This is a genomic window from Lysobacter sp. CA199, from assembly GCF_052078715.1.
Taxonomy (GTDB): domain Bacteria; phylum Pseudomonadota; class Gammaproteobacteria; order Xanthomonadales; family Xanthomonadaceae; genus Lysobacter.
Map to the genome: position 1 here is coordinate 57,672 of NZ_JBQJIL010000009.1, position 55,885 is coordinate 113,556.

51 protein-coding genes and 2 pseudogenes (2 of these 53 only partly in view) are annotated in these 55,885 nt (G+C 66.6%); 21 read left to right on the forward strand and 32 right to left on the reverse strand.

The annotated features are described in order from the left end of the window. Positions 1-26, reverse strand: the start of a protein-coding gene (locus tag ACTOWJ_RS17160; protein WP_441335842.1) for an MBL fold metallo-hydrolase. It extends 883 nt beyond the left edge of the window; only the first 26 of its 909 coding nucleotides appear in the window; it begins with the start codon at positions 24-26; the stop codon falls past the left edge of the window. Between the two features lie 87 nt (positions 27-113). Here ACTOWJ_RS17160 and map point away from each other — a divergent pair, with 87 nt between their 5' ends. The 7 genes from map to dapE all read left to right on the forward strand — a co-directional run bounded on the left by map (position 114) and on the right by dapE (position 7,203). Continuing rightward, the gene (gene map, locus ACTOWJ_RS17165) at positions 114-890 is read left to right on the forward strand and encodes a type I methionyl aminopeptidase (protein WP_441336094.1); all 777 of its coding nucleotides are present in this window, start codon (positions 114-116) and stop codon (positions 888-890) included. After that, positions 887-3,634 carry a [protein-PII] uridylyltransferase gene (glnD, locus tag ACTOWJ_RS17170; RefSeq protein WP_441335843.1) on the forward strand — a complete coding sequence of 916 codons (2,748 nt, stop codon included), beginning with the start codon at positions 887-889 and terminating at the stop codon, positions 3,632-3,634. The genes map and glnD overlap by 4 nt, the downstream gene beginning before the upstream one ends. Then, positions 3,610-4,524 (forward strand): 2,3,4,5-tetrahydropyridine-2,6-dicarboxylate N-succinyltransferase, encoded by a 915-nt coding sequence (gene dapD, locus ACTOWJ_RS17175; protein WP_441336095.1) that lies wholly within the window; start codon positions 3,610-3,612, stop codon positions 4,522-4,524. The genes glnD and dapD overlap by 25 nt, the downstream gene beginning before the upstream one ends. A 4-nt stretch (positions 4,525-4,528) precedes the next feature. After that, positions 4,529-5,002 (forward strand): hypothetical protein, encoded by a 474-nt coding sequence (locus tag ACTOWJ_RS17180; protein WP_441335844.1) that lies wholly within the window; start codon positions 4,529-4,531, stop codon positions 5,000-5,002. A 232-nt stretch (positions 5,003-5,234) separates the two neighbouring features. Beyond that, on the forward strand, positions 5,235-5,705 hold the full coding sequence (locus tag ACTOWJ_RS17185) for a hypothetical protein (protein ID WP_441335845.1): 471 nt from the start codon (positions 5,235-5,237) through the stop codon (positions 5,703-5,705). Then, complete coding sequence (locus ACTOWJ_RS17190) at positions 5,702-6,061, forward strand: Spx/MgsR family RNA polymerase-binding regulatory protein (protein WP_441335846.1); 360 nt, start codon at positions 5,702-5,704, stop codon at positions 6,059-6,061. Before ACTOWJ_RS17185 ends, ACTOWJ_RS17190 begins: the two co-directional genes overlap by 4 nt. Next, positions 6,058-7,203: a succinyl-diaminopimelate desuccinylase gene (gene dapE / locus ACTOWJ_RS17195; RefSeq protein WP_441335847.1), complete on the forward strand. Its 1,146-nt coding sequence runs from the start codon at positions 6,058-6,060 to the stop codon at positions 7,201-7,203. Before ACTOWJ_RS17190 ends, dapE begins: the two co-directional genes overlap by 4 nt. 184 nt (positions 7,204-7,387) lie before the next feature. Here dapE and ACTOWJ_RS17200 read toward each other — a convergent pair whose 3' ends face one another. Then, the gene (locus tag ACTOWJ_RS17200; protein ID WP_441335848.1) at positions 7,388-9,787 is read right to left on the reverse strand and encodes a penicillin acylase family protein; all 2,400 of its coding nucleotides are present in this window, start codon (positions 9,785-9,787) and stop codon (positions 7,388-7,390) included. Positions 9,788-9,808: 21 nt separating this feature from the next. Continuing rightward, positions 9,809-10,105: a DUF6053 domain-containing protein gene (locus ACTOWJ_RS17205; protein WP_441335849.1), complete on the reverse strand. Its 297-nt coding sequence runs from the start codon at positions 10,103-10,105 to the stop codon at positions 9,809-9,811. 9 nt (positions 10,106-10,114) lie between these two features. Between ACTOWJ_RS17205 and ACTOWJ_RS17210 the strand changes: the two genes are divergently transcribed. Further along, on the forward strand, positions 10,115-10,246 hold the full coding sequence (locus tag ACTOWJ_RS17210) for a hypothetical protein (RefSeq protein WP_441335850.1): 132 nt from the start codon (positions 10,115-10,117) through the stop codon (positions 10,244-10,246). Between the two features lie 141 nt (positions 10,247-10,387). Further along, a complete protein-coding gene (gene asnB, locus ACTOWJ_RS17215) occupies positions 10,388-12,073 on the forward strand; it encodes an asparagine synthase B (protein ID WP_441335851.1) in 1,686 nt (561 codons plus the stop codon). A gap of 116 nt (positions 12,074-12,189) precedes the next feature. On the opposite strand, the gene ACTOWJ_RS17220 is transcribed toward asnB, so the two are convergent. From ACTOWJ_RS17220 to ACTOWJ_RS17230, 3 genes are all read right to left on the reverse strand, one after another. Beyond that, complete coding sequence (locus ACTOWJ_RS17220) at positions 12,190-12,657, reverse strand: hypothetical protein (protein WP_441335852.1); 468 nt, start codon at positions 12,655-12,657, stop codon at positions 12,190-12,192. Positions 12,658-13,053: 396 nt separating this feature from the next. Beyond that, entirely contained in the window at positions 13,054-14,193 is a 1,140-nt protein-coding gene (locus tag ACTOWJ_RS17225; RefSeq protein WP_441335853.1) for a polysaccharide deacetylase family protein, read from the reverse strand. Positions 14,194-14,254: 61 nt separating this feature from the next. Continuing rightward, positions 14,255-15,421 (reverse strand): tetratricopeptide repeat protein, encoded by a 1,167-nt coding sequence (locus tag ACTOWJ_RS17230; protein ID WP_441335854.1) that lies wholly within the window; start codon positions 15,419-15,421, stop codon positions 14,255-14,257. Positions 15,422-15,570: 149 nt separating this feature from the next. Between ACTOWJ_RS17230 and ACTOWJ_RS17235 the strand changes: the two genes are divergently transcribed. Further along, positions 15,571-17,394 carry a monovalent cation:proton antiporter-2 (CPA2) family protein gene (locus ACTOWJ_RS17235; protein ID WP_441335855.1) on the forward strand — a complete coding sequence of 608 codons (1,824 nt, stop codon included), beginning with the start codon at positions 15,571-15,573 and terminating at the stop codon, positions 17,392-17,394. Between the two features lie 40 nt (positions 17,395-17,434). Next, positions 17,435-17,968 carry a hypothetical protein gene (locus ACTOWJ_RS17240; protein WP_441335856.1) on the forward strand — a complete coding sequence of 178 codons (534 nt, stop codon included), beginning with the start codon at positions 17,435-17,437 and terminating at the stop codon, positions 17,966-17,968. A gap of 5 nt (positions 17,969-17,973) precedes the next feature. On the opposite strand, the gene ACTOWJ_RS17245 is transcribed toward ACTOWJ_RS17240, so the two are convergent. After that, entirely contained in the window at positions 17,974-18,912 is a 939-nt protein-coding gene (locus ACTOWJ_RS17245; RefSeq protein ID WP_441335857.1) for a TolB family protein, read from the reverse strand. A 121-nt stretch (positions 18,913-19,033) separates the two neighbouring features. Further along, the gene (locus ACTOWJ_RS17250; protein WP_441335858.1) at positions 19,034-19,651 is read right to left on the reverse strand and encodes a CGNR zinc finger domain-containing protein; all 618 of its coding nucleotides are present in this window, start codon (positions 19,649-19,651) and stop codon (positions 19,034-19,036) included. 417 nt (positions 19,652-20,068) lie between these two features. Between ACTOWJ_RS17250 and rnr the strand changes: the two genes are divergently transcribed. From rnr to ACTOWJ_RS17275, 5 genes are all read left to right on the forward strand, one after another. After that, positions 20,069-22,522: a ribonuclease R gene (gene rnr, locus ACTOWJ_RS17255; protein ID WP_441335859.1), complete on the forward strand. Its 2,454-nt coding sequence runs from the start codon at positions 20,069-20,071 to the stop codon at positions 22,520-22,522. A 208-nt stretch (positions 22,523-22,730) separates the two neighbouring features. After that, a complete protein-coding gene (gene rlmB / locus ACTOWJ_RS17260) occupies positions 22,731-23,492 on the forward strand; it encodes a 23S rRNA (guanosine(2251)-2'-O)-methyltransferase RlmB (RefSeq protein WP_441335860.1) in 762 nt (253 codons plus the stop codon). A gap of 4 nt (positions 23,493-23,496) precedes the next feature. After that, positions 23,497-24,216 carry a DUF3592 domain-containing protein gene (locus ACTOWJ_RS17265; protein ID WP_441335861.1) on the forward strand — a complete coding sequence of 240 codons (720 nt, stop codon included), beginning with the start codon at positions 23,497-23,499 and terminating at the stop codon, positions 24,214-24,216. A 143-nt stretch (positions 24,217-24,359) separates the two neighbouring features. Next, a complete protein-coding gene (gene sugE, locus ACTOWJ_RS17270; RefSeq protein ID WP_441335862.1) occupies positions 24,360-24,674 on the forward strand; it encodes a quaternary ammonium compound efflux SMR transporter SugE in 315 nt (104 codons plus the stop codon). 86 nt (positions 24,675-24,760) lie between these two features. After that, a complete protein-coding gene (locus tag ACTOWJ_RS17275) occupies positions 24,761-25,204 on the forward strand; it encodes an acetyltransferase (RefSeq protein WP_441335863.1) in 444 nt (147 codons plus the stop codon). Positions 25,205-25,220: 16 nt separating this feature from the next. On the opposite strand, the gene ACTOWJ_RS17280 is transcribed toward ACTOWJ_RS17275, so the two are convergent. The 18 genes and pseudogenes from ACTOWJ_RS17280 to ACTOWJ_RS17365 all read right to left on the reverse strand — a co-directional run bounded on the left by ACTOWJ_RS17280 (position 25,221) and on the right by ACTOWJ_RS17365 (position 42,460). Then, complete coding sequence (locus ACTOWJ_RS17280) at positions 25,221-25,832, reverse strand: glycoside hydrolase family 19 protein (RefSeq protein ID WP_441335864.1); 612 nt, start codon at positions 25,830-25,832, stop codon at positions 25,221-25,223. A gap of 127 nt (positions 25,833-25,959) precedes the next feature. Further along, complete coding sequence (locus ACTOWJ_RS17285) at positions 25,960-26,922, reverse strand: hypothetical protein (RefSeq protein ID WP_441335865.1); 963 nt, start codon at positions 26,920-26,922, stop codon at positions 25,960-25,962. A gap of 43 nt (positions 26,923-26,965) precedes the next feature. After that, positions 26,966-27,613, reverse strand: a complete 648-nt coding sequence (gene rnt / locus ACTOWJ_RS17290) for a ribonuclease T (protein ID WP_441335866.1) — start codon at positions 27,611-27,613, stop codon at positions 26,966-26,968. 157 nt (positions 27,614-27,770) lie between these two features. Beyond that, entirely contained in the window at positions 27,771-28,460 is a 690-nt protein-coding gene (locus ACTOWJ_RS17295; protein ID WP_441335867.1) for an HvfX family Cu-binding RiPP maturation protein, read from the reverse strand. Between the two features lie 63 nt (positions 28,461-28,523). Then, on the reverse strand, positions 28,524-29,300 hold the full coding sequence (locus ACTOWJ_RS17300) for an HvfC family RiPP maturation protein (protein ID WP_441335868.1): 777 nt from the start codon (positions 29,298-29,300) through the stop codon (positions 28,524-28,526). A gap of 3 nt (positions 29,301-29,303) precedes the next feature. Further along, positions 29,304-30,182: an HvfB family MNIO-type RiPP peptide maturase gene (locus ACTOWJ_RS17305; protein WP_441335869.1), complete on the reverse strand. Its 879-nt coding sequence runs from the start codon at positions 30,180-30,182 to the stop codon at positions 29,304-29,306. 28 nt (positions 30,183-30,210) lie between these two features. Further along, on the reverse strand, positions 30,211-30,648 hold the full coding sequence (locus tag ACTOWJ_RS17310; protein WP_441335870.1) for an HvfA family oxazolone/thioamide-modified RiPP metallophore: 438 nt from the start codon (positions 30,646-30,648) through the stop codon (positions 30,211-30,213). 231 nt (positions 30,649-30,879) lie between these two features. Next, complete coding sequence (locus ACTOWJ_RS17315; protein WP_441335871.1) at positions 30,880-31,383, reverse strand: RNA polymerase sigma factor; 504 nt, start codon at positions 31,381-31,383, stop codon at positions 30,880-30,882. Between the two features lie 340 nt (positions 31,384-31,723). After that, complete coding sequence (gene phoU / locus ACTOWJ_RS17320) at positions 31,724-32,434, reverse strand: phosphate signaling complex protein PhoU (RefSeq protein WP_441335872.1); 711 nt, start codon at positions 32,432-32,434, stop codon at positions 31,724-31,726. 156 nt (positions 32,435-32,590) lie between these two features. Continuing rightward, positions 32,591-33,346 (reverse strand): annotated as a pseudogene (pstB, locus tag ACTOWJ_RS17325) (phosphate ABC transporter ATP-binding protein PstB); the annotation flags it as partial. Between the two features lie 91 nt (positions 33,347-33,437). After that, on the reverse strand, positions 33,438-34,346 hold the full coding sequence (pstA, locus tag ACTOWJ_RS17330) for a phosphate ABC transporter permease PstA (RefSeq protein ID WP_441335873.1): 909 nt from the start codon (positions 34,344-34,346) through the stop codon (positions 33,438-33,440). Next, positions 34,346-35,317, reverse strand: coding sequence for a phosphate ABC transporter permease subunit PstC (gene pstC / locus ACTOWJ_RS17335; RefSeq protein WP_441335874.1), 972 nt, complete (start codon positions 35,315-35,317; stop codon positions 34,346-34,348). The genes pstA and pstC overlap by 1 nt, the downstream gene beginning before the upstream one ends. Before the next feature lie 382 nt (positions 35,318-35,699). After that, positions 35,700-36,788 (reverse strand): phosphate ABC transporter substrate-binding protein PstS, encoded by a 1,089-nt coding sequence (pstS, locus tag ACTOWJ_RS17340; protein ID WP_441335875.1) that lies wholly within the window; start codon positions 36,786-36,788, stop codon positions 35,700-35,702. A gap of 480 nt (positions 36,789-37,268) precedes the next feature. Continuing rightward, positions 37,269-38,375 (reverse strand): phosphate ABC transporter substrate-binding protein PstS, encoded by a 1,107-nt coding sequence (gene pstS, locus ACTOWJ_RS17345; protein WP_441335876.1) that lies wholly within the window; start codon positions 38,373-38,375, stop codon positions 37,269-37,271. A 367-nt stretch (positions 38,376-38,742) separates the two neighbouring features. After that, the gene (locus ACTOWJ_RS17350; protein ID WP_441335877.1) at positions 38,743-39,978 is read right to left on the reverse strand and encodes an OprO/OprP family phosphate-selective porin; all 1,236 of its coding nucleotides are present in this window, start codon (positions 39,976-39,978) and stop codon (positions 38,743-38,745) included. A 212-nt stretch (positions 39,979-40,190) separates the two neighbouring features. Continuing rightward, positions 40,191-40,847, reverse strand: a complete 657-nt coding sequence (nth, locus tag ACTOWJ_RS17355) for an endonuclease III (RefSeq protein WP_441336096.1) — start codon at positions 40,845-40,847, stop codon at positions 40,191-40,193. Positions 40,848-41,184: 337 nt separating this feature from the next. Next, positions 41,185-41,607: a hypothetical protein gene (locus ACTOWJ_RS17360; protein ID WP_441336097.1), complete on the reverse strand. Its 423-nt coding sequence runs from the start codon at positions 41,605-41,607 to the stop codon at positions 41,185-41,187. Positions 41,608-41,677: 70 nt separating this feature from the next. After that, positions 41,678-42,460: an enoyl-CoA hydratase/isomerase family protein gene (locus ACTOWJ_RS17365; RefSeq protein WP_441335878.1), complete on the reverse strand. Its 783-nt coding sequence runs from the start codon at positions 42,458-42,460 to the stop codon at positions 41,678-41,680. Positions 42,461-42,715: 255 nt separating this feature from the next. Between ACTOWJ_RS17365 and ACTOWJ_RS17370 the strand changes: the two genes are divergently transcribed. The 4 genes and pseudogenes from ACTOWJ_RS17370 to ACTOWJ_RS17385 all read left to right on the forward strand — a co-directional run bounded on the left by ACTOWJ_RS17370 (position 42,716) and on the right by ACTOWJ_RS17385 (position 46,896). After that, the gene (locus ACTOWJ_RS17370; RefSeq protein ID WP_441335879.1) at positions 42,716-43,402 is read left to right on the forward strand and encodes an FKBP-type peptidyl-prolyl cis-trans isomerase N-terminal domain-containing protein; all 687 of its coding nucleotides are present in this window, start codon (positions 42,716-42,718) and stop codon (positions 43,400-43,402) included. A 171-nt stretch (positions 43,403-43,573) separates the two neighbouring features. Beyond that, positions 43,574-44,445: pseudogene (locus ACTOWJ_RS17375) on the forward strand (NUDIX hydrolase). Further along, positions 44,442-45,293: a sulfurtransferase gene (locus ACTOWJ_RS17380; RefSeq protein WP_441335880.1), complete on the forward strand. Its 852-nt coding sequence runs from the start codon at positions 44,442-44,444 to the stop codon at positions 45,291-45,293. The pseudogene ACTOWJ_RS17375 and the gene ACTOWJ_RS17380 overlap by 4 nt, the downstream one beginning before the upstream one ends. A gap of 253 nt (positions 45,294-45,546) precedes the next feature. Further along, positions 45,547-46,896: a substrate-binding domain-containing protein gene (locus ACTOWJ_RS17385; RefSeq protein ID WP_441335881.1), complete on the forward strand. Its 1,350-nt coding sequence runs from the start codon at positions 45,547-45,549 to the stop codon at positions 46,894-46,896. Positions 46,897-47,044: 148 nt separating this feature from the next. Here the strand turns inward: ACTOWJ_RS17385 and ACTOWJ_RS17390 are convergent, their stop codons facing one another. Next, positions 47,045-47,803, reverse strand: a complete 759-nt coding sequence (locus ACTOWJ_RS17390) for an enoyl-CoA hydratase/isomerase family protein (RefSeq protein WP_441335882.1) — start codon at positions 47,801-47,803, stop codon at positions 47,045-47,047. Beyond that, positions 47,800-49,347, reverse strand: a complete 1,548-nt coding sequence (locus ACTOWJ_RS17395) for a DUF4139 domain-containing protein (RefSeq protein ID WP_441335883.1) — start codon at positions 49,345-49,347, stop codon at positions 47,800-47,802. Before ACTOWJ_RS17395 ends, ACTOWJ_RS17390 begins: the two co-directional genes overlap by 4 nt. A gap of 37 nt (positions 49,348-49,384) precedes the next feature. Between ACTOWJ_RS17395 and ACTOWJ_RS17400 the strand changes: the two genes are divergently transcribed. Beyond that, positions 49,385-49,858 (forward strand): copper chaperone PCu(A)C, encoded by a 474-nt coding sequence (locus tag ACTOWJ_RS17400; RefSeq protein ID WP_441335884.1) that lies wholly within the window; start codon positions 49,385-49,387, stop codon positions 49,856-49,858. Between the two features lie 123 nt (positions 49,859-49,981). On the opposite strand, the gene ACTOWJ_RS17405 is transcribed toward ACTOWJ_RS17400, so the two are convergent. The 4 genes from ACTOWJ_RS17405 to ACTOWJ_RS17420 all read right to left on the reverse strand — a co-directional run. Continuing rightward, positions 49,982-50,422, reverse strand: coding sequence for an acyl-CoA thioesterase (locus tag ACTOWJ_RS17405; RefSeq protein ID WP_441336098.1), 441 nt, complete (start codon positions 50,420-50,422; stop codon positions 49,982-49,984). Between the two features lie 179 nt (positions 50,423-50,601). Next, positions 50,602-53,526 carry an excinuclease ABC subunit UvrA gene (gene uvrA / locus ACTOWJ_RS17410; protein WP_441335885.1) on the reverse strand — a complete coding sequence of 975 codons (2,925 nt, stop codon included), beginning with the start codon at positions 53,524-53,526 and terminating at the stop codon, positions 50,602-50,604. A gap of 352 nt (positions 53,527-53,878) precedes the next feature. Continuing rightward, entirely contained in the window at positions 53,879-54,793 is a 915-nt protein-coding gene (locus ACTOWJ_RS17415) for an OmpA family protein (protein ID WP_441335886.1), read from the reverse strand. A gap of 321 nt (positions 54,794-55,114) precedes the next feature. Then, positions 55,115-55,885: the end of a S8 family peptidase gene (locus tag ACTOWJ_RS17420; RefSeq protein WP_441335887.1), read on the reverse strand. It continues 1,305 nt past the right edge of the window; the window shows 771 of its 2,076 coding nt (coding positions 1,306-2,076); its start codon lies beyond the right edge, outside the window; its stop codon occupies positions 55,115-55,117.

Sequence of the window (55,885 nt, forward strand, 5' to 3'; positions counted from 1 at the left end):
AGCAGGAGCAAAGAACGCGGATTCACGGCAAGTCTCCACAAGGGGCCGGCATCGGCACGCTGAGGATCGCGCGGCGCGATGATAGGCGAACGTGAATGAGCGATAATGCTGACATGGCCATTTCCATCAAAACCCCCGAAGACATCGAAAAGATGCGCGTCGCCGGCCGCCTGGCCGCCGAGGTGCTGCAGGTCGTCGCTCCGCACGTGAAGCCGGGCGTGAGCACCGGCGAGCTGGATCGCATCTGCAACGAGCACATCGTCAACGTGCAGAAGGCGATCCCGGCCAACGTCGGCTATAAAGGTTTCCCCAAGACCGTGTGCACCTCGGTCAACAACGTGATCTGCCACGGCATCCCCAGCGACAGCAAGATCCTCAAGGAAGGCGACATCGTCAACATCGACGTCACCGTCATCAAGGACGGCTGGCATGGCGATACCAGCCGCATGTACTACGTCGGCGCCCCTTCGGTCATGGCCAAGCGCCTGGTCGAGGTGACCCGCGAGGCGATGTTCCGCGCGATCCGCATCGTCAAGCCCGGCATCACCCTGGGCGACATCGGCCACGCCATCCAGACCTACGCCGAAGGCGAGCGCTTCAGCGTGGTGCGCGATTACTGCGGCCACGGCATCGGCCGGGTCTATCACGAAGCCCCGCAGGTGCTCCACGTCGGCCGTCCGGGCGAAGGCGTCAAGCTGGTTCCGGGCATGACCTTCACCATCGAGCCGATGATCAACGAAGGCACGTATCGCCATAAGACCTTGCCCGACGGCTGGACCGTGGTGACCAAGGACCGCAAGTTGTCGGCGCAGTGGGAGCACACCGTCGCGGTGACGCAGGACGGCGTGGAAATCCTGACCCGCGTGCCGGGCGACGATAACGATCTATGACCGCTACCGGCGCCGACGAGCGGCCCGTCGATCGATCGGCTGCCGCCTCGCCGGTGTCCGCGCTCGCGCCCGCATCCGATGAGGCGCCGGAGCCGGGCAGTCCCGCGGCGATCCGCGCCGCGCTGAGCGCGGTCGACGCCGCGCTGGCCCAGCGTTTCGACCAGGACGCCAACGCCGACATCGACCGGCTGTTGCGCGCGCGCACCGACGCGGTCGACGTGCAGGTGCGCGCGGCCTGGCAGGTCTGCATCGATGCCGGCGCGCCGCTGGCGCTGTTCGCGGTCGGCGGCTACGGCCGCGGCGAATTGTTTCCGCAATCCGATATCGACCTGCTGGTGCTGGCCGAGCCCGACGCGCAAACCGCGCAGGCCGAACAACTCGGCTGCTTCTTCGCTTGCCTGTGGGACGCCGGCCTGCCGGTCGGTCACGCAGTGCGTTCGGCCGCGCAATGCACCGAGGCGGCCGCCGATCTGACCGTGCTCACCGCGATGCTGGAAGCGCGCCCGATCGCCGCCGACGCGGTCGCGCAGATGGCGCTGCAGGCCGCGGTGTCGCCCTCGCAGGTGTGGCCGGCGCGCGACTTCTTCATCGCCAAGCGCGATGAACTGCGCCAGCGCCACGCGCGTTACGGCGACACCGCCGACAACCTGGAGCCCAATCTCAAGGAAGGCCCCGGCGGCATGCGCGACGTGCAGACCCTGCACTGGATGGCGCTGCGCATCATCGGCACCTCCGATCTGGAATCGCTGGTCTCGATCGGCCAGCTCGGGCCGGACGAATTGACCACGCTGGAGCGCGAACGCCGCACGCTGTCGCGCCTGCGGTTCGGGCTGCATCTGGTCGCGCGAAAACGCGAAGAACGCTTGCGCTTCGACTATCAGAAGCTGCTGGCCGAGCGCCTGGGTCACGTCGACAACGCCGACAACCTCGCCGTCGAGCAGATGATGCAGGGCTTCTACCGCAGCGCCGCGCTGGTGCTGCGGATCGGCGAGCGCCTGCTGCAGCGCTTCGAGGAGCAGATCGAAGGCGAAGCCGTGCCGGTGCCGTTGACCGGTCCGTACGAGGCCTTCGAACTGCGCCGCGACTACATCGCTGCTCGTACAGCGGGCACCGCGCGCGAGACCGAGTGGCCACGCGACGCCTACGACATCTTCGCGCTGTTCGCGGCCTGGGCCGCGCACGACGAAATCCGCGGCCTGCATTCGCAGACCGCGCGCGCGCTGGCCGAAGCGCTGACCAAGGTGCCGAGTTTCGACAAGGCCGAGCCGGCGCTGCGCGAACGTTTCCTCAAGATTCTGCGCGGCCCGCATCCGGTGCACGCGCTCGAACGCATGGCCCGCCTGGGCGTGTTGGGGCGCTGGATTCCGGCATTCTCGAAAGTCTCCGGACGCATGCAGTTCGACCTGTTCCACGTCTACACGGTCGATCAACACACCCTGGCGGTGCTGCGCAATCTGGCCCGCTTCGCCTCGGGCGTGGCCGACGAGCGTTTCAGCATCGCCCACGAAGCCTGGCCGCGCCTGCGCAAACCCGAGCTGCTGTTGCTCGCCGGTCTGTTCCACGACATCGCCAAGGGCCGCGGCGGCGATCATTCCGAACTCGGCGGCGACGATGCGCGGGTGTTCGGCACCACGATGGGCCTGAGCGAATCCGACACCGCCCTGGTCGAATGGCTGGTGCGCCAGCATCTGCTGATGTCGGTGACCGCGCAGAAGCAGGACATCGCCGACCCGGAAGTCATTCATCGCTTTTCGGCGAAGGTGGCCGATCGCGAACATCTGGATCATCTGTATCTGCTGACCTGCGCCGACATCGCCGGCACCTCGCCCAAGCTGTGGAATGCGTGGAAGGACCGGTTGTTGGCCGATCTGTACACCGCCACGCGCTTGGCGTTGCGGCGCGGATTGGAGCATCCGGTCGCCGGCGCCGAACGCGCCGCGGAAACCCGCGAGGCCGCGCAGGCCATGCTGGCGGCGTTCGGCGCGCGCGATGAGGAAATCGCTGGGTTGTTCGCGCGCATGCCCGAGATCGCGTTCCAGCGCGGCCGGCCCGATCAGATCGCCTGGCAGGCCGCGTCGCTGCGCGGCGTCGCGATCGGCGACACCCGCGTGCGCGCGCGGCCGGTCAGCGCGCACGGCGGCGCGCATGCCGGAGCGCTGGAAGTGTTCGTGCATTCGCCCGATCGCGACGGTTTGTTCGCCGCGATCGTCGCCACGCTCGATCGTCTGGGCTTGGCGATCCAGCAGGCGCGCGTGCTCGACGGCCCGAACGGGGCGATCTTCGACACCTTCGAAGTGGTGCCGACCGATCCGCGCCAATCGCCGAGCGCCGAAGACGTGGAGCGGCGCCTGGAATCGACCCTGGCCGGCCCGCTGGAGCGGATCAAGCCCGCGCGCCGCGCCCAGCCGCGCCATCTGCGCCATTTCCGCATCGCCCCGCAGATCGAGTTCTCCGATTTTAATAAGGGTGATTTTAATAAAGGTGATTTCAATAAGGGCGCGAGTTCCAATCCGCGCACCACGGTGAGCCTGGTCTGCACCGACCGCCCCGGACTGCTGGCCGACGTCGCCCAGACTTTGCGAAAACAGCGGCTGCGCGTGTACGACGCACGCATCGCCACCTTCGGCGAACGCGCCGAGGACGTGTTCCAGATCACCGACGGGCGCGATCGCGCGCTCGACGAAACGCAACAGCAGGCACTGCGCGAAGCGTTGCTGGCCTGCCTCGAAGGAGAAAACCGATGAGCCCCGCCAAGAAGACCAGCAAGAAGGCCGTTAAGAAGAAGAGCAATCAGGCGCCGGGCGCGGACGAATTGAAGTTCATGGTCGACAGCGCGTTCGAGCGCCGCACCATGCTGACGCCGGACGAGGTCGAAGGCTCGACCCGTCCGACCGTCGAGCGGGTGATCGACGGCCTGGAGCAAGGCGAATTCCGTGTCGCCGAACCCGACGGCAAGGGCGGCTGGACCGTCAACGAGTGGCTCAAGAAAGCGGTGCTGCTGTACTTCCGGGTTAACGAGATGCAGGTGATCGAGGCCGATCCGGCGCCGTTCTGGGACAAGGTGCCGGCGCGTTTCGAAGGCTATGGCGAGTCGGATTTCCGCAAGCTGGGCGCGCGCGTCGTTCCCGGCGCGATAGCCCGTCGCGGCGCCTACATCGGCAAGGACGTGGTGCTGATGCCGAGCTTCGTCAACATCGGCGCGCACGTCGGCGAAGGCACCATGGTCGACACCTGGGCCACGGTCGGCTCGTGCGCGCAGATCGGCAAGCATTGCCATCTGTCCGGCGGCGCCGGCATCGGCGGCGTGCTCGAACCGCTGCAGGCCTCGCCGACCATCATCGAAGACCATTGCTTCATCGGCGCGCGCTCGGAAGTGGTCGAGGGTTTCGTCGTCGGCCACCACAGCGTGATCGGCATGGGCGTATTCCTGGGCCAGAGCACCCGCATCTACAACCGCGCCACCGGCGAGATCAGCTACGGCTACGTGCCCCCCTACAGCGTGGTCGTCTCCGGCCAGCTGCCGGCCAAGGATGGATCGCATTCGCTGTACTGCGCGGTGATCGTCAAGCAGGTCGATGCCAAGACTCGGTCCAAGACCAGCATCAACGATTTGTTGCGTGGGTTGGCGGACTGAGGCGATGACCATGCGGCGCATTTCTTCGAGCTGTACCTTATTGCACAAATGGTCCGTGGTTATCCCGTTCATTGGATTGCTTATCGCTTATGCGCATATCCGGCAGCATCCTTTTCCCGAGGACCCGCGATTCATCGCGTGTTTTTTAGTGTTTGCTGTGGCGATGTGCGCCGTGCATGTCGCGTTTTCCCTGAAACTGGCCGACGAAGTCCTTGATGCTGGCGACCGCCTGCGTGTGCGGCGTCGCGGCGTCGAGGTCACCATAGCCTTGGCGGACATTGAACGGGTGTGGAAACGATGGTGGAGCAACCCAGACCAGATCGTGCTGCAGTTGCGCAGTCCGGGTGAATTGGGCGAGCGCATTGCGTTTATCCCGCAGACGGACCTGTTGGGGTTCGGCGGAAAGGCGGTGCTGACTGATTTGCGCCGCCGAGTGAGTGAGGCGCGGACCCGATTGCAGCCGGGACGGCGCCGATAGTCTTTCAGAAAACCTTTCCCCGAAAAGAACGTATAAGCCGTGTTCCTTGTGTCCATCGACTTTCGCCGGGCGTGCCGGACCCGCATGGATTTACTGAGGCAAGAACCGAGGGCGAGATGACCACGCTTTATGGTTTGAACAACTGCGACACCTGCAAAAAAGACGATCCGGGGTGTAAGGGTCTGCCGAATGGATCGGATGATCGTTCATGCCGGTCGGGAGATATCTGACAATGCGCCGAATTTCATCGTCGATATCGCATCACTTCAAGCGCACCCTGCCGGTGTTGACGGTGGGCGCGTTTTCCGCCGGGTTGGTGGCCATGTTGTCCCAGCGGCCGATACCGGTCGAAGCGGCGGTCGTGTTCGCGATCGCGCTGGTGGCGTCGGCGAGCTATTACTGTTGGTTCATGCGCGGTGTGTTGGACGAGGTCTTCGACGACGGCGACCGCTTGCTGGTGCGTAATCGTGGAGTGGAGGACACGGTGCTCCTGCGCGATGTGGTCGGCGTCAAGGCCCAGCGCATTCGCACGCTCGTTCGCTTGACGCTGGCGCTGGCCGTTCCGGGGAAGTTCGGCGACAAGATCGTGTTCCTCGTCCGCGACACGTTCCTGGACGTGCTGCCGTACGGTCCGCCCCCGCTGATCAAGGACCTGGAAAATCGCATAGCGGCACATAAACAGAATTCGACGAGGGATCCATGACCACGCTTTATGGTTTGAACAACTGCGACACCTGCAAGAAAGCCCGCAAATGGCTCGATCGCTTCGGCGTCGCGCACAGCTTCGTCGATTATCGCGATAACCGGCAGCCGCCGGAGACGCTGATCGAGTGGAAGCATCAGCTCGGCGGCTGGGAGTCGTTGATCAACAAGTCCTCGACGACGTGGCGCACCTTGCCGCCGAACCGCAAGGAGCCGGCGTCGGATGCGGAGTGGAAGCTGCTGCTCAAGGAGTATCCGCAGCTGATCCGGCGCCCGGTCGTGGTCAGCGACGAGGGCAAAGTCACCCAGGGCTTCAGCGACAACGGCTTCAAGCAGCGCTTCGGGATCGGTTCGTGAGCGTCGGCGGCCAGAGCGCGGTGTTGGAGTTGGCCTGCGATTTGATCGCGCGGCCGTCGGTCACGCCCGACGATCTGGGGTGCCAGCGGCTGATCGCCGAGCGTTTGAGCCGTGCGGGTTTCGCTTGCGAGCACCTGCGTTTCGGCGAGGTCGATAATCTTTGGGCGGTGCACGGCGCGGGCGAGGGACCGACTCTGGTGTTGCTCGGACATACCGACGTGGTGCCGTCCGGGCCGGTCGACAGTTGGGCCAGCGATCCGTATCTGCCCGAAATCCGCGACGGCGTGCTGTACGGGCGCGGCGCGGCCGACATGAAAGGCAGCGTGGCCGCGTTCGTGGTCGCGCTCGAACAGTTCGTCGCGGCGCATCCTCGGCATCGCGGCCGGATCGCGTTGCTGCTGACCTCCGACGAGGAGGGCGACGCCATCGACGGCGTGCGCCGCGTCGCTGAAACCTTCCGCGCGCGCGGCGAGCGCATCGATTGGTGCATCACCGGCGAGCCGTCGTCGACGGCGAAACTGGGCGATCTGTTGCGTGTCGGCCGCCGCGGCACCTTGTCGGCGACGCTCAAAGTGATCGGCGTGCAGGGTCATGTCGCCTATCCGGAGAAGGCGCGCAACCCGATCCATCAGGCGATGCCGGCCTTGTCGGAACTGGCCGCGCGGCGTTGGGATGAGGGGTACGAGACCTTCCCGCCGACCTCGCTGCAGATCAGCAATATCAACGCCGGCACCGGCGCCAACAACGTGATTCCCGGCGAATTGCAGGTGCTGTTCAATCTGCGCTTCAACCCGAGCTGGAACGCCGAGAGTCTGGAGCGCGAATGCGAAGCGGTGTTGCAGGCGCACGGACTGGAATACGAGTTGCGCTGGTTCCGCGGCGGCGAGCCGTTCTACACCCCGGAAGGGCCATTGCGCGCGGCGGCGCGCGAGGTGCTGGCGCGGTTTGCCGGCGCCGCGCCGCTGGAGAGCACCGGCGGCGGCACCTCGGACGCGCGCTTCATCGCGCCGCTGGGCGCGCAGTGCATCGAGATCGGGCCGGTCAATGCGAGCATCCACAAGGTCGACGAGAACGTGTCGGTGGCCGATCTGGAGGCGCTGCCGGATCTTTATCTGGCGTTGATCGAGCGTTTGTTGCGCTGAACAAATGCGCCTCGGCTTCTCCCTGTAGGAGCGGCGCGAGCCGCGACCGCGGTGCTGCCGGTCGCGTCGCCGTAGTCGAGCAGGCGTCGTCGGCGGGTTTTCGCGGTCGCGGCTTGCGCCGCTCCTACAGGTAAGTCATGTAGAGCAGCGCGAGCTGCGACCGCTGAGTTGTCGGTGCGCGCGATTACCGGGGCTTGAGGGTCAGCGTGTATTTCGCCGTGCCCGGCAGGAATGGCGTGGGCCGTCCGTGCACCCAATCGTCGTGGCCCGCGCCCCAGAACGGCGACAGCGGGTGGCCGCTCTGGCCACCGGGCATGTGGATGATGCCGTCGGCTTCGTGACCGGGCGAGACCACCATGCGTTCGGAGGCGCCGAAGTTGCTGCGCTGCACGCGCGGCATCGCGGCATCGCCAGACAATTCGTCGGGCGGCATGCACAACGCGCCCTTGGCGAAGCCGGGCAGGGCCGAGGCGAGCGGGTGGCAGATCGCGGCGGTGTTGTGCTCGCCCCAGCGGTGCTTGGACAACTGCGCGGCGGCGTTGGGTCCGGGCGCGATGTTCAGATCGGCGAGTACGTCGGCGGCGGCGTGTTCGAGCAAGGTGTCCCAACTGGATTCGTTGCGCGGCAGCAGATGCGCCGGACGCTGGTTCAACAGCGGCCAGACCACGCCTTCGAGCTGCCTGAGTTCGGGCATTTCGAACTGCGCGCCCATCGCCGCCTGCGCCGGCGCGGTCAGGCCGTTGGCGACGTGGGTGAATACTGCGCGGCGCCAGTTACGCACCATGCGGTAGCTCACCGAGTTCGGTTCGGCGCGGCCTTCCCAATGCTTGGAGGCCGCGGCCAACGCGGTCAGCGCCGGGCTTTGGCCGCCCTTGGACACGCGCCCGGCCTGGTCCTGCAACAGCTTCCACCAGCGTTGCAGGAACAGTGCGCGATCGTCGAGTTGGATCGCCAGCAAGTCGCGTTCGGTGAACTGTTGTTTGTCGAACAGGCCGTCGCGGATCTGTCCGGCGCGCGCGCCGAGCACGTAGTCGCCGTCGCCGATGCGTTCCAGGTCCAGACCGTCGAGAGTGCGGGTGTTGGCGGTCCACAACCGGCCCGACGGCGGCGCGATCAGGTTCGGCGCGTCTTCGGTCTGGATCGTCCAGGGCACGCACGCGGCCGCGCCGTCGCCCAGGTTCTCGATCAACGCGGTGGTGGAGCAGCCTTCATGCCGTTCCGGCAGCGGGCCGAGCAGACGCCAGGCGATCTTGCCCTGGCGATCGCCGACCACCAGGTTCTGCACCGGCATGGCGACCTTGCGCGCGACCGTCAGCGCCTGGTCCACCGACTGCGCGTGCAGCAGATCGGACAGGCCCATATTGAGCGCGCCAGGCAGGTGCGCGCTCCAACGCAGGGCCAGCGCGCTGCCATCGGGGTTGTCGTGCAGCAGCGGGCCCCAGGGCGTCTCGCGCACGGTCAGGGTCTGCGCGGGGCCGTCTTTGACCGCGATGGTTTCCTGGTGCACGGTCAGGCCGGCGCAGGTCTGCGGCTTGGCGTCGCCGGCGCAACCGGGTTGGCGCGACCAGTCGGCCCAGTCGCCGTAGCTGTTGGTGAAAGCCCAGGCGATGTGGGTGTTGCTGCCGACCACGATCGCCGGCAATCCGGGCAGGGTGAAGCCGCTGGCGTCGATGCGCCCGCCGGCCGCGCGCGCGTCGGCGTAGCGCAGGCGCGCGCGGAACCAAGTGTTGGGCGCGCGCAGACCCAGATGCATGTCGTCGGCGACGATCGCGCGTCGGTCGGCGGTGAGACTGCCGGCGACGGCGAAGTTGTTGCTGCCGATCTCGTCGAGGAACGGCAACGGCACCAACTTGCCCGGCGGCGGCGACGGCAGTTTGCGCAAGTCCACTTGTTGCGCCGTCGGCAGTGCGGCATCGCCGACCGGCGCGCCGAACAGCGGCGCGTCCCAGGTGCTGCCCAGGTGCGTGACCAGGGCGTACAGCGGCGCCGGCAGATGCGGGCTCATGCGCCACTGCGCGTATTCGCGCGCGTTGCTGCCGTCCTGCAGGTCGAAGTACATGGCGTAACCGACCAGGGCCGAATCGGCGACCGTCCACGGTTCGGGTTCGGCGCGCAGCAACAGGTAGGGCCAGGGCTTGCGCGACAAGCCTTGCGCGCCGGCGTTGACGCCGTCGGCGTAGGCCTGCAGCAGGGCGGCCTTGTCGGTCGCGAACGAGGCCAGCTGCGTCTGAACGCGATGGCGCAGACGATGCACGCGGTGTTGCCGGTCGTAGTCCAGCGCGCGCGCGCCGAACAGTGCCGATAACTCGCCGGCCGCGGTGCGGCGCAGCAGATCCATTTCGAAGTAGCGCTCCTGGCCGTGCACATAGCCCAGCGCGCGCATCGCATCGGTTTCGTTGGCGGCATCGACGGTGACCACGCCGAGCGCGTCGCGCTGGATCGTCACCGGCGCGGACAATCCCGGCAGCGCGAGTTCGCCTTGCAGGCGGGGCAGGCTGCCGCGCAGCAACCACCAGGCGGTCAATCCGCCGATCAACGACAGGCAAAGCAGCGCGAGCAGGCCGCGCTTGATCCATTTGGCCATGGGTATCCTCCGTGGGCGAGCTTAGCCGAAGTCCGTGGCGGAGCCGCGAAGGAGCGATGAAATGGCTTGGGCAATCAGGGCCATTCCGCTCCGGGCGAAGGCGGCGAGGTCTGTTGTGGGAGGGCCTTCAGGGCCGACGCTTTTCGTTCCGATCGCGGCTACAACCGCATCTGTTCGGAAGGCGTCGGGCCTGAAGGCCCTCCCACAAGAGACTTCGGGGGTCGCCGGGCTTTCCGCCGTGGCCCGATGTCCGGATCGCGACGGCGGTCGCGTTGGCCCCGGCAGGCGGCGCTTGCATCCGTCGCCGTCCTCAAGCACGATCCGTCCATGACTTTCGTGTCCGCCACCGCCCCGATCCGCAGCGCCGCTTCCGCCGGCCGCCTGCGTTCGTTGGTGGCCAACGTGCGCGCCAACAACAATAACCGCAATAACGCCAGCCTCCCGCGGGCCGGCGATTAGCGCGCGCAACACACGCTCAATCGCTCAGGAAGCCCGCACTGCGAAGTGTGGGCTTCTTGCGTTTCAGGCCCCCGAAATCCCGAAATCCCGCAATCGCTTCGAACGATCCTTAACGCTTCAAACCCTTCAGGAGATTCCCCGATGTGCTCGATCCTAGGTCTGTTCGACCTCCGTCCCGGCGCCGATCTGCGACCGCTCAGACCCTTGGCCCTGTCCTTGTCGGCCAAGCAACGCCACCGTGGCCCGGACTGGTCCGGCGTCAGCGTGGATCCGCGCGCGATCCTGGTGCATGAGCGCCTGGCGATCGTCGACCCGACCGGCGGCGCGCAGCCGCTGCGCTCGTCCGACGGCGAACTGGCCTTGGCGGTCAACGGCGAGATCTACAACCACCGCGAACTGGAACAGCAGATCACCGCGCCGTACGAGTTCCAGACCAAGTCCGACTGCGAAGTCATCAACGCCCTGTACCGCGAAGGCGGCGACCTGGGCGAACTGCTAAACCGCCTCAACGGCATCTTCGCCTTCGCGTTGTGGGACGCCGCGCGCGGCCGCTACGTGATCGCGCGCGATCCGATCGGCGTGTGTCCGCTGTACTGGGGCCACGACGCCGACGGCCGCCTGTGGGTCGCCTCGGAGATGAAAGCGCTGGCGCGGCTGTGCGACGACGTCGCGCCGTTCCCGGCCGGCCATTACTACGACAGCGACGTCGGCGTGGCGGTGAAGTACTACCAGCGGCCGTGGCGCGAATACGAAGCGACCCAGGGCGTGGAAGTGTCCAAGCAGGAACTGCGCGAAGCCTTCGAACGCGCGGTGCATCGGCAGATGATGAGCGACGTGCCTTACGGCGTGCTGCTGTCCGGCGGCCTGGATTCGTCCCTGGTCGCGGCCTGCGCCGCGCGCTTCGCCCGCCGCCGGATCGAAGAGGACGATCAGGCCGAAGCCTGGTGGCCGCGTCTGCACTCCTTCGCGATCGGCCTGCAGGGCTCGCCCGATCTGGCCGCGGCCGAAATCGCCGCCGAAGCGCTCGGCACCGTGCATCACGGGTTTACCTACACCTTCGAAGAAGGCCTGGACGTGCTGCCGGACGTGATCGCGCACATCGAGACCTACGACGTCACCACCATCCGCGCCTCCACGCCGATGTTCCTGCTGGCACGGCGGATCAAGGCGATGGGGGTGAAGATGGTGTTGTCGGGCGAGGGTTCCGACGAGATCTTCGGCGGCTATCTGTATTTCCACAAAGCGCCCAACGCGCGCGAGTTCCATGAGGAACTGGTGCGCAAGCTCGACGCGTTGCACAGCTTCGATTGCCTGCGCGCCAACAAGTCGATGATGGCCTGGGGCGTGGAGCCGCGCGTGCCGTTCCTGGACGTGGAATTCCTCGACGTCGCCATGCGCATGGACGCGCAGGCCAAGATGGTCGACAAGGCCGCCGGCAAGATCGAGAAGTCGATCCTGCGCGAGGCCTTCGAAGGCTATCTGCCCGACGCGATCCTGTGGCGGCAGAAGGAGCAGTTCAGCGACGGCGTCGGCTACGGCTGGATCGATGGCTTGAAGCTGCATGCCGAGACTCACGTGGGCGACCGCGAGTTCGCCACGGCCGCGAGCCGTTTCCCGATCAATACCCCGCAGACCAAGGAGGCGTACTACTACCGCGGCATCTTCGATGGCCTGTTCCCGGGCACGGCCTGCGCCGAGACGGTGCCGGGCGGCAAGTCGATCGCCTGTTCCTCGCCCGCGGCGATCGCCTGGGATGCGGCGTTCGCCAACGCGGCCGATCCATCGGGGAGAGCGATCGCCGGGGTGCATCAGGCGGCGTTGGTTTGATTCATTGAAACCTGGGCGCGATGAGAATGATGCGATGAAATGGAAGGTGCCGTCGCGGCGGCACCTTCCTTGACGCCAGCGAACTCGCTCGAATGCACTCGTCGAGCGGGGTCGCTTTACATGCCGCAACCCAGCCAATTGCGGCTCAGGCTCTTGTACTCCCAATGACCGTCATTGCATTGCACGTTGACAGTAGCCGTGGCGGCCAACTCGCAGCCCGCGCCCTTGAACACCGAATTGCCGACGTGCAAAGGATCAGAGATGTAAGAGTCATAGCCGTCCTTATCCTGAGTGGAGGTCGACCAGTTCGGACGAGCTGTGTTGCGACTGGAGACCGTGACCGAGGCGACGTAGTACTGGGGCAGCGGCGCCGGAGGACTGAAGCCGCTCGGCGAAAAGTCCGCCTCCGAGCGCACCGTCGCGGTGGTGGCGGTCTGACCGAAAACCAGGTCCAAATCGACCCAATGATCGCCACAGACCTGTTGATGCAGGGTGGCGGTAGGTGGCGGCGAAGCCAGTGCGGACAGAGGCAGGGTCAATGCGAACAGTCCGGCGAAGACTGGGAGTCGGAACATCGTATGCATGGCCAATTCTTCCTTGTTTGAAAAGACGGGATGCTTGTGGCGATTCGATCCGGTCGCGGGTTCACGCCACTCGCATCGCACCGCTCGCAACAGCGCCGCGAAAAACACGGCGCTGTTCCTACTACTCGCAAGATGAGCGCAATTCGGCTCACTCCCAATCATTCAAGGGCATTTGGCGCATCCAGCATGCTTTAGGCGTGCCGTTTTGGTTTGCCGGTGTGAAATTCCAGCATTCGCCGTCTTTTTTGGCGAGTAAGTCTGGTTCGTTCCGCCGAGATGGATCGGCCACCAAACAACTTGTCGATGAACCCGTTCCGGTAATACCTGGGCGCGAGAGCGCCGACGCTATCGAGCGCGCGGTGCTACGCCCAGGCGGCAGGATGTGATCTGCGTGGATCAACCGCGGCCGCGATACTCCTGGCAACCGATCCACTCTAGACCCGCGCCCCGAGTCTGCCGCAGCAGCCACGGCAGGGCGATGCGCGCTTTGTCGTGGATATCGTGAAACAGGATCGTGCCGTGCCGCCACAACAGCATCAGGCTGAGCAGGCGGCCCTGGATGTCGGCCGGCGTCATCTTGGCGTTCCAATCCTGCGAGTCGATGCTCCACAGCGCCACGCGCAGGCCTTGTTGGCGGAAGAATTCGCCGCTGTCGGCGCGGCGCTGGCCGTAGGGCGGGCGGAACAGCGGCACGTAGGCCGATCCCGCCTGGGCCTTGATCAGCGCGCTGCTGCGGGTCACCGAATCCTGCCATTGCGGCCAGCGAGAATGCGATTGGTGTTCCCAGCCATGCGAAGCCAGGCACATGCCCGCATAACGCTGCGCGGTGCGGCCGGCCGCGCCGGCGTCGGCTTGGCGTTGCAGCGACAGGCCGAGCACGAAGAAGGTCGCATCGAGTTTGTGCTCGCGCAGCGTCGCCAGCAGTTTGTCGGTGCTGCCGCCGGCGGCGCTGGGGCCGTCGTCGAAGGTCAGAAGGAAGCGCCGATCGGGCAGTTCGCTGCCATCGAGTTCGCCGTCGCCGTAGGTGTCGATCTCGCTGCTGACGCGCGGGAACAGCGCGGCCAGGCGCAACAGTTCGTCGAGGTAGATGCGATGGAAGCGGGCCGCGTCGGCGCGCCAGGCCGCATAGGCCGGTTGCGGCGCGGTCTGCAAGGCCAGCGCCCGCTTGCGCAGCGCCTCGGCGTCGGCGGCCGGTTCGCAGAACGCTTCGCGCTCGCGGCAACTGCGCGAGGCCAGGCGATAGTTGGCGGCCAGCCGCTGCCAGTAACGCGCGCGCAGCTTGTCGACCGATGCGCGCGATGCGAGGCCGAACTGCTTGAGCCGCAGGCGCGCGGTCAGGTCGGTATCGTCGAGGGATTCGCTGAGCGCCAGCTCATGAGCGAAGGCGAGAATCTCGGCGCGCGAGGCGCGATCGAACGCGGTCGGCGAATCGATCGGATCCGGCCAGGTCGCGCGATCGGCGCTGGCGACCTGGCTCGGACCGGCGGCGTGAGCGACGGCGCTCGCTGACAACACGGCGAACACGAGCAGGAGCACGCTCAGCCGCCGCTGCGTGGTTCGAAATCGATGGAACGGGCTGTGCACCGGATGTCGCTCCTCAGTACGCGCTGACGCGTTCGAGGGCCTGATCGTAAGACTTGTCGGGCTTCTCGCGCTTGGCCGCCAGGTAGCTCGACATCGCCCGTTCGTATTGGCCGTCTTCTTCGTAGAGCTTGCCGATGTTGTAGTGCGCGCCGGCGCGGACGGTGGCCGCGTTGGCGCCCTTGGCCAGGGCGATGGCCTTGCGCGAGGCCCAGATCGCCTCGGCGGCGCGGCCGCGCTTGACGTAGGCCAAGCCCAGATTGGCGTAGGCCTGGGCGTAGTTGGGATCGAGTTCGATCGCCTGCTGATACGCGGCGATGGCTACGATCAGATCGCCGGCGCGATACGCCGCTTCACCGCGTTCGTTGGCCAGCGCGGCATCCTCGCCGTTTTCGCTCTCGGCCAGGTCGCCACCGTCGCCATGGATCTGGGCGATCTCCGCGCCGATCCGATCCGCTGCCGAACGGCTGGTGCCGATCCGGTTGACGTCCTCGAAGCGGCCTTCGCCGTCGACCCGGAACACGGTCCACAAATTCCCGGGTTGCGGCGGCACCGCGTAGGTGCGCACCAGACTTTGGCCGACGTAGACGTAGACCCGCGCCCGGCTGCGCGCCAGAGCGTCGGCGGAGGGATTCTGGCGATTGGCGAAATCGTGCACGGCGTAGGTGTAGGCCTCGCCGGGATGCTTGCGCAGCACGGTGATGGTTTCCGGACCGTGGCGCTCGGTGTCGTCCAGGTCCAGGCGCGCGTCCTCGCCGTTCTTGCGCTCGAAATAGATGTGTTGGCCGGGAAAGCTCAGATGCGCATCCAGATCGGCCGGCGCCGCGCCCCAGTTGAGCACCATGCGCAAACCGTCCAGGCTCTGCAGGGCCGGGCTGAGCGCGTAGTTCGATCCGTCGCAGGGACAGCGCGCCAGTAATTCGGCATGGCCGGACTTGCGGATGCTCAGTCGCGCGACGGGGTCGCGCAACGCCGCCGGGTCGAGCGCGGCGCGGCCGTGCGCGTCGGTGACCGCCGTCAGCGGTTCGCGGCCGGGGCGCTGCAATTGGATCGATGCACCTTCGATCGGCCGATCGGCGACGGTCGCGCTGAGCACCGTCGCCCCATCGCCGCCGGCCTGCGCGGCACCGGCGAAGGCGGTCACCAGCAAGGCGGAAGCGAGTGCGGCCGCGCGATGGCGCATGGATGCTCCAGAACGGATTCGGACGTCGGCGATGATACGCAAAGCCGGTACCGGATTCGCGTGCCGCGCGCGCCTGATAGTCTGTGCTTCAAGGGCCGCGTATTGGGCCTGGATCCGCACGAACGCAACGAAACGAGGGGAGACGCGCGATGGCCGTCGAAGCGCAAGGCAGCGAACTGGTCAAGGTGGTGGTGTTGCTGGCCGCCGGAGTGATCGCAGTGCCGATCTTCAAGCGCATCGGTCTGGGCTCGGTGCTGGGCTATCTGGCCGCGGGCCTGGCGATCGGCCCGTTCGGGATGGGCTTCTTCGCCGATTCGCAGGCGATCTTGCACGTGGCCGAACTCGGCGTGGTGATGTTCTTGTTCATCATCGGCCTGGAGATGCGGCCCTCGCATCTGTGGAGCCTGCGCCGCGAGATCTTCGGCCTGGGCACCGCGCAGATTGCGCTGTGCGCGCTGGCCATGACCGGGGTCGGCCTGGCCTTCGGTTTTCCGCCGATGGTCGCCTTCATCGGCGCGATGGGCTTCGTGCTGACCTCCACCGCGATCGTCATGCAGATCCTCGGCGAGCGCAGCGATCTGGCCTTGCCGCGCGGGCAGCGCATCGTCTCGATTCTGTTGTTCGAAGATCTGCTGATCGTGCCGCTGCTGGCGCTGGTCGCGTTGATGGCGCCGCCGGAGGCCAACCCGAGCGCCGCCGCGCATTCGCGCTGGGCCGACATCGGCATCGCCCTGGCCTCGCTGGCGACCTTGGTCGCGGCCGGCATCTGGTTGCTCAATCCCTTGTTCCGGGTGTTGGCGGCGGCCAAGGCGCGCGAGGTGATGACCGCCGCCGCGCTGCTGGTGGTGCTGGGCGCAGCCTTGCTGATGCAGATCGGCGGCTTGTCGATGGCGATGGGTGCGTTCCTGGCCGGCGTGCTGCTGTCGGAATCGACCTTCCGCCACCAGTTGGAAGCCGACGTCGAACCGTTCCGCGGCATCCTGCTGGGCCTGTTCTTCCTCAGCGTGGGCATGTCGCTGGACTTGAAGGTGGTCGCGGCGAACTGGCCGATGATCGTCGGCGGGGTGCTCGCGCTGATGCTGGTCAAGGCGGTGTGCATCTACGTCGTCGCGCGGGTGATGAAGTCCTGCCACACCGAGGCGCTGGATCGCGCGGTGCTGATGGCGCAGGGCGGCGAGTTCGCGTTCGTGCTGTTCTCGTCCGCGGCCAACGCCAAGCTGATCGACGCCGAGGTCAGCGCCAATCTCAGCGCGATCGTGGTGTTGTCGATGGTGCTGACGCCGCTGGCGATTATCGCTTTGCGCAAATTCTCGCCCAAGACCGCCTTGTCGCTGGAAGGCGTGGACGAGCCCAACGGGCTCGGCGGCAGCGTGTTGCTGATCGGCTTCGGCCGCTTCGGCCAAGTGGTCAGCCAGTCGTTGTTGGCGCGCGGGGTGGAGGTGGCGATCATCGACACCGACGTGGAGATGATCGAAAGCGCGCAGACCTTCGGCTTCAAGGTCTATTACGGCGACGGCACCCGTCTGGACGTGCTGCGCGCTTCCGGCGCCGGCACCGCGCAGTTGATCGCGATCTGCATCGACGACCGCGCCGCGGCCACGGTCACCGCCCAGCTGATCCGTCACGAGTTCCCGCAGGCGCGGTTGCTGGCGCGTAGTTTCGATCGCGAGCACGCGCTGGAGCTGGTGCATGCCGGGGTCGACCTGCAGGTGCGCGAAACCTTCGAGTCGGCGATGCGGTTCGGCGAGGCGGCGCTGGTGGAACTGGGTGTGCCGGCCGACGACGCGGCCGAGGTGGTCGCCGATATCCGCAAGCGCGATGCCGAGCGTTTCGAACTGGAATTGGTCGGCGGGGTGCGCGCCGGCGTGTCGCTGCTCTACGGCAATATGCAGCAGACGCCGTTGATTCCGCCCAAGCCGCGGCCGACGCGGCCGGCGGACGATGAAGAACACGTCCCCGGCATTTCTGCTTGAATGAGCCTTGGCGGCGGTCGCCAAGACAGGAGAACGGTCGATGTCATGGACGATCTGGCACTTTGCCTTGCCGGCGCTCGCGTTGCTCGGCGTCGGTCTGGCGATCGTAGGGATCAGATCCGCTAGTCGCGTGTACGCCACCTCGATGCTGGCGCGCGTGCGTCCGCTTCCGCGGCAGCGACTGGCATTGCCCGGCGGGGTCTACTGCAATGCGTTCACGCAAGGCGACGATTGGGACGGCGCCCGGTTCGTGCTGTACGACGCGAAAGGCGCCGAATTGGATCAGTACGGCAAGCCGGTGCGGCTGCTCCAGAACCGCCGACCCGTGTTGCCGTTCACCACCAGCTTCATCGTTCCGGACGACGGCGTGGTCGAACTGTCGATCGAAAACGCGCCGTCCGGGACTGAGAGCGACAGTTGGGTGGTGATTCAGCGCGACGTCGAACTGGTGGTGTTCTTCTGGGGTGCGTTGGGCTTGGCCGGCGTTGCCTTGGCGCTGTTCGGATTCTTGTTCGCGGCGATGATGTGGAGCAGTGCGTTGATGCTCGGCGCTGCGGCCGCGGCGTCGGGTTGAGCGGTTCAGCGCGCGGCGGCGGGGCATTGCGGCGGCCATCGAGTATCGGGTTCGGCGACCAGATCGACCAGGAAGAACTCGCCCGAGCGCTCGCCGTCGGCTTGCGCGAACAACAGCCGGTCGCCGCGCGGCGACAGCAGCGGGCCGACTTGGAAAACGTCTTGGCGTGCCGGAATGCGGCCGAGTTCGCGCCAGCGCTCGCCTTCGCGCCGATAGCGGTACAGATTCGAACGATCGCCGCGATCGCTCACTACGATGAGCTGACGGCCATCGCGGGCGATTTCGGCCTCGTACTCGTTGGCCGCGGTGCTCAGCGGCGCGCCGAGATTGCGCACCTTCCAGGCGCCGTCGGCGTCTTGCCGGGCGGTGTACAGGTCGCCCTGGCCCAGGCCGCCTTCGCGGCTGGAACCGAAATACAACTGCCCGTCTGCAGCGAGGCGCGGCAACAATTCCGAGGCTTTCGAGTTGACCGGCGCCGGCAGGCGTTGCGGCGTGCCCCAACCACCGTCGGATTCGCGCTCGACGTAGTAGATGTCCAGATCCTCGCCTTGGGGATCGTGGCGCGCCGAGACGAAGTACAGGCGGCGTCCATCGGCGGCGACGAAAGGGTCCGCATCCAGCCCCGCGCGCTCGGCGGCGAACTCCGGCGGTTGCGGCGACGACCAACCGTCGGGCCCGCAGCGCGAACGCAGGATCCGCCATTGGGCGAACTGGCGATCGCTGCGCATGAAGTACAGCTCGCGCCCATCGGGGCTGAAGGCGGGCGAGGATTCGTACTGGTCGCTGGCGATGTTGGGCGGCGCCCAGCGTTGCGGTTCGGACACTGGCCGCGCCGGCCGTTGATAAGCCATCGCGCACGCGGTCGCGCAGGCCGCGGCCAGCATCGCGGTGGACAGCCATTGCGCGATCGGATCGGTAGGGCTAGGCGGGCTGGAATGGTTCACGCGACCTCCGCGATGGCGTCGTGGATCGGAGCGAGCGACGACCGCGCCCGTCCTTCCGTCCGAGTCGGGGCGATGAGAACGATGGCTGCGTGGCGCCGGCCGATGCGACCCGGCTCCGGGTTCAATCGCGTTGCTTTTGCTGGAATCGCCGCGCCTTGGCCACGTTTCCGCAGGTGGCCATGTCGCACCAGCGGCGGCGTCCGCTCTTGGAGGTGTCGATGAACACCCAGCCGCAATCGCGCCCGTCGCATACGCGCAGCCGGTCCAGGCGCGCGTCCCTGAGCATTTCGATCGCGTAGGCGGTGACGAGGTGGGCGATCAGGTCCAGGCCCGAGCGTTCGGCGGTCCACAGCGTCTGTAGACGCGAATCGCGCGACACCAGACGCGCGGCGCGCGAAGCCGCCAGACGCGCCTGGTCCAGGGACTCCAGATCGGCTTCGGCCGGTTCGCGGCGGTGGGCGAGGGCGTATAAGGCATCGCACAGCGCCTCGCGCAAGGTCTTGCAGCGCGTCAGCGCGGCGGCGGCCTTCGCCGGCGCATCGGCGGCCAGGATTTCCAGCGCGCTCAGATCCTCGCGCGCGAACGCCCCGCTGCGCTGCGCCCAGCGCAGCAGTGCGGAATAGTCGTCCAGCCAGTCGCGCGGCTGGGTATCGCGTGCGGTCACGGTATTGACCAGATCCAGCGCAGGATCGCCGCCGACCAGATCGGCGGGGCGGAAATCGTGATGTTCCAGACGCATGCGGCCGTCCTTGAAGTCGTTTTCAGAGGTTACTGGCCTGGCCATATAACCTGCAATAGGAAGAATAGGGGTTTCGGATCAACGGCAAAACCCGCGAAGCCCCGATTCCGCCGTAACACGGCCTTCAACCGGCCGTGGCCTCCGTGGCGTCCGGCCTTTGGGATCATCGCGGTCGGGGCGGAAAGCGTGATGGCGGCGGCAGCCTCCGATCGGCGGATCGAGTTCAAAACGCCCATAAAGTGGACCGATTAGTCGGTTATCTGCGCACACACGCGCGCAACGGCGCGCAACGGTGCCGCCGCATGCCATGTTCAAACGCCCGTCTGGCCCCATCCGGCGGCTGCGCCGGGCCGGACGGCCCTCCAGGCGGCCGCGGCTGCGACGCCGCGTTCATGGCGATGTGAGACCATGCAGGCCATGACCAAAAAAACGAAAAGTACGAAGACCGGTAAGCCCGGCAGCAGCAAGACCTCGTCCCCCACCGGCGCCGGCCCGGCCTCCAGCAAGAAAAACGGCCGCAAGGCCGCCTCGGCGCGCCCACCCTGGCTGCCGGAGAACCTGCAACACGGCGCACCGGGCAAGGGCCCGCGCAAGAAATCCGCCGACGGCCCCGCGCCCGGCCCCCGCGCTCCGGCAGCGCCTTATCACGACCCCTACGCCGACCGCGAAGCCTCGCGCTACGAGCAGCCCATCGCCAGCCGCGAAATGATTCTTCAGACCCTGGCCGCCGCGGACGGCCCGATGTCGGCCGAGACCTTGGCCGAGCAACTCAAGCTCACCGATCCCGACCGCGCCGACGCGCTGGGCAAGCGCCTGGGCGCGATGATCCGCGACGGCCAGCTGATCCGTAACCGCAAGGGCGATTTCGCTCCGGCCGCGCAGATGGACCTGATTCCCGGGGTGGTGATCGCCAATCCCGACGGCTTCGGCTTCCTGCGCCCGGAGGCCGGCGGCGACGACCTGTTCCTGCCGCCGTTCGAGATGCGCAAGGCCATGCACGGCGATCGCGTGCTGGTCAGCGTCACCGGCGTGGACCGACGCGGCCGCCGCGAAGGCGCGATCGTGGAAGTGCTCGAACGCCGGCTCAACCGCCTGATCGGACGCTTCACCCTGGAGCAGGGCATCAGCTACGTGGTGCCCGACGATCGCCGCATCCAGCGCAACGTGCAGATCCCGCCGGACGCGCGGATGGACGCGCACAACGGCCAACTGGTGGTCTGCGAGCTGGTCCAGGCGCCCGATCCCAAGCGCCCGCCGATCGGCCGCGTGCTGGCGGTGCTCGGCGACAAGCTCACCGCCTCGCTGGCGGTGCAAGCGGCGATCCACGGCCACGAAATTCCTAATGTATTCCCGCAGGAAACCCTCGATGAAGCCGCGGCGGTGCCGCTGACCGTGCCCGAGTCGGTGTCCGCGCAACGCGTGGACCTGCGTCGATTGCCGCTGGTCACCATCGACGGCGAGGACGCGAAGGATTTCGACGACGCGGTGTATTGCGAGAACAACCGCGACGGTTTCCGCCTGGTGGTGGCGATCGCCGATGTTTCCCATTACGTCCGTCCCGGCACGCCGCTGGACGAGGAAGCGACCAAGCGCGCGACCTCGGTGTATTTCCCCGGCTTCGTCGTGCCGATGCTGCCGGAGACCTTGTCCAACGGCATTTGCTCGCTGAACGCGAAGGTCGACCGGCTGTGCTTCGTTTGCGATATGCAGGTCGATCGCGAAGGCCAGGTCAGCGAATCGAAGTTCTACGAAGCGGTGATGAACTCGCAAGCGCGGCTGACCTACACGCAAGTGTGGAACGCGGTCGGCGACGTTCCGGAGGAACAACAAAGCGAGGCGCGCGCGCAGATCGGTTCGTTGCTGCCGCATATCGAGCGATTGCACCAGTTGTTCCAGGTGCTGCTGAAGGCGCGGCAGAAGCGCGGCGCGATCGAGTTCGAATCCAGCGAAGTGCGCTTCGTGCTGGGCAGCAACGGCGAAGTGACCCAGGCCGGCATGCTCCAGCGCAACGATGCGCACAAGCTGATCGAGGAATGCATGATCGCGGCCAACGTGGAGGCGGCCAAGTTCCTGATCGCCCAGCAGGTGCCCGCGCCGTTCCGCATCCACGACCGCCCGCCGGAACAGAAGTACGCCGATCTGCAGGAATTCCTCAAGGAATTCAAATTGCGCATGCCGGCCTGGAACCAGGTCGAACCGCGCGATTTCACCGCCTTGCTGAAGAAAATCCGCGAGCGCCCCGATTCGGCGCTGATCGAATCGGTGTTGCTGCGCAGCCAGAGCCTGGCGGTATACGCGCCGGAGAACGTCGGCCATTTCGGTCTGGCGCTGGAGGCTTACGCGCACTTCACCTCGCCGATCCGGCGGTATCCGGATTTGCTGGTGCATCGTGCGATCAAGCACGCCCTCAGCGGCGCCAAGTCGAGCGCGTACGAATACTCGCCGCGGCAAATGGCGGCGCTGGCGCTGCAATGCTCCGAACGCGAGCGCCGCGCCGACGAGGCCGAGCGTGAGGTCGACGAGCGCTACCGCGCCGCATGGATGGAGCAGCACGTCGGTGGCGAGTTCGAGGGCACCATCAGCGGCGTGACCAGCTTCGGCTTGTTCATCGAACTCGACGAATCCAAGGTCAACGGCCTGGTTCACGTGACCCAGTTGCCGCACGATTACTACCACTTCGACCCGATCCGCAAAACCCTCAAGGGCGAGCGCACCGGGCGCGAGTTCCGGCTCGGCGACCGGGTTGCCATCGTGGTGCTCAAGGCCAGCGTCGAGGATCGCAAGATCGACTTCCGTCTGGTCGAGGAGCGCGGCGCCAAGCCGCTGCCGCCGCGCGGGCAGCCGGCCAAGCGGCCTAAGCAGAAGTACTGAAGGCCGCCCGCGCCGCCGTGGCAACCCCGTGCAGGAGCGGCGCGAGCCGCGGCCGCGTGGTCCGAGCCTCGTCGAAGGCTTCGGCGTAGTCCTGTTGGCGCGGTCGCGGCTTGCGCCGCTCCTACAGGGAAACGGGCCCGCGGACGCGGCTTGGCTTAGAATTCCCGCCCCAGGCCCCTCGTTGGGCTCCATGCCCCACGGATCTCCCATGAGCCAGAAACAATGGATCGCCGGCATCAATGCCGTCTCTGCCGCGATCGAGCACGACGCCGCCAACGTGCGTGAGGTGCTGATCGAAGCCGGCGCCAAGAACCCGCGCCTGACCGAGATCGAAACCGCCGCGCGCCGCGCCGACATCGACGTGCGCCGGGTCGCGACCAATGCGCTGGAAGGCGTGGTCGGCAATCTGCGCCATCAGGGCGTGGTCGCGCGCTACGCGGCGGCCAAGACCTGGAACGAGAACGAGCTCGAAGGCCTGATTGAGGCGGCCGAGGGCAAGGCGCTGATCCTGATCCTCGACGGCGTGCAGGACCCGCACAACCTCGGCGCCTGCCTGCGCAGCGCCGCGGCCGCCAACGCGACCGCGGTGATCATCCCCAAGGACAAATCGGTGCAGGTCAACGCGACCGTGCGCAAGACCTCGGCCGGCGCCGCCGACAGCATTCCGGTGATCCCGGTGACCAACCTGGCCCGCGCAATGCGCGATCTACAACAACAAGGTGTATGGATCTACGGTTTGGCAGGCGAGGCCGATGCTTCGTTGTACTCCATCGATCTAAGGGGCAACGTCGCCCTGGCCCTGGGCGGCGAAGCCGACGGTCTGCGCCGCCTGACCCGCGAGAACTGCGATCAGCTGGTGAAGATTCCGATGCCGGGCGGCAACGCGGCCGGCGGCGTCGAGAGCCTGAACGTGTCGGTCGCCTCCGGGGTCACCTTGTTCGAAGCGGTGCGTCAGCGTGGCGCGGCCTGATGAGATGAAACTGTCGCTGGGCGCGGGCATGAACTGGCTGTGGCTGTTCCCGGCCATCGGCGTGGCGATGCTGCTCGGCGCGATCGTCATCGCGATGGTGCAGCAGCGCTTTCAGAGTCAGGCGCTGCGCGCGCAGGGCGTGGTCATGGGCCATGCCCTCGGTCGCGGCGATTCGGACAGTTCCCGTTCCGGCGACACCTATTGTCCGGTCGTGCGCTTCGTCGACGGCGACGGGCAGCAGATCGAATTCGTCGGCGGGGTGTGCTCGCGGCCTCGCGCCGAGGCGGCCGGCGAGACGGTGGCGGTGTTGTATCGCCAGGGCGATCCGCACGACGCCAGGATCGATTCGTTCCTCAACCGCTGGTTCGCGGTACTGATCGTGGGCGGCATCGGCAGCGTGTTCGCGCTGATCGGTGCGTTCATCGTCGTGCCGACCTTGCGCGGTCGCCGCATCGCCGCCGCGCTGCAGAAGACGGGCGTTGCGGTGCAAGCCGAGGTGATCGAGGCAGTGCGCGACGGATCGGTGGAAGTCAACGGCCGGTCGCCCTGGCGTATCCACGCCCAGTGGCGCGATCCGGCCAGCGGCAAGATCCATCTGTTCCACAGCGACGCGCTCTGGTTCGATCCCGGCGACTATCTCGACGAACGCGTCGCCGTGCTGATCCAACCCGGCAAGCCCGGGCGCTATTGGATGGATACCCGGTTTCTGCCCGAGTTGGCCTGACCGTGGCCTCGTATAAAGCGGGGGTTACATCCCGGTCATCGACCGGCGCGGGACGCGTGAGAAACTACGCATCACCTGGCGGGGACGACCTCGCTGATTCAATCGCATCCGGGGACGACCCCATCGTCAATCTGGAGTCAGTCATGCCTTGGATCTTACTCATACTTGCCGGCCTGTTCGAAGTGGGCTGGGCGATCGGTCTGAAATACACCGAAGGTTTCACCAGACTGTGGCCGTCGGTCGGCACCATCGCGGCGATGATCGTCAGCCTCGGCCTGCTCGGCCTGGCGATGAAGTCGCTGCCGGTCGGCACCGCCTACGCGATCTGGGTCGGCGTCGGCGCGATCGGCACGGTCATCCTCGGCATCGTGTTGTTCAACGAGCCTGCCAATGCGATGCGCATCGTCAGCGTGCTGTTGATCGTCGCCGGCCTGATCGGTCTGAAACTGGCGGCCTGACCGCGATGAAGCCGGCGCGGTCGACGATCGCGCCGGTTCCACTGCATTGCAACCGGCATCGCAATGTCGCCGTCATGGACCGATGAATGAGCATCCGCACCCGTACTCCCGCCGATCACCCCGCGTTGCTGGACATCTGGCTGCGCTCGGTTCGCGCGACCCACGATTTTCTCAGCGAAAGCGATATCGGCGAACTGTTGCCGCAGGTGCGCGACGTCTATCTGGACGCGGTCGAGATATGGCTGTTCGACGACTCCGAACGCGGCCCGTCCGGTTTCATCGGTTTGTCGGGCGCGCACGTGGAAATGCTGTTCCTGGATCCGCGCCGGCGCGGGCAGGGCATCGGCACGCGCTTGCTCGACCACGCGCGCGGCTTGCGCGGCGCGTTGACGGTCGATGTCAACGAGCACAATCCGAAAGCGCACGGTTTCTATCGCCACTACGGTTTCGTCGATATCGGCCGTTCACCGACCGACGGGCAGGGCCGGCCGTTTCCGCTGATCCACATGGCCTTGCGCGAAGCGGTCTGAGCCTGGCAGGCCGCGATCATTCCAAAGCGTTCGCCAGCAACTCGTCGAACCGCCGCGCGATATCGGCGATGGTCTGGGCCTTGTCCTGGCCGTTGATGATGCGCCGGGCTTCCTCGTAGTTGGGCAACTGGCCGGGCTTGAAGTAGTGATCGAGCTTCTTGCTGGTGAACCAGCCTTTCTTCATGCCCTCCATCGCGATCGCATAGGCGACCTCGGGTTTCTTGGCGTCGTCGGGCTTGCTCAACAGATCGATGCCGAGAATCTTGCCGGCGCGATCGTAATTGGCGCGGCCGGTCAGCTGCACATAGCCGCGGCCGTGGAACCGCGCGCCGTCGCCGGGCCTGGTGTTGCCGAGCATCTTGCCGACCCGCGTGTCCGGCCCGTACAGACGGTTGAAGCGTGCGTCGTCGCCGAACTCGTCGATAGGGCGCAGGGTATGCGCGGTTTCCCATTTGAACGTCGCCAGGCAATAGGCGATCTGGTTGCGGTGCACCGGGTCGAGATTGAAGCTCGCGTCCTGCTCGATGCGGCCGATCAGAAAGCGCAGCGCTTGCGCCAGCTGATCGTTCAGCGGGCCGAAGCGGCGGCGGTAGCCGTCTAGAAACTGTTCGTCGTCGAAAGCGAACATCCTGTCCTCCGGTCCATGGTCGGCGGCGCGATGCCGCTCGATGTCCATTCAACGAGGGCGCTCTGCCGGGCAGGACAGACGAGGATGTTGCGGCGGTGAAACAAGCCGGCCGTTGCAGCGGCCAGGCTCAAGCCAGGTCGTAGCGTTCGAGCACGATCAGCACGGCATCGTCGTACTGCCACAGGGTCGTGGCGCGGTCGCATTCTGCAATCGACATGCCGGTCAGTGCCTCGCCCCAGCGCAGCAGCGTGGCCAGATCGAGCCGGCGCTTGAGCGAGGCGAGCAAGGCCTGGCGTTGCGTGGGCCCGAAGAACGCGAACTGCGGCGCGTCCCGGTCGAGATTGCGCGAGGGGATGCTGCCGTCGAGCAGCCAATGACCGTTCCAGCCGATTTCCAGATGAGGCGGGTTGCCCATGCTTTCGGGTTGCGCGCCGTCGTGCACCACGACGGCGGCGCCGGCGAGCCACACCACGAACGCGCAGCGCCATGACGCGTCGTCGATGGCCAGCACCGATTCGATCCAGCCATCGATCAGGGCGGCGTCCAGATAGCGCAACACCAGACAGCAGGCCGCCGAGATCGCGCCGCCCGGATTGATCTTGTAGAAGCCGCTTGCGATCGGCCGCAACAGGCCGTCGGCCTGCGCGGGATTCCAGCATGAAGGCGCCATCAGCCTGCGGCCCAGCGTATCGAGCAGGTCGCGACGGAACTGCGGCGTGCGCCCGGGCAGGACCGGATCCAGACAATGCACGAACACCGCGGTAACCAGCAGTTCGAAGCTGTGTTGATCGTCGGTTCGTTCCAGTACCCGCGGCAGCAGGTAGTCGAACCATTCGCTCCATTCGTCGCTGTGGTCGAAACAGCGCGGCCCGGAGGTCAAGGCTTCCAGCGCATTTTCCAGCTCGCGCTTGGACCAGCTCTGCGGATCGGGTTGCAACAGCCCGGTGTACATCAGGCGTTCGCCGCCCATGAACCAGGCCTCGCCCATCGGCTTGCGCGGCAGCGGCGCGGATTCGCGCAGACGCCGCAGTGCGGCCGGGTCCGGGCCGTGGCCGGGAATCCACCGATACGCTGGCTGGGCGGCAGGCATGCGGCTTTCCTTGTGCAGGCCGGTCAAACGATCGCCGCGCGGATCAGCCGCGCGGCCACGCGTTGACGATCTTGCAGAACAGCTCCGCGGTGCGCTGGGTGTCGTACACCGCCGAATGCGCTTCGTGCGCGTTCCAGTCCAACCCCGCGGCCTGGACCGCGCGCGCCAGTACGGTCTGGCCATACGCCACGCCTGCCAGCGTCACCGTGTCGAACACGCTGAAGGGATGGAACGGATTGCGCTTGTGGCCGCTGCGCGCGACCGCGGCGTTGAGGAAGTTGAGATCGAAATGGGCGTTGTGGCCGACCAGGATTGCGCGCTGGCAGCCGTGCCGCTTGACCGCCTCGCGCACCGGCGTGAACACCGCTTCCAGCGCCTGCCGCTCGGGCTTGGCGTCGCGGAACGGATGGTCGATGTCGATGCCGGTGATTTCCAGCGATTTGGGGTCGATCAGGGTGCCGGCCGCCGGCACGACGTGGGCGCTGGCGATTTCGCCGGGCACGATGCGGCCGTCGGCGTCCAACTCCAGCGGCTGCACCGCGATCTCCAGCAGCGCGTGCTTGTTCCAGTCGAAACCGCCGGTTTCCACGTCCACCACCACCGGCAGATAGCCGCGGAACCGGTTGGCGAGGGTGGTGGGCAGGGGCGCCGAGGTGGCGGTCGCGGTCGGATGGGGGCCGGATTCGATCATCGCGAAAGCCTAGCAGGTTGTCGCTGAGGCTTGGCTCGAAGGCCGCGTACCGCACAACGAAGCGAAGCGGCGTTGTCTGGCGCCGCTGCGCATTCCGAGGGCGCGCGCAGCCGGCTGCGGTTGTCGCGGCTTGCAACGCTCCTGCGGGAGGTCGGACTTATGTCGTCATGGACGGGTTGGTTGCGTGAGCTGCGCGGCGGGTCCGCGTTCGCGACGCCAGCAACGCCGCCGCGCCGAGCCCGGCCAGGGTCAGGCCCGGCGCCGGCAGCAGCATCGCCACGACCCCGCCGAACGGCAGCAGGACCAGACCCCAGCCGAGCAGATCGTTGCGCGCCGCGGCCGCCGGCACGGCGATCGCGCGCGCCAGTACCGCGTCCAGGCTCAGGCGACCGGCGCCGCGCAGGATCAGCGGCCACAACATCACCAGGAACAGCAGCGGCAGTTTGTAGTTGCCGGCGCCCTGGTCGGTGATCGCATAGCCCTGGGCGAGCTGGCTCAACCCCATCCAATCCTGCGGCCAATGCACCGCGGCGATCGCGACCACGGTCAGCACGAACAGCGACGCGGTGACCAAGCGGGTGGCCAGGCCCAGCAGCAGGGCGATGCCGCCGAGCAATTCGAACCAGGTCGCAAGGCCCCAGCTCAGGTCGGTGGGAACGCGGTCGAACGGGAACGGGAAGTTCGCCATCACCGCGCCGAACCAGTTTTCGCCGAACAGCTTTACGCGCCCGGATTCGTAGAACTCCCAAGCCAGCGCCACGCGCAGGCCGAGCGGCGCGAGCCAGGCGCCGACGCCGTCTAGGCGATCGCGCACGGCACTGCACAATGGAAACAGGGACATCCTCATGACGCGCTCCGTAACGGATGAGCGCCGGAAATGCCGGCGCCTTCCCTCACTAAGAGATCGCGATCAGGCCGAAGGATTCGCCTCGCGCGAAAAAAAGATCACGCCGCTGGCGCGCATCTGCCGCAGAAGGCCAAGGCCGAGATCGAGGAAACCGGCGATATCGTCGCTGCCGGCTTCGCGCGCCAGCGCCTGCAGTTGTTCGCGGGCCGACAACTGCGGCGATTCGCCTATGCGTTCGACCAGCCGGTACGCCAGCGGGCTGAGTTCGGAGAAGCGCACCTCCCCGCCGGTCTCGCGACGCAACAGCACCAGGGTCGGCGCCGGCGGCGGTTGGTCGGGTTGGTAGTCCGGGCCCAGGCGATGCACCGGCCAGGCATAGGCCAGCGGCCAGGCCAGCGGCGAGAGCCGCGGTGCGTGGTCGAGCAAGTCGGTATCGCCGATGGTGGCATCGTCGGACGGCGTGTGCGCGTCGCTGAGCTGCAGCGCCAGCTCGACCCATTCGTAATGCGCCAGCTCGGCCAGGAACGGCGGATCCAGGTTTTCGAGTTCTTGCAGATAACGCAGGAACTCGCGCGCGATCTCGGCGAACAGCGGCGTGTGGCAGCGGTAATCGCGGTAGAAATCGCGCACCAACCGCTGCCAGCGTTCTTCGCCGAGCAATCGACTGATGACCGGGAAATTGCCCGACAGCAGGCCTTCGATGTTGTTGAACAACAGGTCGCGATAAATCCCCAGCCGCCGGTCTTCGATGCCCGCGGGCGCCGGACTGGCGTTGGGATCGCGCAGATGGCGGGTGAGTTCGAACTGTTGCGCGCGCAGGCGCGAGGGCGCGTCGTTCATGGATCAGCCGTGTTGGCTGCGGCGCGCGGCGTCGCGTTGGGGCGCGGCAGCGGATTCGCGCAGTACCTGGCGCACGGTGTCCAGCTCGTCCACCAGTTCCTGGTAGGGCGGGAAATTGAAGTCGCGTTCGAGCAGGGTCGCTCGCGCGCCGAACATGCGGTAGGCGTCGCCCAGCAAGGTCCAGACTTCGTTCTTGACCGGTGCGCCGTGGGTGTCGACCTTCAGGTCGTCGGCTTCGTCGTAATGGCCGGCGACGTGGATATAGGCGATGCGCTCATGCGGCATCGCGCGGATGAATTCGCGCGCTTCGTAGCGATGGTTGATCGAGTTCACATAGACGTTGTTGACGTCGAGCAGCAGATCGCAGTCGGCCTCGGCCAGGATGGCGCGGGTGAATTCGATCTCGCTCATTTCCTGATGCGGTGCGGCGTAGTAGGACGCGTTTTCCACCGCGATGCGGCGGCCGACGATGTCCTGAGTGCGGCGGATGCGCGCGGCGACGTGGCGCACGGCTTCTTCGGTGAACGGAATCGGCAGCAGGTCGTACAGATGCCCGTCGTCGCTGCAATAGCTCAGATGCTCGCTGTAGCAGGCCACGCGGTGTTCGTCGAGGAAACGGCGCACGCGCGCCAGGAAAGTTTCGTCCAGCGGCGCGGTGCCGCCCAGCGACAGCGACAGGCCGTGGCAGACCAGCGGATAACGCGCCGACAACTCGCGCAGGGCCTCGCCGAAACGGCCGCCGATGCCGATCCAGTTTTCCGGCGCGCATTCGAGGAAATCGAAATCGCGTTGCGCGCCGGGCGCGTGCGGCGCGGACTGCAGCGGGCCCAGCAGGGCCCGCCGCAGGCCGAGGCCGACGGCATCCGGTGACAGGGGATGCATGCCGTCCATCGTCAGTGGTGCAGGGCGATCAGACCGAACCGCCGCACTTGCCTTCGCCGCACTTGCCTTCACCGGCCTTCTTGGCCTTGGCGTCGGTGGCCTTGGCGCCGGCCTTCTTGTCGGCGCCGCACTTGCCTTCACCGCATTTGCCTTCGCCGGCCTTCTTCTTGTCGGCGCCGCACTTGCCTTCGCCGCACTTGCCCTCGGCGTGCTTCTTCTTGTCGGCGCCGCAGCTGCCTTCCTTCGCCTTCTTGTCGGCGCCGCAGGTGCCTTCGGCGTGCTTGGCGGTGTCGGCGGCGGCCTTGGCGTCGGCGGCCTTCTCGGCGGCCGGCGGAGCGGTCTGGGCGCCGAGCAGGTAGCCCTGCGAGAGGTCGCTCATCGCGAATGCGGAAGCCGACAGGCTCAGGCCGCCGATCAGGGTGGCGCCGAGAGCGAGGGCGAGGGGCTTCTTGATTTGCATGGACATGGGTGACTCCTGTGTGGCGATGAGGGCGGGGTCGCCGCCGTTGGGTGGGCGGTCCGCGATGCGGCGCCGCCGGGTCGGGTGGTGCATTGAAACCGAAAAGCGAAACGGGCGCAGCGGGATCAGGCGATGTCGTGGGCGAGCGGTGGATCGAAACGCGGAAACTCAGAAGTTCGGGCTAGGTCCGGTGGAAGGTCGGCGAGTGATACGGACGCGATCGCGGCGCGGATGCACTCAGGCGTCGAGATATTCGCGGGCCAGTGCGCGGGCCCGATGCAGGCGCGACTTCACCGCCTCGCGGGTCATGCTCAGCCGCTCGCCGATCTCGGCGATGCTCAGGCCCTCAAGATCGCGCAACAAGATGATGTTGCGATAGTGCGTGGGCAGCGATTCCAGCGCGGCGGCCACATCATGCCGCCATTCCGCAGGTTCGGGGGTGACCACCGGCATGATGTCGTCGGTGATGGCCTCGCCGCTGAACATGCGCCGGCCGCGCTTGAGCCGGTTGCACTCGCGCTTGACGATGCGGAAGGTCCAGGAAACGAAGCATTCGAGCACGCGCAGATCGCGCAGCTTGCGCGAGACGGTGATCAGGCTTTCCTGCACCGCGTCTTCGACGTCGTTGATGACGCAGTGGTATTCGGCGTAACGGCGCAGGTTCTGGCGCGAATGGATCAACACTCGCTCCAGCGCGGCCGGATCGCCTGAGCGGGCCGCGGCCAAGTCTGCGGTAGCCATCAGTGCCGTCATTCCGGGGGCTCCTCCCAGTTCTCTAAAAGTACACCTCCGCAGGTCGTTGCGGACATGTACCAAGAGTGGGGTGGGCAGCGATCGGATTCGCGGAATCGCGCGATGGGGCGGCCGTGTTTAGAACGGGTTCATCGAAGCGGGTCTGTAGGAACCGGTCTGTAAACGGTTGCAGGCCTGTGTAGCAAGGGATGCGTGGACCAAAGCGCGGCCGTGAACAGCGAAGAGGCCCGAGGCGGACCGGGTGTCCGCGCTCAGGCCTCTTTGTTGCGGTGCAGCGCAGGAAAGGTCCGCGCGGACATCCTCCGGAGCGATCGACGCGATCGGTTGGTCAGACCGAGCCGGTGGTGTTGGTGTCGTCGCGCTTCTCGCGCGGCGGCAGCAGTTCCTCGCCCTTGACCAGGAACCAGACGTTCTCGGCGATGTTTGTGGCGTGGTCGCCGACGCGCTCGATGTTCTTGGCCATGAACAGCAGATGGGTGCAGGCGGTGATGCTGCGCGCGTCTTCCATCATGTAGGTCAGCAATTCGCGGAACAGGCCGGTGTAGGCGGTGTCGATCTCCGCGTCGCGTTCGCGCACCCGCTGGGCCAGCTCGATGTCGTTGTTGCGATAGGCGGCGAGCACGTCGCGCAGTTGCTTGACCGCCAGCGTGCCCAGGGCATGCAGACCGGCCACGTGCGGCAGCGGCGGCGACAGGTTCAGCGCAGTCGAGCGCTTGGCGACGTTGGCGGCGTAGTCGCCGACGCGTTCGATGTCGGAGGCGATGCGGATGGCGGCGAGGATCTCGCGCAGATCGCGCGCCATCGGCCCGCGCAGCGCCAGCTTCATCACGTCGTGGCTGATTTCCTGCTCCAGCGCGTCGATCGCCTCATCGTTGGCGATGATGCGCTCGGCGGCCTTGTCGTCGCGGCGCTGGACCACGTCGAGCGCGGACTCGAGCTGGGACGCGGCCATCTCGCCCATGCGCAGGGTTTCGTCGAGCAGGCGGCGCTGCTCGTCGTCGTAGCTCTTGACGATATGGTCGTGCATTTGGTTGCTCATGGAAGTAGGTCCAGATATCGCGCGTGTTTTCTTGCTGGGCCGACGCTGCCGTCCATGGCGGGACAGCGCATCTTCGGACGATCCGGCCCGGCCATCCATGGCCGGGCGTTCGGTGCCGCAGCCGGTGCCGATAGGGCACCGGCTAAACGCGGCTCCTCACCCAAAGCGACCGGTGATGTAATCCTCGGTCTGCTGCTTGGTCGGCTTGGAGAAAATCTGTTCGGTCGGACCGTGTTCGATCAGGTCGCCCAGGTACATGAAGGCGGTGAAATCCGATACGCGCGCGGCCTACTGCATGTTGTGGGTCACGATCGCGATCGTGTAGTCCTTCTTGAGCTCTTCGACCAACTGCTCGATGCGGCTGGTGGAGATCGGATCCAGCGCCGAGGTCGGCTCGTCGAGCAGCAGCACCGAAGGCTTCAGCGCCACCGCGCGGGCGATGCACAAGCGCTGCTGCTGGCCGCCGGACAGGCCCAGCGCGCTTTGGCCCAGCTTGTCCTTGACCTCGTCCCACAGCGCGCCCTGGCGCAGCGCGTGCTCGACGCGGTCGTTCATTTCCGACTTCGACAGCTTCTCGTGGTGGCGGATGCCGTAGGCCACGTTCTCGAAGATGGTCATCGGGAACGGCACCGGCTTTTGGAACACCATGCCGACCTTGCTGCGCAGGCGGTTCATCGGGTACCTCGGGTCGAGGATGTTCTCGCCGTCCAGCACCACTTCGCCGCGCGCTTCCAGCTTGGGGTACAGCGCGTAGATGCGGTTGAAGATGCGCAGCAGCGTGGACTTGCCGCAACCCGACGGCCCGATCAGCGCGGTCACCTGCTTCTCCGGGATTTCCAGGTCGATCGACTTGAGCGCGTGGAACTTGTCGTAATAGAAGTCCAGGCCGCGCGCGGCGAGCTTGACCGGATTGGCGCCGACGACCGCGTCGCGATCGGGTGCTGCGACGGTGAGACGGGCGTCTTTCATGGCCGGGGTTCGCTCGGTATTCACGGAGGAGAGGTCAGTCATGGCTGATTTTGTTTCGTAGCAGAAGTGCGCGGGCGCCCAGGCTGACCAGCAGCACGAACGCGGTCAGGACCAGGGCACCGGCCCAGGCGATGTGTTCCCAGTTCTCATAGCCCTTGCCGGCGAAGTTGAACATCACGATCGACACCGCGGCCATCGGCCCGGTGACGTCGACCGTCCAGAACGAGTTGCCGAAGGCGGTGAACAGCAGCGGCGCGGTCTCGCCGGAAATTCGCGCCAAGGCCAGCAGCACGCCGGTGACGATGCCGGGCAGGGCCGATTTGTACAGCACCTGCACGATCACCTTCCATTGCGGCACGCCCAGCGACAGCGCGGCTTCGCGCATCTGGCTCGGCACCAGGCGCAGCATTTCGTCGGTGGTGCGCACCACCACCGGCAGCACGATGAAGGCCAGGGCGATCGCGCCCGACAGCGCCGAGAACCCGAGCAGCGCGTTGGTGTCCGGCGTCGGCTTGGCGATGAACACCGCGTAGACGAACAAGCCGAGCACGATCGACGGCGCCGACAGCAGGATGTCGTTGACGAAGCGCACCACGGTGCCGAACTTGCGCTTGTTGCCGTACTCGGCGAGCCAGGTGCCCGCGGCGATGCCGAGCGGCGTGCCGATCAGCAGGCCCATCGCGCACATCACGATGCTGCCGAAGATCGCGTTGCGCAGGCCGCCGGCTTCCATCGGCGGCGGCTGGTCCTGGGTGAACAACGCCAGATTGACCCCGCCGGCGCCCTTGAGCAGCAGCGTCCACAGGATCCAGCCCAGGAACAACAGGCCGAACAGCGCGGCCACGCAGGCCAGGGTCAGGGCGATGGCGTTGACGACGCGGCGGCGGCGATACAGCTTGTCGGCGGCCCTGCTGCGGGCGTCGGTAGCGAAGGTGACGGCCATCAGTTGCCCTCCTTGCGGGACAGTTGCATCAACATCAGGCGGGCCGCGGCCAGCACCACGAAGGTGACGATGAACAAGACGAAGCCGAGCAGCACCAGCGCCGAGCGGTAGGTTTCCGACGCTTCGCCGAAGTCGTTGGCGATCAGCGCGGCGATGGTCGTGCTCGGATCGATCAGCGACGGGGTGAACTGCACCGCGTTGCCGATCACGAAGGCTACCGCCATGGTCTCGCCGAGCGCGCGGCCCAGGCCGAGGAACACGCCGCCGATCACCGCCGAACGCGTGTAGGGCAGCACGATGTCCCAGCTGACTTCCCACTTGGTCGAGCCCAGCGCGTAAGCCGATTCCTTGAGCCGCGTCGGCACGGTCAGGAACACTTCGCGCATCACCGAGGAGATGAACGGGATGATCATGATCGACAGCACCAGACCGGAGGTCAGCATGCCCACGCCGATCGGCGGGCCTTGGAACAGACGTCCGATCACCGGCAATGGGCCGACGTTGTCGATGAGCCAGGGAATGATGTATTCGCGCATCACCGGCATCAGCACGAAAAAGCCCCACATGCCGTAGATGATCGAGGGAATGCCGGCGAGCAGTTCGATCGCGGTGCCGATCGGGCCGCGCGCCCAGCGCGGCGCGACTTCGGTCAGGAAGAAGGCGATGCCGAAGCTCACCGGCACGGCGATCACCATCGCGATCAGCGCGGTGACGATGGTGCCGTAGATCGGCACCAGCGCGCCGTACTTGTCCGCGGCCGGGTTCCAGTCGCTGGAGGTGAAGAAGTTCAGCCCTTCCGACTCAAGCACGGCGCGGCCGCCCCACAGCATCGACAGCGCGGCGCCGGCCAGCGCGACCAGCACGAAAATGGCGGTGGAGGTGACGAAGTAACGGAAGAATCGATCGTTGCGCGCGTCGGCGCGATCGCGGGCGGAGACGCCGGATGAAGCGGGGAGGGCGGTCGCGTTCATTACTAAGTGAGGTCCGTCGTGGCCGGGCTTGCGGAGGCGGGCTTGGTGCTGTTCGTGGAGCGGGGCATGTCGAACGCAGGTATTACGTTGAGCGGGGTAGTCGCTGCGAGCCTCTGCTTTTGCTCGTCATTCCCGCGAATGCGGGAATCCAGTGACTTGAAACGTTTGCCGTGTTGCGATTGCGGCGATCGATTCGTTTTTTGCTTCTTGCCGTCATCCCCGCGAAGGCGGGGATCCAGGGCTTTATCGCGACAAATCTTTCATGTGGAGTTGCGCGGCGGGCTGAAGTAGGTGGGATGGCGCTTAAGTCTCTGGATACCCGCTTTCGCGGGTATGACGCATCGGCAAAGCAGCGCCCGCTTCGCGGGCGCGGGCCGATGCGTCACTTGAACTCAGCCGCCCAATACGCCTCGATCTGCTTGACCAGTTCCGGCGGCAGCGGCACGTAGTCCAGCGACTTGGCTTGTTCGTGGCCGTTCTCGAACGCCCACTTGAAGAACGCGCGCGTGTCGGCGCTGCGCTTGGCGTCCTTGGGCTGCTTGTACATCAGGATGAAATTGGTCGCGGTGATCGGCCAGGACTTCTCGCCCGTGGCGTTGGTGATGATCAGGTTGAAGTCCTTGGCGCCGGCCCAGTCGGCGGTCGAGGCCGCGGCGGCGAAGGCTTCGGCGTTGGGCTGCACGAACTGGCCGGCCGCGTTCTGCAACTGGGTGTGGGCCATCTTGTTCTGCACCGCGTAGGCCAGTTCGACGTAGCCGATCGAGCCCTTGATCTGCATCACGTACGAGGCCACACCCTCGTTGCCCTTGCCGCCGACGCCGCCTGGCCACTGCACCGAGGTGCCTTCGCCGACCTTGGTCTTCCACTCCGGGCTGACCTTGGACAGGTAGTTGGAGAAGTTGAAGGTCGTGCCCGAACCGTCGGAGCGGTGGACGACGTTGATCTTCAGGTCGGGCAGGGTCACGCCGGGGTTGGCCGCAGCGATCGCCGGGTCGTTCCACTTGCTGATCGTGCCGAGGAAGATGTTGGCCAACAGCGGGCCGGTCAGGCGCAGCTTGCCGGCTTCGATGCCGTCGACGTTGATCACCGGCACCACGCCGCCGATCGCCGAGGGGAACTGGCCCAGGCCTGCGGCGGCGAGTTCCTCGCTCGGCAGCGGCTTGTCGGAGGAACCGAAATCGACCGTCGCGGCCTTGATCTGGGCGATGCCGCCGCCGGAACCGATCGACTGGTAGTTGACCTTGGCGCCGGTGGCCTTGTTGTAATCCGAGGACCACTTGGAGATCAGCGGATAGACGAAGCTCGCACCGGCGCCGGTGATCTGCGCGGCGACCTGGTCGCCCGCGGGAGCGGCGGTGTCGGTCTTGCCGTCGCCGGCCGCCGGGGTCGGGTTTTGTTTGCCGCCGCACGCGGCAGCGGCCAGCGCGATGGCGAGAGAGAGGGCGGCGATGCGGGCCGGCGTGGATTTCATGCGGTGCTCCGTGGGGGGAGAGGCCGGCATGAGGCACCGGCTGGGGGTGGCGCCATTTGATGATCTTTTTGTTACACCGCTATGACATCGATTCGTCACGAATCTGTAGTGAAACGCTAGAGGGGGTGCTGGAGATCGCGGTTTTGCCAGGGTTGGGTGTGGCGGAACGTAACAATTTGCTGGGTGAGGGGCTGGGCGGGCTGGCGGCCCTCATCCGGCCCTTCAGGCCACCTTCTCCCGCTCAGCAGGAGAGGGGCTCCACCCTGCCGTCGTCCCTGTGGCTTGCGCCCGCAAGTCCCTCTCCCGCTCGCGGGAGAGGGGTTGGGGTGAGGGGCCCAAGGGCCGATTCCACCCAAACCACCCACAAAAACAAAACGGGCCCGAAGGCCCGTTTCGTCCGATCTACCCCTTGAGCGCGCCGGAACCCCCCGGATCCGAGCGATCAGATCGGCCGATGCGAGCCGGCCGACCCGAGGTCGATCAATAGTTCATGTTGGTCGTCCAGTAGGTCTCGACCTGCTTGACCAGCGCGTCGGGCAGCGGCACGTAGTCGAGCGACTTGGCCTGCGCATCGCCGTTGGCGTAAACCCAGCGGAAGAATTCCTTGGCGTTCTTGGCGCCTTCGGCGTTCTTGGGCTGCTTGTACATCAGGATGAAATTGGTCGCGGTGATCGGCCAGGAGTTCTCGCCCGGCGCGTTGGTCATGACCAGGTAGAAGTCCTTCGCGTTGGCCCAGTCGGCGCTGGCCGCGGCGGCCGAGAAGGTCTCGTCGGTCGGCAGTACGAACTTGCCGTCGGCGTTCTTCAGGCGCGAGTACGACATCTTGTTCTGCAGTGCGTAGGACAGCTCGACATAGCCGATGCCGCCCTGGATCTGCTTGACGTATGCGGCCACGCCTTCGTTGCCCTTGCCGCCGATACCGGTCGGCCACTTGACCGCGGTGCCTTCGCCGACCGAGGTCTTCCACTCGGCGTTGACCTTGGACAGGTAGTTGGCGAAGTTGAAGGTGGTGCCCGAACCGTCGGAACGGTGCACGACGGTGATCTTCTTGTCGGGCAGCTTCAGGCCGCCGTTGAGGGCGACGATCGCCGGATCGTTCCAGTTGGTGATCTTGCCGAGGAAGATGTTGCCCAGGGTCTCGCCGTCGAGCTTCATCGCGCCCGAGACCACGCCCGGGACGTTGATCACCGGCACCACGCCGCCGATCACCGACGGAAACTGGGCCAGGCCGGCCTTGGCCAGCTCTTCAGGCTTGAGCGGGGCGTCGGACGAGCCGAAGTCCACCGTCGCGGCCTTGATCTGAGCGATACCGCCGCCCGAACCGATCGACTGATAGTTGACCTTCTTGCTGGTGGCCTTGGCGTAGTCGGACGACCACTTGGACATCACCGGGTAAACGAAGGACGCGCCGGCGCCGGTCACGTCGGCGGCCTGAGCATTGAGTGCGAACGAGGCGGCCAGAGCCAGCACGGTCACGCGGAAGGTACGGGAATTGATCACGTTGGGGCTCCTGAAAAGAGACGGCTGGCACGAATCCGTTGCCGCGCATTCCATAACAGTTGGATGACAGTGACGGGTCGGAAACATGACAAACAGATGACTTGCCTTCGGATCGATGCTTGGCAACGGCGCGAGCGCCATTGCCTGCGGTCTTGTGCATGGGCGGATCGCCGCGAAGCGAACAGCCAAAAAGCGTCGGGGCTCAAGCCCCTCCCACAAAAAACTCGCGGCCACGCAATCTTTTGTGGGAGGGGCTTGAGCCCCGACGCTTTTCGATCAGGCCCGAGAATCAGCGCGGAAAAATCGGCCGGAAATCGCGTCCGGAAAATCGCGTCCGGAAAATCGGGCCTGAAAAAAAGGGCGCGGCACTGCCGCGCCCTTGAACGACCGAATTCCGATCGAGGGAGAGAGACGCTTCCGCCGGCGCGAACGGATCCGCGCCGGCGGCCGTGCATTACCAGTAGAACTGCAGGCGCGCTTCCAGGACGTTCGGGTTGTCCTCGGTCTTGGTGCGCACCGCAGTGCTGTACTTCTCCTGGTCGACCATCACGTAGTTCAGCATGAACTTGAAGTTCGAGCGCCAGTACCAGTTCACGCCGACGGTCCAGGAATCGGCCTTGCCGCCGAGCACGCCGTTGACGCGGTTGGTGCCGGCGATCGGGCTGCCGTCGTTGAGATCGATGGTGTCGTAGCGCAGGCCGAGCTGCCACAGGCCCTTGGACGGATCGTCCGGCAGGCCGGTGGTCGGGGTGCCGGCCTTGTAGCCCCAGGTTTCGCCGCTGAGGTTCCACAGGCCGGAGACGTAGAAACCGTCGCCGCTGAAATCGCTCAAGCCGTTGAGGCGCTTGACGTCGATGGTCATGTACTCGGCCTGCACCTTGACCGGGCCCTTGACCCACAGGCCTTCGGCGCCGATCACGCTGACCCGGTCGCTGCGGTTGTTGAGGCTGTTGGGGCTGGTCAGGCTGCTGCCGGTGTCGATGAAGCGGGTCGCCACCATGTCGGCCATCGGACGCGCGCGCAGACGGATGCCGTCGGCGTCGGTGTCCTTGTTCGAATACGACGCGCCGAAGTGCAGGATGTTGCCCGCTTCGTTGATCGGCGCGAAGTAGCCGCGCAGGCCGTAGCCGGCGCCGTGTTCGCGGTTGCGGGTCAGCTCGCGGCCGAAGTAGCTCGCGGTCAGGCCCCAGTTGTTGTCGCCGTAGTTGTACTGCGCGCCGACGCGGCGCGCGGTGCCCAGGCTGTTGGTGATCGAGGACTTGGAGATGAAGTCGTTGTTCTTGGTCGACGACAGCTCTTCCATCGTCGCGCCCGGCTGCTTGTACTGGCCGACCTGGATGAAGTGGTTGGCGTTGTTGCCGAACTTGTACTTGATGTTGGCGTCGAGGAACTTGTCGTCCTTGGCGTCGTAGCCCAGCACCCACTCGATGTTGCCCGGGCCCTTGCCCTTGAGCACCAGTTCGGCGCGGCGCAACTCGTTGAGGTAGTCCTTGCCGTCGACGTCGGTACCGACCACGTCGGCGCCGTAGTCGATGGTGTCGCTGTCGAACTTGTAGAAATCCGCCTGGACCAGACCTTCGAACGAGATTTCCGAATTGCCGATGACGTCCAGGGCGACTTCTGCGTGCGCGACCGGCGCGACGAAGGCGGCGAGCAACGCTACGGTGAGGGTGTTACGCGAGAGTTTCATGTCTGGCCCTGGGGCGTGGAGAGATGCCGCGCAGGCTAGGGTGTGAAAGTTGCGTAAATGTGACAGAACTGACTTATTTCGTGGACATGACCGCGCGGTGACATTCGCCGGCGCCGGCGGGTCGGGGTGTTGCGGGAGTTCGAAACCCATCTCGCGGCGAGCGTGATCGGCTTCGAATTCCAGTCCGATCAACGACTTCCGGCTGTCTTGAGCTAGCTCGGTACGGGCTCGGGTTCGCCCGGCGTTTTGTCCGGATAGCGGCAAAGGTCGCGGATCGCACAGTGCGGGCAATCCGGTTTGCGTGCCTTGCAAACGTAACGTCCGTGCAGGATCAGCCAGTGATGTGCGTCCTGAAGATAGCGATCAGGCACCACTTTGAGCAGGCGATGTTCGACCGCGAGCACGTCCTTGCCTGGCGCCAGTCCGGTGCGGTTGGAGACGCGGAAGATGTGCGTGTCGACCGCGATGGTCGGCTCGCCGAAGGCGGTGTTGAGCACCACGTTGGCGGTTTTTCGGCCGACCCCGGGCAGAGCTTCGAGCGCGGCGCGGTCGCGCGGCACGTCGCCGTCGTGCAGTTCCAACAGTTGTCGCGACAGCGCGACCACGTTCGCGGCCTTGGTGTTGAACAAGCCGATGGTGGCGATGTAAGGCTTGAGGCCTTCCACGCCCAGATCGGCGATCGCGCGCGGCGTATTGGCCACCGGGTACAACTTGCGCGTGGCCTTGTTGACGCCGACGTCGGTGGCTTGCGCCGACAACGCGACCGCCACCAGCAGTTCGAACGGCGTGGTGTATTCCAATTCGGTGGTCGGGTGCGGGTTGAGCGCCTGCAGCCGGGCGAACATTTCCTCGATCTGCGCCGGCTTCATTTGCGCGCCGGGACGCTCTTTGATCGGAGCATCGGCCGCCGCCGCCGATGCGGCGCGGCCGCGCTTGGCGCCGGCCGAGGGAGTCTGGGCCGGTTTGGCTTTCGCCGCCGGAGGGCCGCCGCGCGTGCCGCCGCGGTTGATGGCCGACTTCGCAACGTCAGCGGCTTTGTTCGCCGCGGTTTTCTTGGCCGGCGTTTTTTTCGCGACGCCGCGTTTGACGGTGTCGGACGAAGTCTTGGCGGCCGACGAACCGGCCGCCACGCGTTGGGCGCCGGTTCGGGTCGACTTGGCTGGCCGTGGGGCGGGCGAGGTCTTGGGCATGCTCAATCGAGTGCGGTCAGGTCGGTCCGCGCTGGGCGGCCTTGGCCTTGGCGCGCGCCAGCGCGGCGGCGGCGGCGTTGGGCAGGGCCGGACGCTGCGGCGCGGCGGCGTTCGTATTAGTAAGGCCGGTGTGCGCGACGGGCGATGGCGCCGGCGCGGCCCGTTGCGCCGCGCGTTCGTCGGCGCGGCGTTGCAGACGTTGCGCGCGCGCGCGATAGCGTTCGCGCGCGGCCAATGCGCGCAGACGTTGTTCGCGCGCTTCGCGCAAGGCGAGCGCGCACGACGGCGCGCATTGTGCGCAAGCGACGGCGTGGTCGAAGCTGTCGTTCAACAAGCCCAGCGAAATCGCGCCATCCAGATCGTCGCGCGCCAGGGCCCGGGCGATGGCATGCGCCGCCGCGCCGGCGGGTTCGGCGCAACCGCACGCGCACACTGGCATCGCGGTCGGCTCGCTCGCGCGCGGCCGGCTGGCGTGCGGCGTGCTGGCGTGCGGGTCGCTCATGCGGTGGTCAACTGCCCTGGAAGGCCGGCTTGCGACGTTCCAGGAACGCGGTAGTGCCTTCGCGCATGTCCTGCGTCGAGAACATCAGGCCGAACTGCGCGGTTTCGTATTCCAGGCCTTCCTCGATGCCGCATTCGCCACCGACCGCGACGCAGTCGAGCACGCCGCGCAGCGCCAGCGGCGCGGACGCGGCCAACTGCTCGGCGAGCTTGAACGTTTCCGCTTCCAGTTCGGCTGCAGGGATCACCCGATTGACGATACCCAGCGCCTGGGCGCGGGCCGCGTCGATCGGCGCGCCGACCAGGCACAGCTCCAGGGTCGCGGCGCGGCCGGCCAGGCGCAGCAGGCGCTGGGTGCCGCCGAAGCCTGGAATCAGGCCCAGATTGATCTCGGGCTGACCGATCTTGGCGCTGTCCGCGGCCAGGCGCAGATGGCAGCCCATGGCCAGTTCCAGACCGCCGCCGAGAGCGAAACCGTTGATCATCGCGATCACCGGCTTGGGCATTTTCTCGATCCGGCGCATGAGTTTCTGCCCGCGCAGGGAGAAATCGCGGCCCTGGACCGGGGTCAGCAGATTCATTTCCGAGATATCGGCGCCGGCCACGAAGGCCTTGGGGCCGGCGCCGGTCAGCACCACCGCGCGCACCGCCGGGTCGTTCGCCGCCGCCTCGAAGGCGGCCAGCAGGGCGTCCAGGGTGGCGGCATTGAGCGCGTTCAGCTTGTCGGGACGGTTCACGGTGATCTGGCGCACGGCGCCGCGATCGGCGATCAACAGGGGCGATTCGGTCATGTGATGGCCGTAGGATTCTTGGGAGTTGCGGAGGAGTTGCGGAAAAGGGGAGTGCGACCGCCGTTGAACTCCGCGCCCGAAGCGCGGTCATAGGCGGGCGGTGTCAGTGGCGGTTAAGCGCTGCCGCCGGTATCCTAACCCGTCCCGTCGGGGCCTTACGACCGCGGGACTTTACACATCGGGGCATTGGAAAGTGCTCCCAAGTTGATCGGGGCGGCGAAGGTCGCCCCGTGCCATTACCGGAGGTTTCACCGAATGAAGTTGCGTTTGATTGCTGCCGCCGTCGCGGCCCTGGCACTGACCGCCGGCAACGCCGTCGCGCAGGACACTTCTTCCGAGAAGGGCAAGCTGAGCTACGCGCTCGGCTACGACCTCGGCCGAAATGCCGTGGAAAGCGGCGAGCAGGTCGATGTGAACACCATCGTCAAGGGTCTGCAGGACGGTTACTCGAAGAAGCAGCCCGCCGTGGCGGTCGAACAACTGCGCACTGCCGTGCAGAACATGCAGAAGCGCCAGCAGGACAAGGCCAAGGCCGAGTGGGACAAGGCCGCCGCCGAAAACAAGACCAAGAGCGACACCTTCGTCAACGCCAACAAGTCCAAGGCGGGCGTGAAGGCGCTGCCCAGCGGCGTGCAGTACCGCGTGATCGAGAACGGCACCGGCGCCAAGCCGACCCAGGCCAGCACCGTGGCCCTGGAAGTGGCCGGTCCGTTCCCGTGGGGCGAGCGTCCGGCGCAGGCGCGTCCGGCCAACAACATCCCGTCGATCAAGGTCAGCGAGATCGAAATGGCGGCGATGCGCGAAGTGCTGCTGCAGATGCCGACCGGTTCGAAGTGGGAAGTGACCCTGCCGTCGGCTCAGGCCTACGGCGCGGACCCGCGCACCCCGTTCCCGCCGAACGTGGCGGTGCAGTTCGAGATCAAGCTGATCAGCGTCAAGTAATACGACCACGAAGCTCGAACGAAGTCGTGTGACGCACTTGCGCCGGCCAGTCCGGCGCAAGTCGTTTGTGGGGTCCGGCGGCGCATGCCCGGCATGGCGCCGATTTTCAGTTCTGCTTGCCGCCGCTGCGGCGAGGCTTTACCCGGCCGGCTCGCCAGGCACAATGGCGATATGGCCCCGGTGGACGATATGACGAATTTTCGCGCGGTGCTGAGTCCCTGCATCGGCGTATGCCAACTCAGCGATGACGGCCTGTGCCTGGGTTGCCACCGCACCACCGCCGAGATCGCGCGCTGGTCGCAGATGAACGACGACGAACGCCTGCGACTGATGGAAGACGTGTTGCCCAAGCGCGAAGCGGGGCTGCGATGAGTTCCGGCGCGCCCGCCGACGGCGTCGTGTCGGCGTTCGCCGGCAATTTCCTCGACGGCGATTCGCGCGCGCGCACGCGCCTGCTGACGGCGCTGCATCCGCTCGACGCCGCGCCCGAGAGCGACGGCTGGAATCTCGACGATCTCACCGACTTGCTGCCCGAGGACGCATTGCGCGCACAGGCCGCGGTTCTGGTCGGTCTGGTGCCGCGCGCGGACGGTGTGCAGGTGCTGTTGACCCGCCGCACCGACGGGCTGCGCCAACACGGCGGTCAGGTCAGTTTTCCCGGCGGACGCATCGAGCCCAGCGACGAGGACGCAGTTGCCGCGGCGTTGCGCGAGACCGAAGAGGAAATCGGCGTGCCCGCGGCCTTGATCGCGCCACTGGGTTTTCTCGATCCGCTGGTCACCATCACCGGATTCCGGGTGCTGCCGCTGGTGGCGGTGATCGATCCGGCCTACGCGGCACGGCCCGATCCGACCGAGGTCGCGGAAGTTTTCGAAGTGCCGCTGACGTTCCTGCTGGACCCGGACAACCTCGGCACGCGCACACTTGAATACAAGGGCCGCGCGCGCCATGTGCTGGAGTACCGCTATCCGAGCCAGCGCATCTGGGGCGCGACCGCGTCGATGCTGCTCAACCTGCGTCAACGATTGGAGGCTGCGCGATGACCGCTTGGACCACTCTGGTGTCGGCCGAGGATCTGGCCGCGGCCTTGGGCCGCGAGGATCTGATCGCGATCGATACGCGCACCTCGCTGACCGATCGCGCCGCCAGCGAGAACGCGTATCGCCAGTCGCATATTCCAGGTGCGCGTTACGCCGATCTCGATCGCGATCTGTCCGATCACCGCAAGACCGTCGGCGGCCGGCATCCTTGGCCGGACGCGGCCGATTTCACCGCGACCCTGGGCCGCTGGGGCATCACCCCGCAGCACCAGGTCGTGATCTACGACGCCGCGGACGGCGCTTTGGCCGCGTCGCGTCTGTGGTTTCTGCTGCGCGTGCTCGGGCATCGCCGGGTCGCCGTGCTCGACGGCGGCTGGCAGCGCTGGACCGCGCTCGGTTTGCCGACCGATGCAGAGATTCCGCAACCGCAGCCGACCCGGTACGACGCCAGCTTCGATGCGCGCCGCCTGCTCGACGCGCAGGACGTGCGCGCCTTGCTCGATTCGGGCGGTCTGTTGATCGATGCGCGCGCCGGCGAGCGTTTTCGCGGCGAAGTCGAGCCCCTGGATCGCGTCGCCGGCCACGTGCCGGGCGCGAGCAACCGCGCGTACTCGAACAATCTCGCCGACGGCCGATTCAAGCCAGCCGATGCCTTGGCCGCGGAATTCGCACCGCTGCTCAGCGGCCGCGACACAGGGCAGGTTGCGGTGATGTGCGGCTCGGGCGTGACCGCCTGCCATCATCTGTTGGCGATGGCGCACGCCGGTTTCGACGGCGCGGCCTTGTATACCGGTTCTTGGAGCGGCTGGATCGAAGATCCGCGGCGGCCGGTCGCGACCGGCGACGCATGAGCCCAACCTTCGCTACTCGCGGCATGCCCCCTGTAGGAGCGGCGCGAGCCGCGACCGCGACATTCGGCATTCGACGCCAGCGCGATGTCGCAGTCGCGGCTCGCGCCGCTCCTACAGCGGCTGTCTATTCAGCGCGCCGCACTGTGCGGAATAAGCCGATCGCTTAACGTTATCGAAGTGACGGCCGTCGCGTAACCGCTGCGTCACAGGCCGCGCCCATCCTTGCGCAATTCGCACAGGGGGAGTGCGCGCCATGTCGCGTGCCGTCGTTTCGCCGTTCTTGTTGTTTTTTGCCGCGCTGTTCTGCGCGTTCGCGCCCTCCGCCCGGAGCCAGGAGGCCGAGCGGGTCAGCATCCGCGGTTCCAACACCCTGGCCCACGCGCTGGTCCCCGAGGTTGCGCAATCGTGGTTGCGCGATATCGGTTACACCGACATCCGGGTGGTCAAGCCGCGGCCGACGTTGACCGAGATCCATGCCAGCCGCGACGGCCAGCCGCTGGTCGTTGAAATCGGCGCCAGCGATTCGGCGCAAGGTTTCGCCGATCTGATCGAAGGCCGCGCGCAGGTCGCGATGATGACGCGACGCCCGAACGCGGCCGAACTCGACGCCGGCTGGCAACTCGGCGATCTGGGCAATCAGGATCAGGAGTTCGTGATCGCGCTCGACGGCGTGGCGGTGGTGGTCAACCGCAATAATCCGATCGCGCGCTTGAGCTTCGAACAGTTGCGCGCGGCGTTCTCCGGGCGATCTCGCCAGTGGCGCGAACTCGGCGGCGCGGCGGGCCAGGTGCATCTGCACCTGGATTCCAGCGCTGGCGCGGTGCGCGATTTGATGAACGAAAAAGTGATGCGCGGCGCCGCGTTCGCCGAAGCACAATTGCACGGCAACGCGCGCGAGCTGATCGCCGCGGTCGGCGCGGATCCGCTGGCGATCGGTCTGATTCCGATCGGCGAGCACTACGGTGCCGCCAGCAAGCCGGTGGCGATCGCCGACGGCGGCCGCGCGATCGCGCCCACCCGCACCGAGGTGCTCAGCGAGGACTACCCGCTCAGCCGTCGTCTGTATCTGTACGGCGGCCAGATGATGGGCGCGCTGAGCCGCAGCTTCGCGCTGTACGCGATGACCCGCGGCGGCCAGCGCGCGGTCGCGCGCAGCGGCCACCTCGCGGTGACCCTGATTCCGGGACGCGCGCGTCCTACCGCATTGGGTCCGGCCGATTACCGGCAAGCGGTCGAGAACGCGGTGCGTCTGCCGTTGAGCCTGCGCTTCAATTTCAATGGCGCCGGCGAAGGCGGCGTGGCGGCGAGCGTGTACGACAGCCGCTCGCTGCGCGATCTCGATCGTCTGCGCGCTTTCATGCAGTTGCCTGCGAACCGTGGCCGGCGACTGTTGGTGATCGGTTTCGCCGACGTCAGCGCCGGTTCGACCATGGCGGCGATGATGATGAGCAACGACCGCGCCGATCTGGTCGCGCAGGAACTGGTCTCGCGCGGGCTGAAAGTGCAGCAGGCGCGCGGCATGGGCACGGCCTTGACGGTGGCCGGAGCGCGCGATCCGGCGGCGCGGTATCGCAATGAGCGGGTGGAGGTTTGGTTGTTGTGACGGCGGGGGTTGTTGCGCCGTGGATGGAGTGTCGCGGTCGCGGCTCGCGCCGCTCCTACCTCGTGCCCTTGTAGGAGCGGCGCGAGCCGCGACCGCGAACAAGCAACGGCGACGCGGCCATGAAAACGATGCAGGGCCGAGGCCCCGCTTACTTGCCCAGCTTCGCCACCAACGCCTTCAACGCGGTCTGGGTGTCCTGCGAATACCAGCTCTCGACGAAGCGATCGAGTTCGATGTGTTCCGGACGCAGCGCCTCGACCAGATCGGCGCGCGCCAGCGCGCGGGTCTGCAGCATCGCGCTGCGCGGCAGGCTCAGCAGTTGTTGCAGCCAGGCGCGCGCGCGTTCGGCGACGGCGTCGATTTCGACCAGTTCGTCGACCAGGCCGATGCTCAGCGCGGTTTGCGCATCGACCAACGCGCCGGCCACCAGCAAACGCTCGGCGCGGTAGGTGCCGACCACGCGCCGCATCAGCCGCTGGATGCCTTCCGGCGCGACCAGGCCGACCTGGGTTTCGTTGAGGCCGATGCTGTAGTTGCCCGAGGCCATCACCCGGTAGTCGCAGCACAAGGCCATCACGCAGCCGCCGGCCGGCGCGTGGCCGGCGATCGCCGCGACCACCGGCACCGGCGAGGATGCCAGGGCGCGGTTGAGGCCGAAGAAGGCCTGCCAGGCCAACAGCAGATGATCGCGCTGATCGCCGAGCGAGAGCAGGTAGGGCACGTCCAGGCCCGCGGAAAACACCTTCGGACCGCCGCTGAGCACGATGCCGTGCGCGCCGTGCAGCACCGCCTGTTCGATCGCTTCGCGTGTGGCGTTGCACAGCGCCGGATTGAGCGCGTTGACCGGCGCGCGCGCCAGCTTGATCTCGACGATGTCGCCGTGGGTAAGGGTTTCTACGCAAGTCATGGTTTCACGTCCTGAGGCCAGCGGTAGCGCACAGTGTAGGTCAGCTTGGTTTCGCCGTCGGCGGGCACCGGCACCTCGAACTCGGCGTGGCGCGCGTCCTTCTTCTTCGACGGCAGGCTGGAGGACACGATCTCCCAATCGGTCCAGCGCGGCAAGGGTTCGGTGACGCGAATCGTGGCCTGCGACTTCTTTGCGTTCTTCAGGGTGATCGCGAACGATTCGGTGATGGTCCGTCCGGTACGGTCGAGCTGGAACGCGGTCGCCTCGCGCTTGCCGCTGAGGTCGAAGACTTTGCCGAGTTCGAGCTTGATCTCGGTGCCGGCCGGCGTATGGCCGAGCTGCGACTCGCCGAGGAAATCGCCGCCGTCGAACGCGCGCACGCGGCCGGCCGGCAACGGCAGGCCGAGTCCGGAGGCCTTGTCGTTCTTGAACTCGACCTTGGACAGCACCGGCAGATCGCCGGTCTGGCCGGCGTAGCCGCGGTCGATCAGCGGAGTCGGCGGCTGCCAATCGTTGCTGGCGGCCTGGAACGAGTAGATGCGTTCGCAGGCGACCGCGTCGTTGCGCGGGAACAGGGCGATGCGCTCGGTGCCGCCGCTGTTCAACGTGGCCGGTCGCGGCAGATCGTAGGCGTGGTATTCGCCGGCGGCGCGTTCGACCGGCATTGGCGGGGCTGGCGCAGCTTCGGCGTAGGCATCGTTAGCTTGGAGGCGCGAGGCGGTCACTTCAATTCGATCGAAGCCCTGCTGCCGGCGGTTGGGTTCGCCCGCGACCAGGCTCAGGCGCACCTGATTGAACGCGCGCCCGGAGCGGTTGGCGACCAGCGCCGCGCCGTCGAGGGTGAGCTTGCAGCCTGCGCCCGGCGCCAGCCTCGCCAGGTATTCGGCGCGCCAGGCCATGCCGCCCATGGGGTAACTCAGGACGAAGTCGGCTTCGCCGGCTTGCGCGGCCTCGACCACCCATTGCAACGCCGATTGCCGCGGCAGCAGGTTGTCGTTGTCGATCAGGCTGAAGCTGTCGTAGCTGCGGATCACCTTGATCCGGCCGTCGTCGAGGGCGAGGGTCAGGCCGTCGCCGGCCGAGAGCAGCACGCCGCTGTCGGTCTGCTTGGCGCCGCCCGCGGTGTGTTCGACGCTGACCTTGCGTCCGATCGCCACGCCGACCACGTTCTGCGCGCCCGACACCGGTGCGATGTAGCGTTGCCCGACCACGCCGACTCCCGCGGTGCGCGGTTGCAGCACGGCGGCCTCGATGTCCATCGACGGTGGCAACGGTTTTTCCGAAAGCGAGTTGCGGCCGCGCTTGAGCGGGAACTTCAACGAGCGCTCGACCAGCGCATAGCCCGGCATGCCGGCGCTGGCGCTGCGCACGTTGGCGAGCGCGTCGTAGTCGCCGCTGTAGACGGTCAGGCGGGTGGCGCCATCGCTCGAAGCCTCGGCCTGGGCTGGTGTGGAGGCGGCGGGCGGCGCGGTGCGATCGCCGGACGGCGCGGAACAGCCGGTCGCGGCCAAGGCTAATGCGAGCAGGCTAAGCGTCTGTTTCATTGTCAACTCCTTCGGTGCTCGGGGGTATGATAGGCCGATGAACGTATCTGCCATCCGAACGGGGTTGATGTTGGTCGCCGCGATGGCCGCCAGCGCTGTATTCAGCATCGAGGCCAAGCCGCCGGCGGCGGCCGCCAAGGCTTGCAGCGCGCAGGTGCGCGAGGGCTGGGTGCGGATGCCGCCGATGCAGATGCCGATGATGGCCGGCTTCGGCCGGATCGAGAACCGCTGCGCCGCGCCGGCGATCATCGTTGGCGCCAAGAGCGCGGCGTTCGGCGATGTGTCCTTGCACGAGACCCGGATCGTCGACGGCGTCAGCAAGATGCGCGCGTTGCCGGAACTGCGCATCCCGCCCGACGGCGCGGCGATACTCAAGCCCGGCGGCATGCACCTGATGCTGATGCAGCCGCATGCGCCGTTGAAGGAAGGCAGCCGGGTGGCGGTCGAGTTTCAGCTCAAGGACGGCGGCTCGCTGCTGGGCGAGTTCGAGGTTCGCAAAGCCGCGCCCTGAGGGGCGTAGTATCGATAGCGACTGTAGGAGCGGCGCAAGCCGCGACCGCGAAACCTCAGTTGCGTCGTAAGCGAGGTCTCGCGGTCGCGGCTTGCGCCGCTCCTACAGGAAGCTATCGGGAGATCAACTGGGCGTGCAAGCCGCGCGAACGGGGTCCGGCAGCTGCGCCGCCTGGCCGGTGTCGCGATGAATCCACACCAGCACGACGTTGCCGTCGCAATACAGCGCCGATTCGTCGTTCGCGCCGACGATGCGATGGCCGATGCTCAGGCTGGTGTTGCCGAGCCGTTCGACGAACAGTTCCACGTCGATCTCGTTCGGCCACTCGATCGGCCGGCGATAGTTCAGATGCGCGGCCGCGACCACCGGCGCGACGTGTTCGTCCATGCCGTGGCCAGGCAGGGTCACCATCCAGCGCAGGCGCGCTTCCTCGAGATAACTGAGAAACTTGGAGTTGTTGACGTGGTTGAACGCATCCAGATCGCGCCTGCGCACCGAGAGCGGCACGCGGATCAATGCGGGTTGCGCGGCGGGCGTCGACGGCGCGACGGATGCGGGTGCCATCTGCGCCGTAGACACCGAAGCGGCGCGCGCGCGTTCGGCGACCACCGCGTCATCGGCCGCGGGCGCTTCGTTGTTCTTGCGCGAACGCGCGGCGCGCTTGCGCGGCGCCGCCCGGGTCTTGCCGGGTTCGTTCTTGCCGGCGTCGCCACCGGCGGCCGGCGCTTTCTTCTTCTTATCGGTCATGCAGCGGATTTCTTCTTGACGCGCGCGGCCGGCGCGGCGGATTTGGCGGCGGGTTTCTTCTTCGCCGGCTCAACGGCCTTGGCCTTCTTCGGCGAACCGAGCAGCGGTGCGAGGAAGTGGCCGGTATGCGAATGCGACAGCGCGGCGATGTCTTCCGGCGTGCCGGTGGCGAGAATGGTGCCGCCGCGATGGCCGCCCTCCGGACCCAGGTCGATGACCCAGTCGGCGGTCTTGATCACATCCAGATTGTGTTCGATCACCACCACCGTATTGCCGTCGTCGCGCAAGCGGTGCAGCACCGCGAGCAGATGCTCGATGTCGTGGAAGTGCAGGCCCGTGGTCGGTTCGTCGAGGATATACAGCGTGCGCCCGGTGTCGCGGCGCGAGAGTTCCTTCGACAACTTCACCCGCTGCGCTTCGCCGCCCGACAGGGTGGTCGCGCTCTGGCCCAGCTTGATGTAGCTCAGGCCCACGTCCATCAGGGTTTCCAGCTTGCGCGCGATCGTCGGCACCGCTTCGAACAGGCTCAGCGCCGATTCGACCGTCATCTCGAGCACGTTGTTGATGTTGTAGCCCTTGTACAACACCTCCAGCGTCTCGCGGTTGTAGCGCTTGCCGTGGCAGACGTCGCAGGGCACGTACACGTCGGGCAGGAAATGCATCTCGACCTTGATCAGGCCGTCGCCCTGGCAGGCCTCGCAGCGACCGCCGCGCACGTTGAAGCTGAAACGGCCCGGTGAGTAGCCGCGCGAGCGCGCTTCGGGCACTTGTGCGAACAGCTCGCGCAGCGGCGTGAACAGGCCGGTGTAGGTGGCCGGGTTGGAACGCGGCGTGCGTCCGATCGGCGACTGGTCGATGTCCACGACCTTGTCGAACAGCTCGATATTCTCCACCGACTTGTACGGCGCCGGGGTTTGCGAGGCGCCGTTCAACTCGTTCGCGGCGATCACGTACAAGGTGTCGTTGATCAGCGTGGACTTGCCCGAGCCCGACACGCCGGTGACGCAGGTCAGCAGTCCCGAAGGAATGGACAGATCGACGTTCTTGAGGTTGTTTCCGGTCGCGCCGCGCAGATGCAGGGTGGTCTTCGGGTTCGGCTTGTGCCGGGTCTTCGGGATTTCGATCTTGCGCTTGCCGCTGAGGTACTGGCCGGTCAGCGAGCGCGGTGCTTTGAGGATGTCGGAGAACAGGCCCTGGGCGACGATCTCGCCGCCGTGCACGCCCGCGCCCGGGCCGATGTCGACGATGTAGTCGGCCAGGCGCATCGCGTCTTCGTCGTGCTCGACCACGATCACGGTGTTGCCCAGATCGCGCAGCCGCGTCAGCGTGCCGAGCAGGCGTTCGTTGTCGCGCTGATGCAGGCCGATCGAGGGTTCATCGAGCACGTACATCACGCCGACGAGTCCCGCGCCGATCTGACTGGCCAGACGGATGCGCTGGGCCTCGCCGCCCGAGAGCGAATCGGCCTTGCGTTCCAGGGTCAGATAATCCAGGCCGACATCGACCAGAAAGCGCAGACGGTCGACGATCTCCTTGACGATCTTGACCGCGATCTCGCCGCGCCAGCCCGGCAGTTCCAGCGCCTTGAAGAAGTTCAGCGCCTCGTCGACCGGCAGCACCACCAGATCCGGCAGCGGACGTTCGGCGACGAACACGTTGCGCGCGGCGCGGTTCAGGCGCGCGCCGCCGCAATCGGGGCAGGGGCGTTGGCTGATGAACTTGGCCAGTTCCTCGCGCACGGCCGCCGATTCGGTTTCGCGGTAACGCCGTTCCAAGTTCGGCACGATGCCTTCGAAGCGATGCTTGCGCTGGCTGCGGCCGCCGTTCTCGGTGATGTAGTTGAAGCTGATCTGCTCGTCGCCGCTGCCGTACAGCACCGCTTGCTGCTGGATCGCGGTCAGCGACTGCCACGGCGTGTCGACGTTGAACTTGTAATGCTTGGCCAGCGATTGGATCAGTTGGAAGTAATAAGCGTTGCGACGGTCCCAGCCGCGCACCGCGCCGGCCGAGAGCGACAGCTCCGGATGCACGACCACGCGCGCCGGATCGAAGAACTCGGCCACGCCCAGGCCGTCGCAGGTCGGACAGGCGCCGACCGGCGAGTTGAACGAGAACAGCCGCGGCTCCAGCTCGGGCAGCGAGTAATCGCAGACCGGGCAGCTGTACTTGGACGAGAACAGCAGCGGCGCGGTCTCGGCGTTGTCCAGCGATTGCACCTGGGCCATGCCGTCGCCGAGCTTGAGCGCGGTTTCGAACGATTCGGCCAGGCGCTGCTTGATGTCGTCGCGCGGACGGAAACGATCGACCACCGCTTCGATGGTGTGCTTGACCCGCAGCGCCAGCGGCGGCACCGCGTCGATCTCGTACAACTGGCCGTCCACGCGCACGCGCACGAAGCCCTGCGCGCGCAGTTGTTCGAACACCTGCGCGTGCTCGCCTTTGCGCTCGCGGATGACCGGCGCGAGCAGCATGTAGCGCTGTTCGGGGTCCAGCGTCAGCACCTGGTCGACCATCTGGCTGACGGTCTGGGCTTCCAGTGGGTAGTGGTGGTCCGGACAACGCGGCGAACCTACGCGCGCATAGAGCAGACGCAGGTAATCGTAGACCTCGGTGATCGTGCCGACGGTCGAGCGCGGGTTGTGCGAGGTGGATTTCTGCTCGATCGAAATCGCCGGCGACAAGCCTTCGATGTGGTCGACATCGGGCTTTTCCATCACCGACAGGAACTGCCGCGCGTAGGCGGACAGCGATTCGACATAGCGGCGCTGGCCTTCGGCGTAAATGGTGTCGAAGGCCAGCGAGGACTTGCCCGATCCGGACAGTCCGGTGATCACGATCAGCTTGTCGCGCGGCAGATCGAGATCGATGTTCTTGAGGTTGTGCGTCCGCGCGCCGCGGATGCGGATGTAGTCCAGCGCCATCGGGTGCCTGCAAGGGGGAGGGTCGCCGGCGCGAAGCGCGACGGCGAACAGAGGAGCGTATCGAGTGGGGAAGGTGGGGGCAAATCCGCGCAACAGAAGCGCCGCAGGGGTTGGGCGGGGCGTTCGCGTGGAGCCCGTGGGGCTTGGGATTCAGCCCGATACAGCGGTTTGGCGCGATATCGGCCTGGAGCGGGCGGCCCGATCGGGCACCGGCGAATGCGCGAACGCGCGCCCCGGCGCCATGCGATTGAGGGCAGAAGCTGACCGGAACGAAGACCCGGCGGGCGACGCGCGACGGGGCCTCGGCCCCCGTCGTTCCGTTCAGCCAGGGCCGGGAGGCCTGGCCTGATCCTTACTTGACCACGTTGAAGCGCAGCGGCGTCGCCGCCGTGCCGGGTTCGCCGCGGGTATCCAGCGAGCCCGGGTTGGCCCCGGCGACGATCAGCTGGACCTTGACCGCCTCGGCGCGCTGGCGCGAGAGCGCTTCGTTGTCGGCGGCCTGGCCGGCCGCGCCGCCCGGTCCGACGATTTCGTAGCGCGCGTCCTTGGGGCCGTCCTGTATGGCCTTGGATGCGCGGCTGAGGATGTCCAGGCTGGCCGGGGCGATACGCGCGCCGCCCTCGTCGAAGCGCAGGTTGATCAGATTCAGCGCCTTGGCGATATCGGCCGCGCTGGCCTTGCCTGGCGCGAGCGCGGCCAGGGCCTGGGCGGCGGCGTCGCTGGACGCGGCCGCGCCGCCGACGCCTTCGAACAGGCCGCCGTAGACGTAGCCCGGGAACAGGGTCTTGGCTTTTTCCAGCAACACCGCGCGGTCGCCGTCGCCGGCCTGTCCGCTGAGTTCGATCGTGTTGCCTTCCAGGCTGACCGCCACGCCCGGCATGGTCAGCGCGGCGACGAATTGCGGCAGCTTGTCCTGCCACGGCGCCGGTTTGGCCGCCTTGTCGACGGCGAGGTTGCCGGTGATCTGGCCGGCATAGGCCTGGCTGAGGGCGATGCCGAGCGCCTTGCGGGTGGCGTCGCTGTCGACGGTGCCGTCGTAGCGGATCGCGCCGTTGTTGTTGACCAGGCTGATCTTGGCGTCGAAGCGCACCACCGGCGCGGCGGCGACCGGCGCGGCGCCGTCGGCGGGCGCGGTATCGGCGCCGGGGGCGTTGCGGTTGCAGGCGCTCAGGCCGGCGAGCGCGGCGAGCAGCAGGCCGCCTACGCGCAGGCTGGAGGGAAACGGGCGGGTGCGACGGCGGGGAGAAGCGGGAAGGGCGGTGCGCATGAAGTCTCCGCGGTATGTGGCTCGGGGGAAACGGGCAGTGAATTTCGAGTGTTTGAGGTGCTTCAAGTTCCCTGTGCCTTTGCTCGTCATTCCCGCGAAGGCGGGCTCCGCTTTACTTCGGCTCAGCCGAGCATCCAGTGCCTTTCGTGCAATGCCTTTCGTGCGCGAACGTTCGAAGTCTCTGGATTCCCGCCTTCGCGGGAATGACGAGCAAAAGCGGAAGCCGAAAACCAAAGACCGAGAGGAGCACTCAAGTCGGCTCGATTCAGAAAAACAAAGGGCCCGGCACACCGGGCCCTTCGTCGTCACGCTTGCCTGCGATCAGCGGCTGGAGCTGTACTCGATCGAAACCGGATCAGCACATTCCTGGGTACCGTTGTTGCACAGCTTGTAGCTCATGGTGCCGCTGCCGATGATGCGGAAGGTATCGGTGTTGGCGCCGGTGTTGCGCACGGTCTTGAGGATCGCGCCATTGCGCCAGATGTCGATGTTCTTCTTGCCCTTCTCCCACGACAGGTTGACCGACGTGCGGTGGTTCGGCAGCGCGCTGGCCTTGGCTTCGACGCGACGCGGATAGTTGGCGTCGACGAAGCTCGGGTACAGCGACACGCCGGCGGAGGCGCGGAAGCCCTTGACGTTGACGTACCACACGCCGCCCTGCGGGGTCGGGAAGAAGCAGGTCTCGTTGTTGCCCGAGGTGTACGGACGGCAGTCGTAGGACGTGTTGGTCGGTTCGGAACCGTACTTGACGTAGATGTCCGAATCGCCGGTGCCGCCGTACATGGCGAGCAGCAGGTTGGACGCACCGTTGGGAACCAGCAGTTGGTACTTGATGGTGCCGTTGGCGGCGACTTCGATGTTGGTCACGGTGATGCCGTTCTCCAACTCGATGGCCGGCGGCTGCACCGGCGGTTCCGGATCCGGCGGCAGCGGTTCGGTGCCCTTGGCCACGGCGACCGCGTAACGCGCGTCGACGATGCCCGAGCCGCACCAGTTGTCGAAGCTGCAACCGCCCGGCTGGCCGCCGACATGCGCGGTGTTGACCAGGATCTTCTCGATCTGGGCCGGGGTCAGCGGCGACGGCGCCGCGGA

What these genes read in the sequence shown, in the direction of transcription:
- ACTOWJ_RS17415 (WP_441335886.1), bottom strand. Translation starts at nt 54,793, where the DNA reads ATGCGCACCGCCCTTCCCGCTTCTCCCCGCCGTCGCACCCGCCCGTTT.
- ACTOWJ_RS17285 (WP_441335865.1), bottom strand. Translation starts at nt 26,922, where the DNA reads ATGCCTGCCGCCCAGCCAGCGTATCGGTGGATTCCCGGCCACGGCCCG.
- ACTOWJ_RS17230 (WP_441335854.1), bottom strand. Translation starts at nt 15,421, where the DNA reads ATGCGCCATCGCGCGGCCGCACTCGCTTCCGCCTTGCTGGTGACCGCC.
- sugE (WP_441335862.1), top strand. Translation starts at nt 24,360, where the DNA reads ATGCCTTGGATCTTACTCATACTTGCCGGCCTGTTCGAAGTGGGCTGG.
- ACTOWJ_RS17360 (WP_441336097.1), bottom strand. Translation starts at nt 41,607, where the DNA reads ATGCCAGTGTGCGCGTGCGGTTGCGCCGAACCCGCCGGCGCGGCGGCG.
- ACTOWJ_RS17265 (WP_441335861.1), top strand. Translation starts at nt 23,497, where the DNA reads ATGAAACTGTCGCTGGGCGCGGGCATGAACTGGCTGTGGCTGTTCCCG.
- ACTOWJ_RS17275 (WP_441335863.1), top strand. Translation starts at nt 24,761, where the DNA reads ATGAGCATCCGCACCCGTACTCCCGCCGATCACCCCGCGTTGCTGGAC.
- ACTOWJ_RS17400 (WP_441335884.1), top strand. Translation starts at nt 49,385, where the DNA reads ATGAACGTATCTGCCATCCGAACGGGGTTGATGTTGGTCGCCGCGATG.
- ACTOWJ_RS17370 (WP_441335879.1), top strand. Translation starts at nt 42,716, where the DNA reads ATGAAGTTGCGTTTGATTGCTGCCGCCGTCGCGGCCCTGGCACTGACC.
- ACTOWJ_RS17280 (WP_441335864.1), bottom strand. Translation starts at nt 25,832, where the DNA reads ATGTTCGCTTTCGACGACGAACAGTTTCTAGACGGCTACCGCCGCCGC.
- ACTOWJ_RS17315 (WP_441335871.1), bottom strand. Translation starts at nt 31,383, where the DNA reads ATGGCTACCGCAGACTTGGCCGCGGCCCGCTCAGGCGATCCGGCCGCG.
- ACTOWJ_RS17405 (WP_441336098.1), bottom strand. Translation starts at nt 50,422, where the DNA reads ATGGCACCCGCATCCGTCGCGCCGTCGACGCCCGCCGCGCAACCCGCA.
- ACTOWJ_RS17385 (WP_441335881.1), top strand. Translation starts at nt 45,547, where the DNA reads ATGTCGCGTGCCGTCGTTTCGCCGTTCTTGTTGTTTTTTGCCGCGCTG.
- nth (WP_441336096.1), bottom strand. Translation starts at nt 40,847, where the DNA reads ATGAAGCCGGCGCAGATCGAGGAAATGTTCGCCCGGCTGCAGGCGCTC.
- pstA (WP_441335873.1), bottom strand. Translation starts at nt 34,346, where the DNA reads ATGGCCGTCACCTTCGCTACCGACGCCCGCAGCAGGGCCGCCGACAAG.
- pstC (WP_441335874.1), bottom strand. Translation starts at nt 35,317, where the DNA reads ATGAACGCGACCGCCCTCCCCGCTTCATCCGGCGTCTCCGCCCGCGAT.
- ACTOWJ_RS17190 (WP_441335846.1), top strand. Translation starts at nt 5,702, where the DNA reads ATGACCACGCTTTATGGTTTGAACAACTGCGACACCTGCAAGAAAGCC.
- ACTOWJ_RS17295 (WP_441335867.1), bottom strand. Translation starts at nt 28,460, where the DNA reads ATGAGGATGTCCCTGTTTCCATTGTGCAGTGCCGTGCGCGATCGCCTA.
- ACTOWJ_RS17240 (WP_441335856.1), top strand. Translation starts at nt 17,435, where the DNA reads ATGTCATGGACGATCTGGCACTTTGCCTTGCCGGCGCTCGCGTTGCTC.
- ACTOWJ_RS17300 (WP_441335868.1), bottom strand. Translation starts at nt 29,300, where the DNA reads ATGAACGACGCGCCCTCGCGCCTGCGCGCGCAACAGTTCGAACTCACC.
- ACTOWJ_RS17220 (WP_441335852.1), bottom strand. Translation starts at nt 12,657, where the DNA reads ATGCATACGATGTTCCGACTCCCAGTCTTCGCCGGACTGTTCGCATTG.
- ACTOWJ_RS17310 (WP_441335870.1), bottom strand. Translation starts at nt 30,648, where the DNA reads ATGTCCATGCAAATCAAGAAGCCCCTCGCCCTCGCTCTCGGCGCCACC.
- ACTOWJ_RS17380 (WP_441335880.1), top strand. Translation starts at nt 44,442, where the DNA reads ATGACCGCTTGGACCACTCTGGTGTCGGCCGAGGATCTGGCCGCGGCC.
- ACTOWJ_RS17210 (WP_441335850.1), top strand. Translation starts at nt 10,115, where the DNA reads ATGACTTTCGTGTCCGCCACCGCCCCGATCCGCAGCGCCGCTTCCGCC.
- ACTOWJ_RS17235 (WP_441335855.1), top strand. Translation starts at nt 15,571, where the DNA reads ATGGCCGTCGAAGCGCAAGGCAGCGAACTGGTCAAGGTGGTGGTGTTG.
- ACTOWJ_RS17350 (WP_441335877.1), bottom strand. Translation starts at nt 39,978, where the DNA reads ATGAAACTCTCGCGTAACACCCTCACCGTAGCGTTGCTCGCCGCCTTC.
- ACTOWJ_RS17200 (WP_441335848.1), bottom strand. Translation starts at nt 9,787, where the DNA reads ATGGCCAAATGGATCAAGCGCGGCCTGCTCGCGCTGCTTTGCCTGTCG.
- ACTOWJ_RS17395 (WP_441335883.1), bottom strand. Translation starts at nt 49,347, where the DNA reads ATGAAACAGACGCTTAGCCTGCTCGCATTAGCCTTGGCCGCGACCGGC.
- pstS (WP_441335875.1), bottom strand. Translation starts at nt 36,788, where the DNA reads ATGAAATCCACGCCGGCCCGCATCGCCGCCCTCTCTCTCGCCATCGCG.
- rnt (WP_441335866.1), bottom strand. Translation starts at nt 27,613, where the DNA reads ATGATCGAATCCGGCCCCCATCCGACCGCGACCGCCACCTCGGCGCCC.
- rlmB (WP_441335860.1), top strand. Translation starts at nt 22,731, where the DNA reads ATGAGCCAGAAACAATGGATCGCCGGCATCAATGCCGTCTCTGCCGCG.
- ACTOWJ_RS17365 (WP_441335878.1), bottom strand. Translation starts at nt 42,460, where the DNA reads ATGACCGAATCGCCCCTGTTGATCGCCGATCGCGGCGCCGTGCGCCAG.
- asnB (WP_441335851.1), top strand. Translation starts at nt 10,388, where the DNA reads ATGTGCTCGATCCTAGGTCTGTTCGACCTCCGTCCCGGCGCCGATCTG.
- phoU (WP_441335872.1), bottom strand. Translation starts at nt 32,434, where the DNA reads ATGAGCAACCAAATGCACGACCATATCGTCAAGAGCTACGACGACGAG.
- ACTOWJ_RS17305 (WP_441335869.1), bottom strand. Translation starts at nt 30,182, where the DNA reads ATGCATCCCCTGTCACCGGATGCCGTCGGCCTCGGCCTGCGGCGGGCC.
- map (WP_441336094.1), top strand. Translation starts at nt 114, where the DNA reads ATGGCCATTTCCATCAAAACCCCCGAAGACATCGAAAAGATGCGCGTC.
- ACTOWJ_RS17250 (WP_441335858.1), bottom strand. Translation starts at nt 19,651, where the DNA reads ATGCGTCTGGAACATCACGATTTCCGCCCCGCCGATCTGGTCGGCGGC.
- ACTOWJ_RS17180 (WP_441335844.1), top strand. Translation starts at nt 4,529, where the DNA reads ATGACCATGCGGCGCATTTCTTCGAGCTGTACCTTATTGCACAAATGG.
- ACTOWJ_RS17185 (WP_441335845.1), top strand. Translation starts at nt 5,235, where the DNA reads ATGCGCCGAATTTCATCGTCGATATCGCATCACTTCAAGCGCACCCTG.
- rnr (WP_441335859.1), top strand. Translation starts at nt 20,069, where the DNA reads ATGACCAAAAAAACGAAAAGTACGAAGACCGGTAAGCCCGGCAGCAGC.
- pstS (WP_441335876.1), bottom strand. Translation starts at nt 38,375, where the DNA reads ATGTTTCCGACCCGTCACTGTCATCCAACTGTTATGGAATGCGCGGCA.
- ACTOWJ_RS17390 (WP_441335882.1), bottom strand. Translation starts at nt 47,803, where the DNA reads ATGACTTGCGTAGAAACCCTTACCCACGGCGACATCGTCGAGATCAAG.
- glnD (WP_441335843.1), top strand. Translation starts at nt 887, where the DNA reads ATGACCGCTACCGGCGCCGACGAGCGGCCCGTCGATCGATCGGCTGCC.
- uvrA (WP_441335885.1), bottom strand. Translation starts at nt 53,526, where the DNA reads ATGGCGCTGGACTACATCCGCATCCGCGGCGCGCGGACGCACAACCTC.